A 57,281-nucleotide genomic window follows, 5' to 3' on the forward strand; every position below is an offset into this window, starting at 1 on the left:
GACGCCAACGGGATCGAGTTGGCCGCGACCTGCACCGTGGCCCGCGTGTCGGCGCTGTCGGCAGAACTCCCCTCCATCCGACCCGACTGGCTGGCGGCGCCGCTCCTCCACCAGTGCTGCACCGCGTTGCTCGCGTCGTTCAAGGTCTGGAACGCGGCGACCGTCGGCGGCAACCTGTGTCTGTCCTTTCCGGCCGGGTCGATGATCTCGCTGGCCTGCGCGCTGGACGGTGAGGCGCTGGTGTGGCGAGCCGACGGTGACGACTACCGGTTGCCGGTCGCCGATTTCGTGACCGGCGACGCGACCAACGTGATGGGCGTCGGCGACGTGGTGCGCTCGGTCCACCTGCCCGCCGTCGCGTTACGCAGCCGGACGGCGTACCGGAAGCTGGCGCCCTCCCCGCTTGGCCGCTCCGGCATCGTCGTCATCGGCCGCGTCGACGACGACGGTGGGTTCGTCCTGTCGATCACCGCGGCGACGGTGCGGCCCTACGTGTTCACCCTCGCGTCGGTCGACGTCGACGCGGTACGGAAGGCACACGCGAGCATCCCCGACGACGCATGGACCGACGACCCGCACGGGGACCCGGATTGGCGTCGCGGTGTGTCGCTGGTGCTCGCGGAGCAGATTTGTGCGGAGTTGCGACCGTGTTGACCGTGAACGGCCGAGCGCTGCAGGATGATCCGTGGCCCGGTCAATGCTTGCGCACCTATCTGCGCGACAACGGCCACTTCGAGGTCAAGAAGGGCTGCGACGGGGGCGACTGCGGGGCATGCTCGGTGCTGGTCGACGGGGCGCCGGTGCACTCGTGCGTCTACCCCGCGTTTCGGGCCGCGGGCCGCGAAGTGACGACGGTCGCCGGCCTCGGCACCCCGGAGCATCCACATCCCTTGCAGCGACAATTCGTCGACGCCGCCGGATTTCAGTGCGGATTCTGCACCGCGGGGATGATCACCACGACGTCGACGCTGACGCCAGCACAACTGGCCGACCTGCCGCAGAACTTGAAGGGCAACCTGTGCCGCTGCACCGGTTACCGCGCGATCACCGACGCCCTGGCCGGCGCGGTCAACACCAAGAAGACCGGGGGCGCAGGCGATTCCGTCGGCGCTCCGGCGGGCCTGCGGGTGGTCACCGGCACCGAGCAGTACACCATGGACCACGCCATCGACGGCCTCCTTCATCTGGCGGTGCTGCGCAGCCCCGTCGCGCACGCCAGGATCCTTTCGGTCGACACTGCTGCGGCGCAACGGATTCCCGGCGTTCGGCTGGTGCTCACCCATCGGGACAGCCCCGCCGTCGCGTTCTCGACGGCGCGCCACGAGAGCAGACTGGACGACCCCGACGACTCCTTCATCCTCGACGACACGGTCCGGTTCGTCGGTCAGCGGGTCGCCGCCGTCGTTGCCGACACCCTCGCCGTCGCCGAAACAGCGTGTCGGGCAATCGTCGTCGAGTACGAGGAACTGCCCGCGGTGTTCGATCCCGAGCTGGCCACGGCGGCGGGCGCTCCACTGCTGCATGGCGGGAAGTCCGCCGAGGCCCGTATCGCCGACCCGACGCGCAACCTCGTCGCCGAGGTGCACGGCGGTGTCGGCGACGTCCAGGCCGGGGTGGCGCGGGCGGTCGAATCCGGCGGCGCGGTCGTCCGCGGACGGTGGCACACTCAGCGCGTCCAACACGTCCACCTCGAGACACACGGGTGCACCGGATGGCGAGATGGCGACGGCCGCTTGGTGATTCGCACCAGTTCGCAGGTGCCGTTCCTGGTCCGAGACGAGCTGTGCCACGTCTTCGGCTTGGATCGCGACGAGGTGCACGTGTTCACCCGCCGCCTGGGCGGCGGCTTCGGCGGCAAGCAGGAGATGCTGACCGAGGATCTGGTCGCCTTGGCAGTGCTGCGACTGGGTGAGCCGGTGCGCTACGAGTTCAGCCGGTCCGACGAGTTCACCGCCGCGCCGTGTCGTCACCCCTTCCGGGTCGACGCCACCGTCGCCGCCGGGCCGGACGGGGTGCTGACCGCGCTGTCGGTCGACGTCCTGGTCGACGCCGGCGCCTACGGCAATCACAGCGTCGGCGTGATGTTCCACGGATGCAGCGAATCGGTGTCGGTCTACCGCTGTCCCAACAAGCGGGTCGACGCACAGGCGGTGTACACCAACAACATTCCGTCGGGCGCGTTCCGCGGCTACGGGCTCGGTCAGGTCATCTTCGCCGTCGAGTCGGCGTTGGACCAATTGGCCGAGGAGCTTGGCGTCGACCCGGTCGACCTACGGCGCCGCAACGTCGTGGTACCCGGTGACCCGTTCACCGACGCCCACGTCGCAGACGACGACCTGACCTATGGCAGCTACGGCCTCGACCAGTGTCTCGACCTGGTGCAGCACGCCTTGGCCTCGGGTGAGGGATCGCCGGCTCCGGACGGCGAGCAGTGGCGCGTCGGCGATGGCGTGGCGGTGGCGATGATCGCGACCATCCCGCCGCGGGGGCACTTTGCCGACGCGTCGATCTCGCTGGACGCCGACGGCGACTTCACCCTCGCGGTCGGCACCGCCGAGTTCGGCAACGGGACTTCGACGGTGCACGGGCAGATCGTGGCCTCCGAGCTCGGAGTGGACGTCGGCCGGGTGCGCCTGCGCCAATCCGACACCGACGCAACGGGTTACGACACGGGAGCGTTCGGCTCGGCCGGCACGGTCGTCGCGGGACTCGCCGTCCAAGCGGCGTGCCGGGATCTGCGCGCAGCTCTCGAGGCCAGCCCCGACGTCCGCCCGCTCACCGGCCACGGTCGGCACGACGGCACACCGCGGTCGGTGGCGTTCAACGTGCAGGGGTTCCGCGTCGCGGTCGACGTCACGACCGGCGAGGTGCGGATACTTCAGTCCGTGCACGCGGCCGACGCGGGTGTGGTGATGAATCCCGAGCAGTGCCGTGGCCAGGTGGAGGGCGGCGTCGGTCAGGGCATCGGAAGCGCGTTGTACGAGGAGATGCGCACGGGTCCCGACGGTGCCGTGACGACGGTCGATTTGCGGGGGTATCACATTCCGCAGCTCGCCGACCTGCCGGTGACGGAGGTGTACTTCGCCGACACCTACGACGAGCTCGGGCCGTTCGGGGCCAAGTCGATGAGCGAGTCGCCGTACAACCCGGTGGCTCCTGCGCTCGCCAACGCGATCGCGCGGGCATGTGGCGCGCGCCTGCATCGGCTGCCGATGACGCCCGCACGAGTGTGGCGCGCCCTCAACACCTGACCCCCTTCCCCGCGAGCGTGCGTGTCTGAGGGCGACACGCCGGTCACATTCGGGAGTTCGCGCACGCTCGCGCCGTCGGATTGTCGGTCGGGCGGCATAGCATTCCCACCCGTGTGGAAGGTCTACGCCGTGGTGGCGCTCGCAGCGGGCATTGCCGCGCACGCAGCGGGACTAGATCTACGGTGGAGCCTCGTCGCCGCCGTGCTGGCGCCCGCGCTGCCCGCGTTCCTGGTAGGCGTGCTGCGGGGCGCCCGCACCCCGGCCGCCCGGGAAGACCCCGCCGTCGCCAAGCAATCCATGACCGGCACCGAATTCGAGGATCACGTCGCCCGCATCGCCCGGTCCAGTGGCGCGTCGGTCATCATGACGGCCGTGACGGGAGACTACGGCGTCGACCTCGTCGTCGGCCGACGCCCGAATCGTCTTGCCATTCAATGCAAACGGCAGTCCCGGCCGGTCGGCTCCGGCGCCGTGCAGGAGGTGGTGGCCGGTGCCGTGATGCACGACTGCGCGCACACCATGGTCGTCACCAATCACGACTTCACCCCGGCCGCCCGGCGCCTCGCCGAGCGGCACGGCTGCGTCCTGGTTGGCGGCGCAGAGTTGACCCGGCTCGGGTCGACGATCCGCCGGCTGGTGAACCCGGAACCGGCCCGATAGCCGTCGCGGCGGTTAGAGCTCGGCCAGCACCGCGCGCACTGCGTCGACCGCGGCGTCGAGCTCGACCTTGGAGACGGTCAGTGCGGGCCGGAAGCGAACGCTGTCGGGTCCACTGGCAAGCATGATCACGTGGCGGTCCCACAGCTTGGCGATCAGCGTGTCGCGCTGTGCTGCCGTCGCCATGCTGAACGCGCACATCAGGCCTCGGCCGCGCGGGTCGACGACCAGCCCGGGGAACTCGACGGCCAGATCCTCGAGCCGACCCAGCAGGTACCGGCCGAGTTCCGCGGCACGGGGCATCAGGCCTTCGCCCTCGATGGTCTCGAGGATGCGCCGCGACCTGACCATGTCGGTCAGGTTGCCGCCCCAGGTTGAGTTGATCCGCGAGCTGACGGCGAACACGTTGTCGGCGACGTCGTCGACCCGCCGGCCGGCCATCACGCCGCACACCTGCGTCTTCTTGCCAAACGCGACGACGTCGGGCATGACGCCCAATTGCTGGTAGGCCCAAGCGGTTCCGGTCATCCCGCAGCCCGTCTGCACCTCGTCGAAGATCAGCAGCGCGTCGAACTCGTCGCACAGGTCACGCATCGCGGCGAAGAACTCGGCGCGGATGTGACGGTCGCCGCCCTCCCCCTGGATCGGCTCGGCGATGAAGCACGCGACGTCGTGCGGGTTGGCTTCGAAGGCTGCGCGGGCCTGACGCAGGGACTCGGCCTCGAGCTCGTCGACGTTCGCACCGGGCCGCAGGTACGGCGCGTCGATGCGGGGCCAGTCGAACTTCGGGAACCGCGCGACCTTGTTGGGATCGGTGTTGGTCAACGACAGCGTGTAGCCGCTGCGGCCGTGGAACGCGCCTTGCAGGTGGAGCACCTTCATGCCGAGCTCCGGGTCGACGCCCTTGCTCTCGTTCAGTCGGCTCTTCCAGTCGAAGGCGACCTTGAGCGCGTTCTCGACGGCGAGTGCGCCGCCGTCGACGAAGAACAGATGCGGCAGGGCGGGATCGCCGAGTACGCGGGCGAACGTCTTGACGAATCGGGCCATCGGGACGGTGTAGACGTCGGAGTTGCTCGGCTTGTTCACCGCTGCCGCGGCGAGTTCGGCGCGGAACGCCTGGTCGTCGGCCAGCGACGGGTGGTTCATGCCGAGGGCCGAGGAGGCGAAGAACGTGAACATGTCCAGGAACGTCTCACCGGTGCGGGCGTCGACCAGGTGCGAGCCGGCCGATCGCTCGACGTCGAGGACGAAGTCGAGCCCGTCGGCCAGGATGCTGCGACTCAGCACCTCGCGGACGTCGTCGGGTGCCACGGAGGGGCCGGGGGTGCGGACGCGGGAAGGCAGGACAGCGGTCATACCGGCATCCTAACGGAACTTTTACGGCCTGCGCGACAATAGGCAGGATTTTCTACGGTAGGACGTCGCGGTCCTCGTAAAAAGTCTGTAAGATGATGGTGCTCCGGGTGCGGACATTGGCCGCTGTCCGGATCTGTTGCAGCAAGTCTTCGAGCGCTCGCGCCGACCGGACACGCACCAGGAGGACGTAGCTTTCGTCCCCGGCCACCGAGTGGCACGACTCGATGGCCTCGATGTGTTCGAGCCGCGCGGGCGCGTCATCGGGTTGAGAGGGATCGATTGGGGTGATGGACACGAACGCCGAGAGCATGTTTCCGACGGCCTCGGGGTCGATCCGGGCGTGGTACCCCGTGACCACCCCGCGCGTCTCCAACCGTCGGACGCGGGACTGCACCGCGGACACCGACAGACCCGCACTCACCGCCAGGTGCGCCAGCGTGGCCCGGCCGTCGGCCACCAACTCACGAACCAGCGTCCTGTCGATGTCGTCGAGCTCGTCGGAAACGTCGGCCATGGCCGGAGACTATCGCAGGGTGTCACTGAGATGAGCGTCATGACTGCCGAGCTCAGGAGTCGCTTCGCCGCCGCTCTCTCACGGATGTACGGCGCCGAGGTGCCCGCGTACACGACGTTGGTCGACGTCAGCACCGAGGTCAACCGCGATCACCGCCGCGACGACGGTCTGGGTTCGCTCGCGCGCGTCACCGCCGAACGCCACGGCGCGATCCGGGTCGGCAGCCCCCGCGAACTCGCCGACGTCGCCGACTTGTTCGCCGCCTTCGGGATGTACCCGGTGGGCTTCTACGACCTGCGCGAGGCAGCCTCCCCCGTCCCCGTCGTGTCGACGGCGTTTCGGCCGGTCGACGCCGACGAACTGGCGCACAACCCGTTTCGCGTGTTCACCTCGATGCTCGCCACCGCCGACACCAGGTTCTTCGACCCCGAACTGCGGGCGCGCGTCGACCGATTCCTTGGTGCGCGTGAGCTGTTCGACCCCGAGCTGATCGCCGTGGCAAGGACGATCGCGGCCGACGGAGGGTGCGGATCCGAGAAGGCCGACGAGTTCGTCACCCGCGCGGTGTCGGCGTTCGCCCTGTCGCGCGACCCGATCGACGCCGGTTGGTACGACGAACTGTCGCGGGTGTCGGCCGTGGCCGCCGACATCGCCGGCGTGCGGACCACCCACGTCAACCATCTGACGCCGCGGGTGCTCGACATCGACGAGCTGTACCGCCGGATGGTCGCCAGGGGCGTCGCGATGACCCGCACCATCCAGGGGCCGCCGCGGACCGACGGGCCGGCCGTGCTGTTGCGGCAGACGTCCTTTCGCGCGCTGGCCGAGCCGCGCCGGTTCCGCGACGCGCAGGGCGTCGTGACCGAGGGGAGCCTGAGGGTGCGCTTCGGCGAGGTCGAGGCCAGGGGCGTGGCGCTGACCCGCTCCGGCCGCGACCGCTACGACGCCGCGATGCACGCGCAGGACCCGTCGTCGACGTGGGCCGACCACTTCCCGTCCAGCCACGCCGAACTGGCCGCCGAGGGGCTGGCCTACTACCGTGGCGGCGACCCGGCCAAACCCGTTGTCTACGAAGACTTCCTGCCCATCTCGGCGGCGGGCATCTTCCGGTCCAACCTCGACGCCGAGCCGACCGCCGCTCGCTCCGGCACGTCGGATGCCGAGAACGACTTCACCTATGACGCAGCGTGGCTGGCCGGTGCCATCGGCCAGCACGTCCACGACCCGTACGACCTCTACGAGAAAGCAGCAGCACAGTGACTACCAGCTCGACCACCACCGCACTCCCCACCGCCGACGAGCTCCGCGACCGGGCTCGCGCCGCACTGAAGGCCGTCGGCTCCGCCGTCGAACTCGGCGAGCCGGGTGGTGCCGGCCTGCAGGCCAGCACCCCGGTCACGGGTGACGTGCTCTTCACCGTCACCGAGACCACCTCCGACGAGACCGACGCGGCCATCGCCGACGCGGCGGCGGCGTTCGCGGCGTGGCGGGTCACGCCCGCACCCGTGCGTGGCGCCCTGGTGGCGCGGCTCGGTGAACTGCTCGTCGAACACAAGGCGGACGTGGGCACGCTGGTGACCATCGAGGCGGGCAAGATCACCTCGGAGGCCCTCGGCGAGGTGCAGGAGATGATCGACATCTGCCAGTTCGCCGTTGGCCTTTCGCGGCAGCTGTACGGGCGCACCATCGCCTCGGAGCGCCCGGGCCACCGGTTGATGGAGACCTGGCACCCGCTGGGCGTCGTCGGCGTCATTACCGCCTTCAACTTCCCCGTCGCGGTCTGGGCGTGGAACACCGCGGTGGCCCTGGTGTGTGGCAACACCGTGGTGTGGAAGCCGTCGGAGCTGACTCCGTTGACGGCCATCGCCTGCCAGGCGCTGATCGAGCGGGCCGCGGCCGACGTGGGCGCGCCGGCGAACGTGGCGCGACTGATTCAGGGCGGCAGGGAGATCGGCGAGCAGATGGTCGACGACTCCCGGGTCGCGTTGGTCAGCGCGACCGGTTCTGTGCGGATGGGTCAGCAGGTCGGCCCGCGGGTGGCACAGCGGTTCGGCAAGTCGCTGCTGGAACTCGGCGGCAACAACGCAGCCATCGTCACCCCGTCGGCGGATCTCGACCTGGCCGTCCGCGGCATCGTGTTCTCCGCGGCGGGCACCGCGGGACAGCGGTGCACGACGTTGCGCCGGGTGATCGCCCACACCTCGGTCGTCGACGCCCTGGTCGAACGCATCACCGCGGCGTACCGCAGCCTCCCCATCGGAGACCCCTCCTCCGACGGGACCCTCGTCGGGCCGCTGATCCACGAGCGCTCCTACCGCGACATGGTTGGCGCACTAGAGAAGGCGGCGGCCGACGGCGGCGAGATCGTCGGCGGTGACCGACGCGACCTCGGTGAGGGGTCGTTCTACGTCGAGCCCGCCGTCGTGCGGATGCCAGAGCAGACCGCCGTCGTGCACGACGAGACGTTCGCACCCATCCTCTACGTCCTGACCTACGACACCCTCGACGAGGCCATCGCGCTCAACAACGCAGTGCCGCAGGGTCTTTCGTCGGCAATCTTCACCACCGACGTGCGCGAGGCCGAGCGCTTCATGGCCGCCGACGGGTCCGACTGCGGCATCGCCAACGTCAACATCGGCACCTCGGGCGCCGAGATCGGCGGCGCGTTCGGCGGTGAGAAGCAGACCGGCGGTGGCCGTGAGTCGGGGTCTGACTCCTGGAAGGCCTACATGCGTCGGGCCACCAACACCGTCAACTACAGCTCCGAGCTGCCGCTGGCCCAGGGAGTGCATTTCGGCTAGCGGTTATCATCGCGGCGTGAGCGAGCAAGTCGAACAGAGGGAATTCCAGGCAGAGGCCCGTCAGCTGTTGCAGCTGATGGTGCACTCCATCTACTCCAACAAGGATTCGTTCCTGCGGGAGTTGATCTCGAATGCGTCCGACGCACTGGACAAGCTCCGGCTCGAGGCGTTCCGCAACAAGGACCTCGACGTCGACGTCTCCGATCTGCACGTCGAGATCGAGACCGGGGCGAGCGAAGCGACGGGGGAATCTGACGCCAATGCCGGTGCCGGCGGACGCACGCTGACGATCCGCGACAACGGCATCGGCATGACGCGCGACGAGGTGGTCGACCTGATCGGCACCCTCGCCAAGTCGGGGACGGGCGAACTCCGCAAGAAGTTGGGCGAGGCGAACAAGGCCGCCGACGCCGAAGAGCTGATCGGCCAGTTCGGCATCGGGTTCTACTCGACGTTCATGGTGGCCGACTCGGTCGTGCTGCTGACCCGCAAGGCCGGCGAGAGTTCAGCCACGCGTTGGGAATCCAGCGGTGACGGCACCTACACCATCGCCGAAGTGGACGACGCCCCACAGGGCACCTCGGTGACGCTGCACCTCAAGCCCGAGGACGCCGACGACGAGCTGCACGACTACACGTCGCCGTGGAAGATCCGTGAGCTGGTCAAGAAGTACTCCGACTTCATCTCCTGGCCGATCCGGATGGAGGTCGAGAAGACCGCCCCACCGGCCGAGGAGGGCGGCGAGCCGACGGTCACCGTCGAAACCGAGACGATCAATTCGCGGACGGCGCTGTGGGCCAAGCCCAAGAGCGAGGTCTCCGACGAGGAGTACGCCCAGTTCTACAAGCACGTCGCCCACGCCTGGGACGAGCCGCTCGAGGTCATCGCGATGAAGGCCGAGGGCACCTTCGAATACCAGGCGCTTCTGTTCATCCCCTCGATGGCGCCGTTCGACATCCTGAACGCCGACGGGCACACCGGGATCCAGCTGTACGTCAAGCGCGTGTTCATCATGGGCGACTGTGACGACCTGGTGCCCGAATACCTGCGGTTCGTCAAGGGCGTCGTCGACGCACAGGACATGTCGCTCAACGTGTCTCGCGAGATCTTGCAGCAGGACCGCCAGATCAAGGTGATCCGTCGCAGTCTCACCAAGAAGGTGTTGTCGACGATCAAGGACATGCAGGCCAACCGTCCGGAGGACTACCAGACGTTCTGGACGCAGTTCGGCAGGGTCGTCAAGGAGGGCTTGGTCTCCGACGCCGACAACCGCGACGCCCTACTGAAACTGTCGTCGTTCGCGACCACCTTCAGCGAGACCGCCCCCACCACGCTCGCCGACTACGTCGGGCGGATGAAGGACGGCCAGGAGCAGATCTACTACGCGACCGGCGAGTCGCGCCAACTCCTGGAGCGCTCACCACACCTCGAGGCGTTCAAGGCCAAGGGCTATGAGGTGCTGCTGCTGACCGACCCCGTCGACGAGGTGTGGGTGGGGTCGGTACCGGAGTTCGACGGCAAGGGACTGCAATCGGTCGCCAAGGGCGAGGTGGACCTCGGCGCCTCCGACGACGACGCCGACGATGAGAAGCACGGCGATTTCGCCGAGTTGCTGGCCTGGTTGCAGGAGACGCTGGCCGAGCACGTCAAGGAGGCGCGGCTCTCCACCCGGCTGACGTCGTCACCGGCGTGCCTGATCACCGACACGTTCGGCATCACCCCGCAGTTGGCCCGCATGTATCGCGCGTCGGGCCAGGAGGTCCCGGTCGGCAAGCGGATCCTCGAGCTCAACCCGGATCACCCGTTGGTGACCGGCCTGCGGGACGCCCGCGCGGCGGCCGAACCGTCCGACAGCCTGGCCGAGACCGCCGAATTGCTCTACGGCACGGCACTTCTCGCCGAGGGCGGGGTGCTCGACGATCCGGCCCGGTTCGCAGCGCTGCTGTCCGACCGGCTGGCGCGGACGGTTTAGCACCCCGTGCAGATCGAGGGCAGGGTCGCCGTCGTCACGGGCGCCGGTTCGGGGATCGGGCGGGAGCTTGCGATCGCCTTCGCCGCGGCGGGCGCGTCGGTGGTGGTGGGTGACCTCGCCGCCGACGGTGCCGAGGAGACGGTCGCGCGGGTCAGTGCTGCCGGCGGGGCCGCGGTGCCGGTGGTCGGCGACGCGGCCTCGGTCGACGGCGTCGAGGCTCTGATCGACCGGGCGCGAACTGAATTCGGTCCGGTCGACGTCTTCGTCGCCAACGCCGGGATCATGGGGCCGCCCGGGCTTGGCGACGACGAAGGCGACTGGGACACCGTTCTGGACGTGAACCTGCGCGCCCACGTGCGGGCGGCGAAGGCGTTGGTACCCGACTGGGTTGCGCGCGGCGAGGGCTACTTCGTGAGCGTTGCCTCGGCGGCGGGCCTGCTGACCCAGCTCGGGGCGGCGGGGTATTCGGTGACCAAGCACGCGGCGGTGGGCTTCGCCGAGTGGCTCTCGATCACTCACGGCGACAGCGGAATTGGTGTGTCGTGCGTGTGCCCGATGGGTGTTGACACGCCGTTGTTGACCGGCATCCTGGACTCCCCCGACCCGGTGGCGCGGATGGCGGGCGCCGCGGTGGCCACGGCAGGTGACGTCATCGGCCCCGACCAGGTGGCGGCCATGACGGTCGACGCGGTCCGCGACGGTCGATTCCTGGTGCTGCCGCACCCCGCGGTGCTGGACATGTACCGGCGCAAGGGCGACGACTACGAGCGCTGGCTCGCGGGTATGCGGCGCTACCAGGGCACGCTCGGCTGATCGGCTCGTCGTTCAGGACTGCAAGTGTTCCAGCAATGCCGGGGTGACCACGTCGGGCCGCTCGACGTTGGCTAGGTGTGCCGCGTGCGGCACCACCAGAAGCCGCGCGTCGGCGATGCCGTCGGCGATCTCCTCCAGCTTCGCCGGCGGGGTCGCCGGGTCGTCGGCCCCCGCGATCACCAGGGTTGGTGCCGTCACGGCCGAGAGCTCCTGGCGCAGGTCGAGTTTCGCGATCGCCTCGCAGCAGCCGGCATATCCCTTGGCTGGCGTCGAGCCGATCATCCGCTCCCATTCGGTCCGTTCCCGAGGCCGCGACTCCAAATACGCAGCGGTGAACCATCGCTCGACGACGGACGTCGCGACGGCGCCGGCGCCTTGGGCACGGACGAGGTCCGCACGATCGGTCCACGCCTGCGCGGGCGCCAGCTGCGCACCCGAGCACAACACGGCAAGTCGTCGTACGCGTTCGGGATTGCGGGCGGCCACCCGAAGTACCGTCATGCCGCCGAGCGACAGTCCGATCAGGTGCGCGGTTTCGACGCCGAGCCTGTCGAGCAGCGCGACGAGGTCGTCGGCGAGGTCGTCGATCGAATAGGGCCCGTCGGGCACCGGCGACGCGCCGTGCCCGCGGGTGTCGTAGCGCACCACCCTATAGTGCTGCTCCAGTTCGGGGAGTTGGGCGTCCCACATTCGGTGGGTGGAGCCGAGCGAGTTGGACAGCAGGACCACCGGCCCGTCCGCCCTGCCGGTGACGACGGCGTGTACCTCGACCGCGGTCATCGGGTGACCAGTTCGATCTCGACCCGCTCGGACAGCGCAGAGACGGCGATGCCGAAGGTCTCCAGCACGACGACGTCGCCTGTGGTGGAGTCGATGTCGAAGGTGGCGACTTCGGTGTACACCCGGCTGACGCACCGTAGACCGGTCAGCGGATAGGTGCACTGCGGGACCAGTTTGGCGGTGCCGTCCTTGGCGAACAGGTTCATCATCACGTAGACGCGCTTGGCGCCGATGGCCAGATCCATCGCACCGCCGACGGCGGGGATGGCGTCGGGGGCTCCGGTGTGCCAGTTTGCGAGATCGCCGCGCTTGCTGACCTGAAAGGCCCCGAGCACGCACACGTCGAGGTGGCCGCCGCGCATCATCGCGAAGGAGTCCGCGTGGTGAAAGTAGGACGCGCCAAGGGTTTCGGTGACGGGAATCTTGCCCGCGTTGGTCAGATCACCGTCGACGTCGTCGCCGAAGGCCCGTCCACCCATGCCGAGCATGCCGTTCTCGGTGTGCAGCACGATGCCGGCCGCCGGGTCGAGGTGCTCGGCGACGGTGGTCGGCTGCCCGATCCCCAGGTTCACATACGAGCCCGCCGGGATTCCGCGGGCGACGATCGCGGCGAGTTCGTCGCGGTCTAGCGGTCCCCTGTCGAGGTGTTCGACGGTCGATTCGAGGGTGTGGGTCATGATGCGACCTCCGTGGCGTCGGACAGTGCGGACAGGTTCAACACCCGGTCGACGTAGATTCCGGGGGTCACGACCGTCTCCGGGTCGATCTGGCCGGCGTCGACGACGCTGGCAACCTCGACGATCACCAGCTCGGCGGCGGTGGCCATGACGGGACCGAAGTTTCGAGCGGTCTTGCGGTACAACAGGTTTCCGACGGTGTCGGCCTTCCAGGCGCCGACAAGGGCGACGTCGCCGCGGATCGGATACTCCAGGACGTAGTCGCGGCCGTCGATGGTGCGGGTTTCCTTGCCCTCGGCCAGCGGCGTGCCCACGGCGGTCGGGCAGAAGAACGCCCCGATTCCCGCCCCCGCGGCGCGGAGGCGCTCGGCGAGGTTGCCCTGCGGCACCACTTCGAGGTCGACCCTTCCGGCGCGGTACAGCTCGTCGAAGACGTAGGAGTCCGACTGTCGCGGAAACGAGCAGACGACCTTGGCGACCCGCCCGGCGGCCAGCAGCGCGGCCAGTCCGGTGTCCCCGTTGCCTGCGTTGTTGCTGACGATGGTCAGGTCGGTGGCCCCCTGCTCGATCAGGGCGTCGACCAGGTGGGTGGGCATTCCGGCCATGCCGAACCCGCCGACCAGAACGGTCGCCCCGTCGGCGATTCCCGCCACGGCGTCGGCGGCGTCGGTGTGGATCGTCGTGCGGCTCATGGCGTCACCTTGCGCATGTCTCGACCTTAGAACGCCCAATAGGTATTCTGAAATACTCATATCGGCGCCATTGATAGTTCAGGAGTTTCAATCATGGAGCTGCGGCACCTGCGCTACTTCCGAGCGGTCGCCGAGGAACTGCACTTCGGGCGCGCAGCCGAGCGGTTGCACATCGCCCAACCGCCGTTGTCTCAGCAGATCCGCCAGTTGGAGCGCGAACTCGGCGTCAGCCTCTTGACCAGGAGCACTCGCCGGGTGGAGCTGACCAGGGCGGGCGAGTCCTATCTCCGGCGGGCGATTGCCGTGCTCGACGCCGTCGACGACGCCGGACACCAGGCGCGCCGCGTTGCCCAGGGCCTCGAGGGACATCTGTCGATCAGCTGCGTCGGTTCGGCGACGTACTCGGTGCTCCCCCGCCTGGTCCGGGCCTTGCGCGAGCAGATGCCCCACGTCGAGATCAGCATCCGCGGTGAGATGCTCGCCCCCGCCCAGCTCGACGCGCTGCGCAACCGTGACGTCGACATCGCCCTTCTGCGGCCGCCGGTCGACGATCCCGACGTGCAAACCGAGTTCGTCCGCCGGGACCGCCTGATCGTCGCCCTGCCCACGGCACACCCGCTCGCCGGACGGGACGCCATCGACATGGCGGATCTGCGCGACGAAGACTTCATCGCCCACGCAGGACAGGGCCGCTCGGTGATGGGTCGGCTCCTGTCGGCGATCTGCGCCGACGCCGGATTCGTCCCACGGATACGCCAAGAGGTCTCGGAGACCTCGACGTTGGTCACCCTGGTCGCCGCCGGTCTCGGCGTCGCGGTGGTCCCGGCCCCCACCGCCGATCTCGACGTCGCCGGGGTCACCTACCGGCCACTGGAGCCGTCGACGCTGGGCGTCGACCTGGTGGCGGCCCATCTCGGGGACGCGGCGCCACCGGCCGTCGAACGCGCGCTCGTCGTGCTGCGCGGCCTGACGCCGTAGCGCGTAAAGAAAGTCACTATGTCGGCATCTGGATCGGCGTCGTAACGTACGTCACGTTATAGGTCAACAAGTGTAGATCCTTACAGGAATTGACCTCGGCCCATCCTCGAGGAGCAGTCCGATGTCCGTCAGCACCGAGAAACTGCGGGGATCGATCGGCGTTGCCGGCATCGTGTTCCTCGTGGTCGCAGCAGCGTCACCACTGACCACGGTCGCCGGGTCCCTGCCGGTCATGATCGCCCTCGGCAACGGGGCAGGCGCACCGTTGACCTACGTGATCGCGGCTGCGGTGCTCCTGGTGTTCAGCATCGGCTACGCCGCGATGAGCAGTGCCGTCACCGACACTGGCGCCTTCTACGCCTACGTCACGAAGGGACTCGGCAGCAATCTCGGCGTGGGGGCCGCCGGTCTGGCCGTGTTCGCCTACACGACCATCCAGGCCGGCGTGTACGGACTGGCGGCCAACACCATCGGCTCACTGGTGGTCGAGTACGGCGGCCCAGACCTGCCCTGGTGGGTGTGGGCATTCGTACTGATGGCGCTCGTCGGCCTGGTCGGTTACCGCAACATCAGTGTCGGCGCGAAGGTCCTCGGCGTCCTGCTGATCCTGGAAGTCGTTGCGGTCATTGCGCTTTCGGTGGGCGTACTGGTCAAGGGCGGCGCCCACGGGATCGACTTCACGTCCTTCACCCCCGATTCCTTCCTCTCCGGCTCACCCGGCATCGCGATGATGTTCGCGATCGGGTCGTTCGTCGGGTTCGAGGCCACCGCGATCTACAGCGAGGAAGCCAAGGATCCCAAGCGCACGGTGCCGCTGGCGACCTACGTCGCCATCATCGTCATCGGCGTGCTCTACGCGGTGTCGAGTTGGGCGGTGGTGCTGGCCTACGGGAGCGCCGACGTCTCGGCGGCGGCCAACCAGGACACCGCCAATCTCACCTTCAACGCGGCCGCCCAGTACCTATCACCGGCCGCCGCCGACGCCATGGCCATCATGCTCGTCACCAGTTTGTTCGCGACACTGCTGGCCTTCCACAGCGCCATCTCGCGGTACTTCTTCGCCCTGGCGCGCCGCGGCTACGCCCCCCGCAGACTGGCCGAGGTGCACGACACGCACGGTTCGCCGCACATCGGTTCACTGCTGCAGAGCGCCTCCGCAGTCGTGCTGGTCGGGATCTTCGCGATCGTCGGTGCGGACCCGGTCCTACAACTGTTCACCTGGATGGCCGGCATCGCGATCGTGGCGATCCTCGCACTCATGGTGCTGACCAGCTTCGCGATCATCGCGTACTTCTGGCGCACCAATGACGACAACCGGTTGTGGCACACCCGAATCGCGCCGCTACTTGGCAGCCTCGGACTGATCGCCATCACCGGCCTCGTCCTGGACAACTTCACCACCCTGATGGGCGGCTCGCAGACCATCGCCGACGTCTTTCTCGCCACCACCGTCGCCGTGTTCGTCGGTGGGGTCCTCGCGGGCGTCGTCGTCCACCGCCGACGCGCCACGACGCTTCCACCGGCCGCGGTGACGCCCCACGCGATCCAGCCCGATCCGATTCTCGAGGAGACGACCACCCATGCGGAATGACGACGCACTGCTGAAGCGGCGGCTCGACGTCCTCGGTCACAACGCGCCCCTGTTCTACGACGAGCCGGTTCATCTGGTCCGCGGCGACGGCGTCTGGGTCGAGGACGCCGACGGCAAGCGCTACCTCGACGCATACAACAACGTGCCGCACGTCGGTCACTGCCACCCGCACGTCGTCGAGGCCATCGCCCGCCAAGCCGCGACGCTCAACCTGCACACCCGGTACCTGCACGAGACCGTCGTCGAATACGCCGAGAGACTGACCGCCACGTTCGCCGATCCGCTCGACACGGCGACGTTCACCTGCTCGGGTACCGAGGCCAACGAATTGGCCCTGCGCATGGCGCGATTCGCGACCGGCAACCAGGGCGTCATCGTCAGCGACTTCAGCTACCACGGCAATTCCGCCACACTGGCCTCGCTGACGACCGCCTTCCCCGTCGTCGAGGACTTCCCGGCGTTCGGTCGAGCCATCCCCATTCCGGACCCCAGCCGTGACGCACCCGGCGGGAGCCACGACGGACTCGCCGAGCGCTACGTCGCCCACGTCGTGGACGCCGTGCGGTCGCTGGACGCGCAGGGCCTCGGGGTGGCGGCCATCCTGGTCGACTCGTTCTTCGCCAACGAAGGACTGCCCGACCCCGTCCGGGGGTACGTGGCGCGGGCCGTCGAGGTCGTCCGCGACGCCGGTGGCATGTTCATCTGCGACGAAGTGCAGGCCGGCTTCGGTCGCACCGGTGACGCGATGTGGGGCCACGAACTGGCCGGCGTGACGCCGGACCTCGTGAGTCTGGGCAAGCCCATGGGCAACGGTCATCCGCTGGCAGGCGTCATCGCACCGAATGAGCTGGTCTCCGACTTCCAGACCGCGTCGACGTACTTCAACACCTTCGGCGGCAATCCCGTGTCGGCAGCTGCCGGGATGGCGGTGCTCGACGTCCTGGAACGAGAATCCCTGCAGGACAACGCAAGGGTCGTCGGCGCCTACGTGCGCCGGGGCCTGGAGAAGCTTCGGGGCACCTACCCGTTCGTGTCCGGCGTGCGGGGTCGCGGGCTGTTCTTCGGCATCGAAGTGGTCGACGAGAGCTCCGGCGAACCCGCACCCGAGCTCACCAAGAGACTGGTGAATTCGATGCGCGACCGCGGCGTGCTGCTGAGTCGCATCGGTCGGCACGACAACATCTTGAAGATGCGGCCGCCCATGGTCTTTGGCGTCGACCACGCCGACCTGCTGCTCTCGACGCTCGACGACGCACTCGGCGCCTCGTGAACGACGTCGTGGACTTCTACGCTCTCGACGATCTCGACCAAGCCGCTCGGCTCACCCTGCTGGCAGAATCGGCGGCAGCGCACTGGGACGGCGGTTTCCACGACGTCCGCCTGGTGAAGTACCGAGAGAACGCCGTCTTCTCGGCCCAACGCTCGGACGGGCAGCGCATCGCCGTCCGCGTGCATCGCCACGGGTACCACTCCGACGCCGCGTTGCAGTCCGAACTTCACTGGATGCGCGAGCTCGCCGACACCGCAGGCATCGAGGTGCCGCCGGTAATCCCCTCAGGCACCGGTGATCTCGTCGTCCGCGTCACCCACCCGGCAGTACCGGAACCACGGCAGGTGTCGGTCCTCGGCTGGCTGGGCGGCGCGCCGGTCGGCACCTCGGAAGACGGACTCGAGCTCGACGACTCCCTCGCCGCACGGCTCTACTTCGACGCGGGCGCGCTGGCCGGCTCCCTGCACAATCACTCCTGCACGATGATCGCCCCGGCTGGCTTCACCCGGCACTCCTGGGACGAGCACGGCTTGATCGGCGACGACCCACTGTGGGGCCGGTTCTGGGAGCTACCGGAGTTGCTTGCCGATCAACGAGAGGTGTTGCAACGAGCTCGATCTGCAGCACACCACGATCTGGCGGCGTTCGGCCGACACGAGGTCAACTACGGGCTGATACATGCCGACCTGGTACCGGAGAACCTCCTCAACGAAGACGGTCGGCTGAAGATCATCGACTTCGACGACGCCGGGTACGGCTGGTACCTCTTCGAACTCGCCACCGCGCTCTACTTCAACGTCGACCTCGCGGCCTATTCACGCATCCAGGATTCGCTGATCGCCGGCTACCGCTCCACCCGCCCGCTGACGCCGCACGAGGAAGCCCTGTTGCCGCTGTTCCTCTTCCTCCGCGGAACCACCTACGTCGGGTGGGTTCAGTCGCGGCCCGAGACCGAGACCGCCAAGACGATGAGACCCATGCTGGTCGAGCGTGCCTGCCTGCTGGCGGGGCGCTACCTGGCCGCCCGCGGTTCGGCATGACATTCTTGCCGTCTCCGGCCTTCCATCAACGTCTGTTGACTCAACATTCGGGCCCGCGGGCGAGTCGGGCGCTGGCCGGAGAGCTGATCGGCGTCCGGGAATCCTTAGCGCGCATCATCTTGCCACCCGAAGGTGATGCAGCGCACACTCATGCCGTGCCGACTCGAGTCACCGTGGTCGCGCCGTCGGCGATACCGGGCCGTCGGCTCATTCGCGCAGTCCTGAGCTCGGTACGGACGGCGGCAGGCATAAAGGTTCCCTTACGTGAACCCGTCTCCGCGCACTCGTCGCAGGTGACAGCCTTTCGGTCAACGCCGAAAGCCGTTCGACCACATGCGTTACCACCGCGAAACAACCACGCAACACAGTGCTCCGACCATTCATTCAACGCACGTAGAACAACGGATCAGTGAGGACTTCGATGACCGACACGCCAGTCAAGCCCGGCTCCATACCGGGAACCAGCTCGGGCAGTGGCCAACTCACCAAGGGCGAACTCGGCACCACGCACCTGGTCGCCCAGTCGTTGGCAGTCGGCCCGATCACCTCCGCGGCACTCCTCGGCGGCGTGGTCGCGGCGAGAGGGGGCAGCGCGGGTCCGCTCTACCTGCTGATCGTCGTCGTCGGCATCCTCGGCCTCGGCGCGATCCTGGTCATGTTCGCCCGCCGCTACACCCATGCGGGGGTGATGTACGAGTACGTGGGCCGCAGCCTGGGACCCACCGCAGGCATCTCCACCGCAGGGTTCTACTACCTGGCGTACATCATCCTGGGCGGCCCGACGATGCTCATCGGCGCAGGCGTCCTCGGCAGCGACCTGTTCGAGTCCTACCTGGGCGTCTCCGTGCCGTTCTGGGTGATCTCCCTTGGCGTCCTGCTTCTGGTCGCAGCCGTCAACCTCCGGGGGGTTCAGCTTTCGGTGCGGGCTCAGCTGGTGATCTTCGTCGTCTCCGTCATCCCCTATCTCATCGTGGCCGTCGCCGTGATCGCCAAGGGCGGCGTCGCGGGCAACACGGCCCGGGTGTTCGATCCCAGCGCCCCTACCGCCGGCGCCTTCCTGCCTACGTTCATGTTCTGCGCGCTGTTGTTCGTCGGCGTCGAATCCGCGGCGTCTCTCGGCGAAGAGGCCCGCGAGCCCGCCAAGTCGGTTCCCCGCGCGATCATCCTGACGATTCTGATCGTCGCGGGCTTCTGCTTCCTCACCCAGTACGCCGGCACCATCGGTTTCGGGCTGGACAACGTCGCCGACACCTGGGCGTCCGATCCCCTTGGACTCTCCACCCTCGGCAGCACGTACGTCGGGTCCTGGATCTCACCGCTGCTGCAGTTGGGGCTGATCCTGGACATGGTGGCGGTGGCCATCGGGTTCATGTCGGCGTCGGCCCGCGGCGTCTTTGCCTTGTCGCGCGGCGGCCTGCTGCCCGCCGCCCTTGGCCGTACCAGCCGCTGGAAGACCCCCCACGCCGGGATCGCGGTCTTCGTCGTCGCGACCATCGCCGGCATCATTCCGGTCGTGATCCTCAGCGCGACAACGGGAATGGCGCCCTACACCGGCTTCATCATCGGCGCCTCCTTCGGCGGCCTCCTGGTGATGGTGGCCTACCTCGTGCTCATCGTCGCGGCAGGCAAACTGGTCGCCACCGGGCGCTGGGTGCGCAGCGGATGGATCGCCGTGGGACTCGCCCTTGCCACAGTGGGCGCGGGTGTCTTCGGATCGGTGTACCCGATGCCGACCGACGAGTCGCGTTACGGCATCTATGCAGCCCTGGTCCTGCTGGCCCTGGGCCTGGCATGGGGCTGTTACCACGGACTGATCCGCAAGCACACCCTCCCCGATCTGCACGACACCGTCGCCCCGCTGGACGGCGAGCCCACCAAGTCGAGCCAGCTCCTGTGAGCGCCGACGAGTCTCTGGACGAGATGACCCTGTTCAACCTCAGGGTCGAGGTGTGCGAAATCAAGGGCCGGTCCGTCTGCGGCATGAAGGTCGGCCACTACTTCGAGGTGAGCAACAGCGACCAGCTCACCCTGCCGGACGGACAACCGTTCTGCTACTGGGCGATTCAGTCCGTGCTGCCGCTGCTGCCTGCCAAGATGCGCAAGCTGCCGGCGGGTGACTGGCTCGAGCAGGACTCGATCGCCTGCTGCCCCGATCCCGAAGAGGGCCTGCTGATGAAGATCACCCGCACCGGAACCGTCACCATGAAGACCGCGGATCTGACGTGAGCATGGAGGTCGAATTCGGTGTCGGCTTCGGTGGCACCCTCGCCCCCTCCCAATACCCGGCGCTGGCCGCACGATTGGAGGAACTCGGCTTCGACGTCGCCACCGTCTTCGGCGACCTCATGATGCAACCTCCGGCCATGGTGCTGGCCACCATGGCCGAGGCGACGAGTCGAATCCGACTTGGGGTGGGCTGTTACACGCCGTGGACACATCACCCGGTCGAAATCGCCGGGCAGCTCGCCTATCTGGACCAGCTCTCCGAGGGCCGGGCGTTCATGGGCATCGTTCGCGGTGCATGGCTCGACCAACTCGGTCTGGACACCTCGAAGTCGCTGACCGCGGTCACCGACACCGTCGCGATAGTCAGGGCGTTGTTGTCCGGTTCGACCGAGGGCCACGACGGCCGCGTGTACAGCCTCGCCCCGGGGACCACGCCGTTCTATCCCGTTCTCCGTGAACGCATCCCACTGATGGTCGGGACGTGGAGTCCACGGCTGTCCGAATTCGCAGGGGTGCACGCCGACCAAGTTCAGGTCGGAGGCTGCGCCAACGCCGCCATGGCGCCCATCGTCCAAGAGTTCGTCACCGCCGGTGAGAAGTCGGTGGGCCGCGCGGCGGGATCGGTCGACGTGGTGCTCACGGCTGTCACCGTCGTCGACGAGGACGGTGACGCCGCTCGGGCGCGGGCGCGTACCGAGGTGGCGTTGCCCTTCGAGGTGATCGCGGGCTTGGACCGAACCGTCGAGGTCGACCCCGCACTGCTGGAGAAGATGGCCGGCCTGCTGCGCAACCACGAATACGAGGCGGCGGGTCGGCTCATCCCCGACGACCTGCTCGACAAGTTCACCTTTGCCGGCACGCCCGAGGAGGTGGCCGCGCATGCTGCCGCCGTCTACGACGCCGGCGTCACCCGCATCGAGTTCGACTCGCCCTTCGGCCTGACTCCGGCCACCGGGGTCGAGCTCCTCGGCACCCGCGTGCTGCCCATCCTCCGCGGCGCGGGATACCGTTCCAGGACAGCCGATGTCGGATAGTCAGGAGATCGGGATCGGGCTTGCCGGGTCGCTGCAACCCGCCGAGTACCGTGACATCGCCGTGCGCGCCGAGGATGCCGGTTTCGACGCCGTCACTGTGTTCGGCGACCTGATGTTCACCCCACCCGCGTTGGTCTTGCACACCATGGCCGGCGTGACCCGACGAATCAGGCTGGGGGTGGCCGCGTACTCACCGTGGACGCAACATCCGGTCGAGATCGCCGCCCAGATCGGCTATCTCGACCTCTTGTCGGGCGGACGCGCGTTCTACGGTGTGGTGCGGGGCGCCTGGATGGACCAGTTGTCCATCACTCAGGCCAAGGCGCTTCCCGCGATCCAGGACACCGTGGCCATCGTGACGGCCCTGCTCAGCGGTGACGAAGGCGGTCATAGAGGTGAGGTGTTCAGCCTCGAGGAGGGGACGCGGCTGTTGTTCGAACCCCTTCGCCCTCGGGTACCGCTTCTGATCGGGTCGTGGAGTCCCCGGTTGGCGAGATTGGCCGGGCTGTTGGCCGACGAACTGCAGGCCGGTGGTTGCGCCAATCCCGCGATGGTGCCGATCTTGGCGGCCATGGCTGGCAACGACGAGCCACGTCGACCCGGGATCTGCCTGAACGCCGTCACCGTCGTCGACCACGATCGCGCCGCCGCGCGTGCTGCCGCCCGAACCGCCGTCGCCCCCTACTTCGACGTCGTCGCCGGCCTGGACCGGACCATCGAACTCGACCCCGAACTGCTGAGTCGCGTCCGCACGCATTGCAGCGCAGGCGAGTACGTCGAGGCGGGCCGTCTCATCCCCGACGACGTGTTGGGGCGATTCGCCTTCAGCGGTACGCCTGCCGAGGTCGCCGACCACGCTGCGGCCGTCCTTGACGCGGGCGCTCAGCGCGTCGAATTCGACACGCCCTTCGGACTCACTCCGGCCAGCGGGATCGACCTGTTGTGCGACGAGGTGATCGGTCGCGTTCGAGCGGCGCTGTGAGGACTACGAGTCCAGCGCGGGCGACGACCGCGGCAGAAGCACCGACTGCGAGATCAGGCTCTTGGTCCAGTCATCCGGCAGGTCGGCGATGAACAGGCTCTCCGTGCGGTAATGCGCGATGCGCCAACCGCTCTCGGTGTCACGAAACTGGACGTGCAGGCGGCTCGAGCGCAACAGCGAGGTGCCGTCCTCGTAGATCCACGGCTGGAACTGCACCCACGTTCCCTCCGCCGCCGTCGGCGTCGCCACCAGGCATTCCGTGCTCAGGTAGTGGGTGTTGAAGACCAGCCGCGGATTCTCGACGCCGAAGAACGCCGACATGTGTTCCGCGATCGCCGCGGGGCCGACCTTGCGCCCGAATTGGGCGCCGTGTGCACCACCGACGCCCTCCCAGACCGCATCCTCGGCGAAGAGTCCGCCGATGGCGTCGGCGCGTCGATCGTCGGACATCCGATACTCCGGGAGCGGTGCGTCGCACAGGAACATGTACCGGCCCAGTAGTCTTCGGGCCGCCGACTCGGCCCGGAGGACCGCGACCTCGGCCGCCAACGCGTCCAGGTCCCGCCTGAGGTCGTCGTCGCTCATGCCGACGCCACGCCCCCTTCGAGGATCGCCACGACCGACCGGGCGTCCGCCAGCCACTGCTTGACGGTCGCGCCGGTGGCCTGCAGCGGCAGCTGCGCAAGCCGCAGGGTAAGGGTGTAGTTGCCGTTGCGGTCGCGCACCGGCAACACCAGCGAGCCGACGTCGTAGTGCTGGGCCTCGTCCAGTTCGCGCGGCCGGTAGTCGACGAGGGTGTGCCGGATCGATTCCCCGATCTGGCGCTCCTGCGACGGGGTCAGCCGACCCGTCTCGTAGGTCTTGGTGGCCTCACGCATCGGCGCGTAGGCCGCCTGCCCCTCGGCGGGCAGGAACGACACCAGGTAGCCGTTCTCCCGCACGAACGCCAGCCGGTCCCGGTGGACGACCTTCTCGGCCTCGTCGCCGTTGCGGAGCTTGGCAATCCAGCGCTCCTGCTCGTCGACGGAGAGATCGAAGAGGTAGGTGTCCCCGATCGGCGGGACGAGCGGAATGCGTTGCCCGAGGTTCGAATCGCCGTCGACTCCGGCTCCGGTGGCCTGCAGGACGGTCGCCATCTCGTCGGCGCTGACGGCGGTGAACACCGACACCGCGCAACCGATTCGCGCCGCGAGCGCCTCGACGTCGGCGCGCGCCGCATGCGCGGCGTGGATCGCCGGGAGGATCTCGTGGTCCATCCGCGCCATCAGGGACGTACAGACGAAGCTTCCGTACCCGCCCTGGAAGAAGATCAGCGGGGCCACCGGGTTGGTGACCGCGAGATCGTCGACGGCACACAGCACGATCCAGTGGTCGCCGGCCTCGACGACCTGCTCGACGTGCGTGTCGATCCAGGCGATCGAGTCCGCGAGCACCGGGTCGCCCGACGGGGAGCCGAACCAGTCGATGCCGTCCAGCTTGTTCTCCCAGCGCTGCGCGATGGTCAGCACCTCTCGCTCCTGCTCGCCGCCGACGATGTTGACGCACAACGAGGTGCAGTCCCTCATTCGGTCGAACGTGCGCGAGGTCTTCATCGGCATGAACGACACCAGGGGTGGGTCAAGCGACACCGAGCTGAAGGTTCCGACGACCAGCGCCAGAATCTCCCCGTCGGCGTCTCGACCGGTGACCACGGCTACGCCCGTCGGATAGTGTCCGGTGACTTCACGGAATACCTTCTGGTCAACGGGTGCTGAAGTGACACTGGACATTTGCGGTCTCCTGCACGTTCCAAAATGAATGGACGAACGTCGAACAGCACCCAAGCTATGGCGCGACCCACTACACCGGTAGACGCAAAACCTTTACTGTCGCGCGTGCCGCCCGGCGGCCACACTGGGGACGAGGAACGAAGAGGAGTAACGAAGGTGAACGCGCCCCTGTGGAGCCAACCCATCCGTGAACAGACCGCTGCGACGGGATCCGTCCCTGGCACGACGGGCGTTCTCGTCCAACGGACGCGCGAGCAGATCGAAGCGCGCGAGCCCGACCTGAGGGCATGGGTGACGCTGTCCCCCGACATCGCCGCCGAGGCCGCGCTGGTCGACGGAACCGAGGGCAACCTGCCGCTGCGGGGAATCTCGCTGGGCGTCAAGGATCTCGTCGACGTCGAGGGCTTGCCGACGCGCGCCGGTTCGTCGATCACGGACCCGACACCCGCGACGAAGGACGCCGACTGCGTGGCCCGACTGCGCCGCCTCGGCGCCGTGGTGCAGGGCAAGACGGTCACGACGGAATTCGGCTACTTCGCCCCAGGACCCACCAGCAACCCTCGGGTGGCCGGGCACACCCCCGGCGGGTCGTCGAGCGGGTCGGCGGCCGCGGTCGGCTCGGGCAGCATTCCCCTCGCCCTCGGCACGCAGACCGCCGGCTCGCTGACTCGGCCCGCCTCCTTCTGCGGCGCGGCGGGCATGGTGCTCGCCCACGGGACGGCCGACATGTCCGGCATCACCGGCCTCAGCGAGTCCCTCGACTCGCTGGGACTGCTGACGCGCTCGGTCGACGACCTCCAAACGGTGTACCGCGCACTGTACGAGCCCAATCCGGCGGCTGGACGTGACGGTCCCGTATTCGTCTGGCACGGAAGCGAACTCGACGTCGTGAGCCCGTCGATGCAGAAGCTGGTAGGTGCACTGCCCTCACTGCTCGAGGCAGTGGGCGTCGAGTCACGGCCGCTGGACTGGGACGACCACGTGCGGTCCCTGGCCGCCGACCATGCCGTGGTGATGGCCCGGGAAGCCGCCCACACCCGGGACACCGAATTGCGCTGCCACGGCGATGCACTCAGCGGTCCGCTTCGACAGTTGCTCGAGCAGGGTGCGCAGATTGGGCTGGACGACTATGAATCCGCCCTGGTCCGGCGGGACCGCAGCCTCGAGCTGCTCGCCGGCGTCCTCGGTCACGACGGACTGGTCATCGGGCCCGCCGCTCTCGGTCCTGCACCGCGGGGTTTGGCGGCCACCGGGTCACCGATCCTCAGCAGGCCCTGGCAACTGCTCGGCATGCCCGTCGTCATCGTCCCCGGCGCGGCGACCACCGCGGGCCTGCCGCTTGGCATTCAGCTCATCGGGCTGCCAGGACGCGAAGGCGACCTGCTCGACCTCGCGGTGAAACTCGAAGCAGCACTGCGGGACCTGTCGCCCGTACCCGACGAGGCAGGAGCTCGTCCATGACGATCACCCCGCGCCCCGTCAACCACCATCGGCTGTTCCTCACCTGCTACGAGGACACCTTCAACTACGGCTGGCACCACGTCGACCTGTTCGTCCACGACGAGCTTGGCCGTGAGGTGAACTGGGTGCACTGGACGGTCGAAGCCGATGGCCCCGAGGCCGCCGACGCCTCGGTACGCCAGGAAGAGCCGTGGCTGGTCCGGACGACACCGTGGCAACATCACCTCAGTTCCGTCGGCGCGAGCTACTGGACGGCCGACGCGAACTGGGACGACGAGTTGAGTTCGACACCCCCGAGCTAGGATCGGCTTCGGAAGCGAGGACGCATGACCAGCGACATCAGCACCGCGACCGGAGTGACGGTCTACGTCGTCGACGACGATCCCGAACTGTGCGAGTCGGTCGACTGGCTGCTGGACAGCATCGGCATCAAACCCGTCATCTGTCACAGCGCGGACGCCTTCCTCGCAATCTACGACGGCAGCCACCCGGCGTGCATCGTCCTCGACGTCCGGATGCCACAGATGAGCGGGACGCGGCTGCAGGAGAAGCTCAACGAGTTCGCCGCGCACGTCGCGATCATCTTCGTCTCCGCCCACGGCGACATTCGCATGTCGGTGTCGACGTTGCAGGCCGGGGCCCTCGACTTCCTCGAGAAACCCTATGAGCCCCAACGTCTTCTCGACGCGGTTCAGGCTGGGGTCGAGCACGCGAAGAACCGCTTCCATCAGTCCGACGCGCGGAAGGCCGTGCAATCCAAGGTGGATTCACTCACGCCGAGGGAACGCGAGATCCTCGCTCTGGTCGTCGAGGGGCTGCCGAGCCAGAACATCGCGCGCCGACTGGGAATGAGCGTCAAGACCGTCGACGTGCACCGCACCCGGATCAAGAGCAAGACCGACGCCGACAGCATCAGCACCCTGGTGCGCGACATCCTGCGCTACGGCGTGACCATTCCCGCCCAGCCGTGACGGCTCAGTAGTAGTCGAGCACCAGGAGCGGGTCGGTGGTCCGAGACACGCAGACCGCCATCACTTCTCCCGCTGTGCGCTCCGCGGCGGTCAGCACGCTGTCGCGGTGGTCGGGGACGCCCTTGAGGACCTGCATGATGCACGTCCCGCAGATGCCCTCCTGACACGAGGTGTCGACGTCGCAGCCGTTCTCCTGCAGCACCTCGACGATGCTTCGGTCGGCGGGCACGTGGTAGGTCTCGCCGTCCAGTTCGACGTCGAATGGCGTGCGCTCGCCGGCGCCGGGTTGTTCGGAGGCGTGGAAGTTCTCGACGTGCACGCTGGCGGCCGGCAGGTAGCGCTCGGCGATCGCACTGACCTTGGTCATGAATCCGTCGGGACCACACACGTAGGCGTGCGTCGCCTCCGGCGCGGCAGCCAACGCACCGGCGAGCAGGCTCTCCTGGTCCTCGCGTGACGCACCGACGTGTGCGTGCAACTTCTCGGGGCACCGTTCCCTGAGTAGCGGCAGGAATGCGGCCTCGGCCTCGGTGCGCGCAAAGTAGTGCAGTTCGAAGCTAATTCCGTGCACGTCCATGTAGCGGGCCATGCTCAGCATCGGCGTGATGCCGATTCCTGCGGCGACGAGGATGTGGTGCGTGCCGTCGGGGGCGATCTGCAGAAGGTTCCGCGGTTCACTGATCTTGAGCGTGTCGCCGACCTGGACGTCGTGCAACGCCACCGATCCCCCGCGCGAGTTCTCCTCCCGCTTCACCGCGACCAGGTAGCTGTCCGGGTCGTCGGGACGGCTGCACAACGAGTACTGCCGGGTGACCGCGGTGGGTCCCACCACGTCGACGTGGGCGCCGGGGAGGTACCTGCCCAACGGCGTGCCGTCCGGCCGCGCCAGTTGCAGGGACTTCACCGTCGGCGTTTCCTGCACGATGCCGGTCACGACGACGTCGATGAGTGCCACGGGTGTCTGCTTTCTCTCTGAGGGGTTGGGTGCGGCGTTCAGCGCACGTACAGGCCGCCGTTGACGTCCCAGCACGCGCCGGTCACGAAGAAGGCGTCGTCGGCCACCAGGAGGGCGACCATGTCCGCGACGAAGGACGCACTTCCCAACCGGCCAACGGGGATTCCGGCGATCACCGCCTTCAGTTTGTTCGGGGGTACGGTCGCCTTCACCACCGGAAGGTCGTGTGGGCCTGGGGCGATGGCGTTGACGGTGACACCCTTGGCGGCCAGTTCCTTGGCGAAGATCTTGGTGACGGTCAGGATGGCACCCTTCGACGCCGCGTAGTGCCCGCCGGTTGCCGTTCCGCCGTTCTGGCCCGCCAACGAGGCCATGTTCACGATCCGCCCGAATCCCTGCTCCGCCATGGCCGCTCCGAACACCTGGCACCCGAAGAAGGCGGCGTCGACGTTGGTGGTCAACACCCGGTTGAACTCGTCGGCGCCCAGCGTCATCAGGTCCGCCGCCTGGGTGACCGCCGCGTTGTTCACCACGATGGTCGGTGACCCCCAAAATCGTTGGCATTGCTTCAGACCGGAGACGAAGTCGTCACGGCTGGCGACGTCGAGACGGATGCCGCGGGCGGTGGAGCCGTCGGGTGACAGCACGGTCGCCAACGCCTCGACCGCGTCGATGGCCAGATCGGTCAGCAGCACCCGGTGGCCGTCGGAATGCAGCCGGCGGGCGATGTGCGAGCCCATCCCGCCTGCGGCCCCGGTGACGACGGCGATGCCGGTGCTCTTACTGATGGTCACAGCGGTGCTCATAGTAGGAACCCGAACGCGCCGACCGCGTCCTCGCTGTCGATCAGCCGGGCCACCTTGAGCGAGATCTTGTCGCCGCCGCCGTCCAACGAAACCCGGTGGGTGAGTTCGGCACCGATGGTGGTGAACTTGTTGCGCTTGAACGCACTGAGGATCTGCGCCGACTTCACCGTCACGGCGTCGTCCGCCACGCTCTCGACGGTGAACCTGGACACCACGCGGACCGTGCGGGCCGCCGCCACCGCGGACTGCGAGTAGCCCTGCAGCATGCGCTCGACACGAAGACGCCGCATCCGCTTGTCGTCGTACACCATGTTCAGCGACGACTCGAAGTCCTCGGTGTCCGGATCGATCGGGACGACGTAGCGGGCGTCGTCGGTGTACATCGACTCCCACTGCAGGTAGTCCTTGGCGTCGAGAAGTGCTGCCTCACGCCAGATCAGCTCAATGGCGCGGAGGACGCGCGGATCGGAGAATCCCAGGACGTCAGTCATCGCTCATCAACTTCTTCCACATTCCGTAGGACTCCCGCATCCCCGTCTCGTCGGTGACGTGGGCGGTTGGCCAGCCCTCGGCGGTGATCCGTTCACGGTTCTCGCCCCGGTTCACCAGGATTGGCATCAGCGGGTTTCCGCCTGCTCCGATCTGCACCCGGTCCCAGCCCTCCGCGTCGTCGGGGCTGCCGAACCCGAACGGACCCTGGAAGTGCTCGTGGATGCGCAGCCGTTCCCGGTTGACGCTCTCCGGTCCGCCGTCCATCCCGATGGCCATGTGCCACACCTCGGTCACGTCGACGCTGATCGGAATCAGCACCCGGAAGAACGACGACGACATCGCGATGTTGGGAAACATGTTGAGGTTGAAGCCGCTTCCGTGCATCGAGCGCATGTACCGGCGGATGCGCTCGGGACTGTCTCCGGCGGCGGTGAGTTCGTCCACCAGGTGTTGGAACCGCGGCTGGATCTCCTCTTCGCCGTGGTCGACGTCGAGGTCGGCGTGGGCTGCGGCCATGATCGCCACGCTGTGGCCGTTGCCCAGCGCGTGCGTCACCGCGTCGGGATCGTCCATGAACGACATCATGTTCGCGGTCTCGGCGTCGACGGACGCCATCCACGACTTGTGCACCATCGGAAAGTGGTAGCCGTCGGTGGTGTTCTCGAGCTGGATCTTCCAGTTGCCGCGAAAGCGGAACTTGTGCGCACCAAGCACCTTGGTGGGAAATCCGTTGGACTGCTTGAAGAAGCGCTCCATCCAGATCTTCGCGTCGCCAAGGAAGTCCTCGAGGGGCTCCGCATCGGCGTTGAAGGTGGCGAAGATCATCCCGAGGTAGCTCTCGGTCCGCAGCGTTTGCAGGGGGTAGTCGGCCTTGTCGACGACGCCCTCGTAGCCGTCCGGGTACGGGATTCCGCGCAGTCGCCCGTCCAGGGTGTAGGACCAGTTGTGGTACGGGCAGGTGAAGCCGTTGGCCTTGCCGCTGCGTTGGTCGCAGACGGTGGCACCGCGGTGGCGGCAGCGGTTGAGCAGGGTGTTGAAGTTGCCCTTCCGGTCCCGGTTCACGATGACGGGCTGATCCCCGACCTGGGTGGTCTTGAACGAGCCCGCCTCCGGGATCTCGCTCTCGTGGGCCACCCAGACCCAGGTCCGGTAGAAGATCTTCTTCATCTCTTCGTCGAAGATCGCGGGGTCGGTGTAGAGCTGGCCGGCCACGCGGTCGGTGCCTGCGAGGTCGCCGTACTGCGGTTCGGCGGGGCTTTCGATGGTGGTCATGGTGGTCCTCAGATCTCGACGTCGTCGCGAATGGTCAGTTCGCGGCCCATGCGAGCCTCGATCTTGAAGAACTTCCACAGCGCGTACTCACCGATCATGGTCGTGCGCAACAGGTTGCACACCGCCCTGACCGTCTGCTGGTCGCGCACGTCGGCCAGCACGTAACACGTCCACGGCCAGCCGTCCGACGGACCGACCATGTGTGCGTCGTCGTCGAAGGTGCCGATGACGTCGACGCCGTCCATGTGCTTGAGGTTGGTCAGCATCGTCGAGATGCCGATCCAGACCGGGCCGATCTCGTTCTTGGGCAGGTCGAAGAAGTTCTGGTTGTTGCCGATGCAGAACAGCGTGCGTAGCGGTTCGGTACTCAAGGTGGGGTCTCCTGTGAAGTGGGTGAATGGTTAAGGGAAGCTGGGCATCCCGGCATCGAGACCGAGCATGACCGCACCGGCGCCCTCGTAGGTGTTGGTCTGGAGCATGGCGTGCTGGGCGGGCACCAACGCGTCGCGGAGGTAGCGCTGGAGGGGGTGGTTCTCGTAGATGGCGCCCGTGCCGGCGAGGTCGAAGGCTTCCAAGACCACCCGGCGTCCAACGTGGGCGGCATGGGTTGCGCCAAGGCGCAGCAGCGCGCGGTCCTGCGCGGTGATGGTCGTACCGTCGACGGCCTTGGCCCACACCTCGTCGGTGCTCTCGTAGAAGAATGCACGCGCCGAACGCAATTCGGCCTCGGCCTTGCCAAGCCCGGCCTTGAAGGCCGGGCGGTTGCCCTTCGCGTTGCCTCCGGTGATCGACGTGTGCGCCGCGCCGACCTCGAGGCAGTAGTCGAGCGCTCCCCGGGCCGCGCCGAGCGTGACCACCGCCAAAACCTGTGCGGCGTATGCCAGCGACGGGTACCGGGTCAGCGGCTCGTCGATGGTGGGCGCCCCACCGCGGATGAACGTCATCTCCTCTGGCACGAACAGGTTCTCGACGCGAAGTGCATGGGAGCCAGTCGCTCTCATCCCGGCGACGTCCCAGTTCTCCACGATCTCGAGGTCGCTCGGCGACACCAGCGCCGTCAGCGGTTTGCCGCCGGTCTCGGGTCCACCGGTCAGGCCGATCCCGATGAGGTCGGCGCCGCGACATCCGCTCGCGAATTGCCACACACCGGTGCACAGGTAGCCGCCAGGGACCCGCTCGGCCTCTTGCAGGGGGAACAACCCCGCCGAGAAGGCGAGATCTGGTCCGTCGGCGTAGATGTCACGCTGCGACTCGACGGGCAGCGCAGCGAGGTAGACCAAGGACGAACCGAAGCTCGACACCCATCCGGTGGCCGGATCGACCGCGGAGATGCGTTCGACGAGCTTCATGAACGTCGAGGGCGCCATCGGCTCSCCGCCGAATTCCGTTGGAGTCGCGGCCCGGTACATGCCGGCCTTCTTGAGCAGGTGAACGAAGTCGGCGGGAACGTAGTGCTGCGCGTTGAACTCGTCACGACGTTCACGCAGCACGTCGAGTGCCGCGTCGAACGCCCGATCCCTCGGCGCGCCGGCGGGCTCCGCCGCCACCCTGGGTGCCGCGTTCCGTGTCAGCATCGCTGTCTCCGTTCAGATGTGTGATCAGCCGTCCCGAACGTTACGGAGGCCGCCCGGCCCGGGGTATCGGGATTTACTCCGCCACCACTAAGGCAATCCCCTATTGCGGTTGGGCCGGCGCCAGCGGAGTAAAGGAATCTGTAGACCCGCGTTGGAAAGATCCAGTAGAGCCCCCACGGGGGGTGCCGCTACGTTGGGCTCGTCCCATCGCGTGCGCCCGTTGGCCGACACGTGATCGCGCTGTATCAAAGGAGCATCCGATGATCGACATCTCCTCCGTCAACACCGAACTGTTCGTCGGCGGCGCCTGGACGCCCGCCTCGGAGTCGTTCACGACGCTCAACCCGGCCACCGGTCAACCGCTCGCCGACCTCGCCGCCGCGTCAAAGGCGGACGTCGACGCCGCCGTCGCCGCGGCCACTGCGGCCTTTCGGGGCGAGTGGGGTTCGACGGCCCCGTCACGCAAGGGCGCGTTGCTCAACCGACTGGCCGATCTGGTCGAGCGCGACGGCGAGATCCTGGCCCAGCTCGAGTCGCTCGACATGGGCCGCCCGTTCGGGATGAGCGTGCAGCTGATGGTGCCCAATCTCGTTGCCACCCTTCGCTACTACGCGGGGTGGGCCGACAAGATCAACGGCGAGCAGATCTCCACCGACGGCTACCTTGGGCAGCCGATCCCGGTGCACGCGTACACCCTGCGCGAGCCGCTCGGCGTGGTGGCGGCCATCGTGCCGTGGAACGCCCCGCTGATGATCCTTGGCTGGAAGATCGCTCCCGCGCTGGCCGCAGGCAACACGATCATCGTCAAGCCCGCCGAGGACGCGTCGCTGTCGATCCTGCACCTTGCCGCGCTGGTCGACGAGGCTGGCTTCCCGGCAGGCACCGTGAACGTACTCACCGGAATTGGAGCGGTGACCGGTGAGGCTCTCGCCGCGCATCCGGGCATCAAGAAGATCTCGTTCACCGGTTCGACGGAAGTGGGCCGTTCGATCCTGCGGAGTTCCGCCTCGAACTTCAAGCGCACGGCGCTCGAGCTGGGCGGCAAGGCGCCCCAAATCGTCTTCGCCGACGCCGATCTCGCCGCCGCCGTGCAGGGCTGTGCCATGGGCATGTTCTTCAACCAGGGCGAGGTGTGCGCCGCGGGCACGCGGGTGATGGCCCATCGCTCGGTGTACGACGCCCTCGTCGAGGGCCTGAAGGCGGCGGCCGAGGCCCAGGTGCTCGGTGACCCCTTCGATCCCCTCAGCACGATGGGCCCCCTGGTCAACGCCCGCCAACGCGACCGTGTGGTGGGCTATCTGCAAACCGGCGTCGATGAGGGGGCGACCGTGGTGACCGGCGGCAAGGCACCCGATCGTCCCGGGTTCTTCGTCGAGCCGACCGTGTTCGCGGGCACCAACGACATGCGGGTGGCGCGGGAGGAGATCTTCGGTCCCGTCGGCATTGTGATCCCGTTCGACACCGACGACGAGGCTCTGCAACTGGCCAACGACAACGTGTACGGCCTGTCGGCGACCGTGTGGACCCGCGACGTGGGACGTGCCCACTCCGTGGCCGCCAAAATCGAAGCCGGGGCCATCGGGGTCAACGGTTGGTCGCCTCTGGCGCCACAGCTTCCGTGGGGCGGCGTCAAGTCCAGCGGTGTCGGCCGGGAACTGGGCTACGAGGGCATCCTGTCCTATACGGAGACCAAGACCGTTGCCGTCGTGTTGTGACTAAGGATTTCTTGCGTGGCCGTTTTGCGCCGGCCGTCGTAAGCTACGTCACAGATGTTTCTACACACGTAGAGCCAACGTAAGCCCTCGACACCAGGCGGTTCACATGCCCGACACCTCAGCTGCTCCTCACACCCAGCCGCACCCACTGCGTCGCTCCGTCGTCGTGGTCGGGGCCGGCTTCTCCGGGCTGATCGCCGCCCGCGAGCTCGAGGCGGCGGGAGTCGACGTCACGGTCTTCGAAGCTCGAGACCGGATCGGCGGTCGCGCCTGGACCGACGAGCGGCTTGGTGGTCACGCCTTGGAGATGGGCGCCACGTGGGTGCACTGGATGCAACCCTTCGTGTGGACCGAGATCACCCGCTACGGCCAGGAGATCTACCCGAGCCCCGACGTCGACCAGGCCTACTGGGTCAGCGGTGACCAAGTGTTCGAGGGAACCGAACACGATCTCGACGTGGCGCTGACGCCGTTGCAGGAGAGGATCTTCGAGGGCTCACGCGACTTCTTTCCCTACCCGCACCGGCCGTTCGCCATCCTCGAGGACGACGCGAGCGACACCGAGCTGCGCGAGCGCTTCCTCAAGGCCGACACCGGCAGTGTCTTGGACTGTCTGCGCAATGGTGACTTCAGCCAGGAGCAGATCGACCTGGCCGACTCGTACTGGTCGGCGGCCTACCAGGGGTCGACGGCCACCGCGTCACCCTTGATGGCCAAGCACTGGGCGGCGCTCAGCGACCACCGAAGCGCCCTGATGGACGAGCAGACCCTGCGCTTCAAGCTCGTCAAGGGGATGCGCGGCCTCTACAACGCCATCGCCGCGGACCTGCGGTGCCAGGTGCAGCTCGACACCGCGGTGGCGGCCATCGCGCACGACGAGACCGGCGTGCGGATAACCCTCGCCGACGGCACCGTTCACGCGGCCGACGCCGTCATCGTCACCGCGCCGATCGGCGCACTGAAGAACCTCGAGTTCTCCCCTGCCCTCGCCGACGGCCAGCAGCAGGTCGCCCGGGAGGGCTCGAACTCCACGGGCTTCAAGATCTGGATCAAGGTCGAGGGACACCACGCGATCATCGCGGGAGCGCCCGGCGACAACCCGATCTCCTTGATGCGCAGCGAGAAGTTCCTCGACGACGAGAATGCCACCATCCTGGTCGGTTTCGGCTCGGACCACTCCTCGATCACCCTGGACGACGTCGAGTCGGCCCAGCGCGCGATCAACGTGTGGCGGCCCGATCTGAATGTCGTCGACTGCGGAGGTCACGACTGGGTCGCCGACAAGTGGTCGGGGCAGACCTGGGCGACCCTGAGGTCCGGCCAGTTCTTCAACGGCTGGAGTCTGTTTCAGCAGTCCGACACCCGGCTGAAGTTCGCCGGGGCCGACTACGCGAGTGGCTGGAACGGCGTCGTCGTCGACGGCGCCATCGAGTCCGGAATCACGGCCGCCCGCTCACTCATCAGCGAGTTCCGCTCGGCGCCATAGCCTTCAAGGCGTCTGAGCCTTCAGGTGGGGCGGGGCAGGCCGAACTCGAACACCGCGCCTCGGGGCGTGTTCTCGCGCGCGCTGATCGTCCCGCCCTGCCGGGTGACGATGCGGTGACTCAACGCGAGGCCGATTCCGTGTCCGGTGGCCTTGTCGGTGAACGCACCGTCGAAGATGCGGGCGTCGGGCATGTGCGAGATGCCCTTGCCCGTGTCGGACACCGTCACGAATCCGAGATCGCCGACTGTCCGCGTGCTGACGGTCACCGTCCGCTGATCCTCTGGCCACGTGGCCATTTCGTCGATGGCGTTGAAGCACAAATTCAGCACGACCTGGCCGGTGAGCACCCGCTCGCAGACCACCTCGACCGGCGAGGGGTCGTAGCGGTACTCCACCCGCACGCCATGCGAGCTCGCCCGGAGGTCGACGAAGTACCTGCAGTCCTCGACGACGTCGTTGAGATCGCATTGCTGGTGGGACTCTTCGAGCTGCGTGACGTATTCACGCAGGCTGTGGACGATGCGGTTGGCCCTGTCGAGTTGCTTGCGGGCGTGGATCAGGCCCAGCGCCAGGTCGCCTTGCACCGACTCGCGTGAGGCCAGGCGATGTTGAGTCGCGGCAATGAAGTTGGTGGCGGCCGCCAAGGGCTGCGCCAATTCGTGTGCGATGGCCATCGCCATGTCCCCCATCGCGTTGTAGCGCGCCAGGTAGTTCAGGTACTGCGCGTCGCGGGCATGGTCCTGCTCCGTCGTCACGTGGTCGGTGACGTCGTGAAACAGCACCAGCGACCCGCGGAGGTCGTCCTCGATCTCGATGTGTTGGGCGCTTCCGGCGAACCATCGTCGCCCGCCGTTGGGCAAGTCGACTTCGTACCGCATGCCCTTGGCGTCACCGTCGATTGCGGTGCGCGTCAACATGTCCTCGACGGCTCGACGAGATGCACCGGGGTGGCAGAACTCGGTGAAGCGCACCCCCGTCAGCTCCACGACGTCGACGCCGACGAGCGTGGCCGCGGCGTCACTGGCGTAGGTGACGACGTGCTCGTCGTCGAGGACGACGATCCCCTCGTCCATGTTGCGCAGGAAGGCGGCCATTCTGGCTTCCGTGCGGGTCAGGGTCGCCTCGGTGCGCACCAGGTCGTTGCGCATCATGGCTTCGTGCTCGATGTCGCGGAACTGCACCATGACCACGGTCCGCTGGGTGAGTTCGACGCGCACCGCGATGGCCTCGGTCAGAACGGTCCGGCCGCTCTTTGCGCGGTAGGCCCACTCGGTGATCGCCACGCCGTCGTCGACGGCGTCCTGCAACCACTGTCGACCAATCGACCGCCGGTACCGCTGTTCCTGGGCGCTCATGTCGGGCGCCTTCAACGGTTTGAGTTCCTCGACGGTGAACTCCAGCAGCTCACACGCCGCCCTGTTGGCCCAGAGGATGTCCTTCGACGTGGCGTCGTGGAGCAGGACGCAGTACCGAAGCGACTCGACTAAACGCGCGAAGTCCTCGTCGACGAGATCGGACACGTCCACCTCCTGCATCGGCCGGATCTACTGACGACGTGCCCTTGCGCCTCGCCGCGACGGTTTGGCCGCCCTTGCGCTGTCGAGGATCTGGTCGATCATGGCTTCCTGAGCTGCCGCCGACGACTCCGAATCCAGGACACCGGTCACTTGCAGTCCGACCATCGTCGTCATCAGCAGGTTGGCGTAGAGCGTCTCGTCGACGTCGCCGATCTCGCCGTCCTCACGCGCTTGGCGCAGATACTCGGCCAGTTGGGCCCGCCAGGTGTCGAGCGCCTCGGCGTTCACCGAGGCCATGTATGGATCGTTGAGCGCCCGTTGCCACAACGACACGGCGATCCTCGCCTCGAGCCGGGTCTCCTCCGTTTGGGGCATGACCTCTCGACACAGTCGGCGCAGTGCGGCCAGCCCGCGTCGCTGTCCGACGGATCGCTCGATTCTGGCGTTCGTCGCGTTGAAGACGTGCTCGAACGACGCCCGCAGGATCTCGTTCTTGCCGGAGAAGTAGTGGCTCAGAGCGCCGTTGGTGTAGCCGGCTTCACGGGCCAGGTCGCGCATGTTGGTGGCGTCTATCCCCCGGGCGGCGATCAACCGCCACGCCGCGCCGATGATGGCGAGCCGCCGCTCGGCGTGGTCGACCAGTCTCGGCACAGACACCCCCGCTTTCCGGTTTCTCGACCAACGATAGCTTGGCGCAACGGATGTTGAGTCACGCGAACGGAAACGGCCCCCGCCGAAGCGGGGGCCGTGGCCGTTCTGACGAGACGCGGTCAGGCCGTCGTCCCGGCCGGCTCGGGTCGCCGGATCGGTTCGACCTTCTTGATCACCAGTCCGAAGCACAGCGCACCGGCGACGATGATCGCCGCCGTGAGCAGCAGTGGGACCTGGAACGAGCCCGTTGCGCCGTAGAGCGCGCCGATCACGATCGGGCTCAGCGCGCTGCCGATGTTGGAGAAGAAGTTCTGGGTGGACCCCAGGGTGGCGACGGTGCTCGAGTCGACGACGTCGGCAGGCAGGCACCAGATCGAGACGATCGTAAAGGCCGCTGCGGCATAGGAAATCGACATCAGCACCAGCGCCTGCCACGCCTCGGGCGCGACCGCGGCCAAGGCGATGACCGAGCACACCATCATGCCGCCGACGAGGCACGTCTTGCGGACCTTGTTCAGGGACCAGCCGCGGGCCAGCAGATGGTCGCCGACGATGCCGCCCGCCCAGCTGCCGAGGATGGCGGCCAACGGCGGGATCATGCCGAAGAGGCCGAGCTTGAGCAGGTTGAACCCGCGTTCTTCGACCAGGTACGACGGGAACCAGGTGAGGAAGAACGTGATCATGAAGTTCAGGCAGAAGAAGCCCAGCATCATGCCCCACACCGTGCGCTGCTTGAACAGGTCGAGGATGGCCATCGGCTTGGCGTCGGGGTTCAGGTTGCCGGAGCTCTGCTCGCGATGGCTCTCGTGAATGATCTCCAGTTCGAGCTCGTTGACGCCGGCCTTGTTCTCGGGGCGCCGGTACCACGCCCACCAGCCGATCGCCCAGAGCACACCGATCGCACCGGCGAACACGAACGCGGCGCGCCATCCGAACAACCCGATGATGAGCGCGATGATCGGCGTCGCGGCGGCGCTGCCGATGCGGGCACCGCTGTCGTAGACCGAGGTGGCGCGGCCACGCAGCCGCAGGGGGAACCACTGCGACACCGTCTTGGCCGCGGCCGGGTAGGCGCCGGCCTCGCCGACGCCCAGTCCGAGGCGCAGGCCCATCAGTGCCGCGAAGCTCGAGACGCCGGCCGTGGCGGCGGTGAACAGCGACCACACCAGCACCGAGGCGCCGAACATCACGCGCTCGCCGAACCGGTCGATCAGTCGGCCGGCGGGGATCTGCATGAGTGCGTAACTCCACGAGAACGCGCTGAGGATCAGGCCCTTCTCCGTGGGCGTGAGGTGGAAGTCCGCGGTCATGAACGGAAGGCTGACCGAGATCGCCGAGCGGTCGATGTAGTTGATGGCGAGGCCGAGCGCGCAGAACACCGCGACGGCCCAGCGCACCTTGGTGGCGCGGCTCGTGCCCGAGGGATCTGGCGGCGTATCCGATTTCGTAGCCGAACTGCTGGTCATCTGTGTCTCCCAGGGTGGACTTGTGATCGTTTCGCTCACTGGAGGTGAGAGGCGGACGCTGCGTGGGCGCCGCTGTGGTGCGCGACACAATCAGAATCCTCGTTCCACATGATTGAACCAATCATCGACATTGTCAAGAAGTGATGACGAACACTCTTAAATGCGCATAGTCGGTCGGTATATGAGCATCGGCGTGCATTCAGTGATCGATATGCGCATCTAAGGTTGACGTGTCCATACCGCGCATGTAGCGTGGGTCACTGTGAGCATCGACGATTCAAACGGCGGCGAGCCGGACGACGCGGAGCAGTTCGAGCTCCAGATCCCGTCTGATCAAGGCGCGTCCGAGCAGACCGCGGCCGACCAGGCTGACGACGAACTAGTGGCACGCCGCCGCGACGTTCGCGGCGGCAAGCGGCGCGAGCAGATCCTGCAGCTCCTGCAGACGGTCGAATCCGGCGCGTTGAGCGTCGAAGAGATCGCCGAACGGTTCGGTGTCTCCTTCGCGACGGTGCGGCGCGACCTCAGCCGCCTACATCAAGACCGCCACATCACCCGTACTTACGGCGGCGTCGCCCTGACCGGTCCGGCGGAATTGTCGATCCACCAACGGCACCTCGAGTTCACGGCGGAGAAGGACGCGATCGGCCGCCGCGCCGCGGAGATGGTCGCCGACGGCGCCGTCGTGATACTCGACGCTGGCACCACCACCGAATTCGTGGCGCGGCATCTGGACGCCGACGACGCGACCGTCTTCACCAACGGCATCGGCGCGATCAACGTCCTCCTCGGCAACGACGACGTCTCCGTCGTCGTCCTCGGCGGTCGGCTGCGCGCGGTCAACCAGACCATCAGCGGGGCCGAAGCCGAGCACATGCTCCATTCCGTCGTCGCCGACTACGCGTTCATCGGCGCCGACGCCGTCCATCCGCAGTACGGCGTCGCGTCGAGAACCTTGGAGCAGAGCCGGCTCAAGACGTTGATGATGCAACGCGCACGTCAGATCGTCGTCGTCGCCGATCGGCGCAAGATCAACACCGACCAATTCAACTACTGGTCACCGACTCCGGCCCGGTGGCGGCTGATCACCGACGACGACGCGGACGCGACGGCGCTGAGTGAACTGCGCGCCGTCGGCGCCGACGTCGAACTGGTCTCACCCCTCCGGGCTCTCACCGAGCCAACCACTCTGAAAGGTTCCCCATCGTGACGACCACCTCGGACTCCGTTGCAGCAGCGCAGTCGGCTCCGGCCTCCGAACGGACGACACTTCGCCAGGCAATCCTGCATCGACCCAACGACTTGCGGATCGAGGAGGTGCCGATGCCGCGACTCGAACCCGGTGACGTACTCCTGCGCGTCGACGCCGCGTTGTTGTGCGGCACGGACGTTCGCATCTTCGAGGGCCGCAAGCAGAAGAACGTCACCTTCCCCACGGTGCTGGGACACGAATTCGCGGGCACCGTCGTCGACGCCAACGGTCCGCTGCCAGAGGGCGTGTCGATGGGTGCTCAGGTCGCGGTCTACCCGCTGGTCACCTGTGGCGTGTGCGCGGCCTGCCGCAAGGGGCACGAGAACATCTGCAAGAACCGAAAGGCGTTCGGCTATCAGTTGACCGGCGGGCTGTCGCAGTACGTCCACGTCCCGGCCGTCGCCCGGCAGAACCTCGTTCCGGTGCCGGGAGTAGCGGCCGCCGAGGCCGCGATCATCGAGCCCGTCGCATGTGCCTACAACGGGCAGAAGCTCGCCAACATGGAACGCGCCGAGACGGCACTCATCGTCGGGTGCGGGCCGCTCGGCCTCATCCACGCCGGTCTGGCGAAGAGCTTCGGTGTGGAAAGGGTCGCCGCCGTCGACCCCATCGCCCAACGGCGAGCCATGGCCACCCGCTTCGGAGCGGACCTGGTTCTCGAGCCCGGCGCCGACACCGCCGACCAACTCAACGACTTCAGCGACGGCGGCATCGACGTGCTCGTCATGGCCATCGGCCGAATCGACGCCCTGACACCCTATTTGGGTTGTCTTGCCCCCGGTGCAAGCGTGTCGGTGTTCGCCGGCTTCGGCGCTGACGCCGATCTGGCCGTGTCGGCCAACGACGTCCACTACAACGAGTGGAACATCGTCGGTGCCTCGTCATGCCGACTCGACGGCTTCCATGCCGTCGCCCCCATGGTCGCCTCCGGCGCGCTGCCGGTTGCCGACCTGATCGGCACCCAGTTGCCGCTCGACCGTGCCGTCGAGGCCCTCAACCTCGCCGGCTCCGGCGCTGACATGCGCGTCGGCGTCAACCCCTGGGCCTGATCACAGGCTCATCCCCGGCCCCGTCCCACCACCCAAAAGGAGCAGTACCCACGATGACCGCCACCTTCACACCCGCGTTCGACGTCAATCCGACCGGAACCACTGCCGCGCTCGGCCGAAACCTGCGACTGCGCAGGCTCTTCGCCGCCGACGGTCGCACCGTCACCGTCGCGCTCGACCAGGCCGTGCCACGGGGCGTCGCACCGCGGCTCGCCACGATCGGGTCCACGTTCGCCAGCATCGCCGAAGGCGAGCCGGACGCCGTCACCATCACCAAGGGCCTCGCCGGTCCGCTACTCGGCGGCAATCGCTCGCCGATGCCGTGGATCCTCAAGGCGTCCATGTTCTCCGTCGAGTTCCACCCCACCTACGACGCGACGATCGCGACCGTGCAGGACGCCGTGCGGATGGGCGCAGACGCCGTCGCCGTCGGCATCTCGGCCGGCTCGTCCAACCAGGTCGCCATGTTCGAAATGCTCACCCGCGTCGTCGAAGAAGCTCACACCTGGGGACTCCCCGTCGTGTGCCACGCCTACCCGTCCGGCGAGATGTGGGGCGACCGCAAGGGTTCCACCGAATCGGTCCTCTACGCCTCCCGCGCCGCGGCCGAGCTGGGCACCGACATCGTCAAGACCTGGTACACCGGATCCACCTCCGAGTTCGCCAAGGTCGTCGAGGGAACCCCGGCCATCGTCGTCGCCGCCGGTGGTGCGCCCGCCGAGAGCCCGCTGGACGTGCTCAAGCAGGCGGCCTCCGTCGTCGAGGCCGGCGCTCACGGAATGACCGCCGGCCGCAACATCTGGCAGGCACCGGAGCCAGGCAAGATGGTCGCCGCCCTCAAGGCCGTCATCCACGGTGGTGACAGCCCCGAGGTTGCGGCCAAGCTGCTCGACTGACCGAAACCCCCTGTTCCACCGCCGAATCGACACGTGCGCGACCCCCGAAGGAGTGGGTTCCGATATGCCTGATCAGCACGCCGCTGAGTCGACCTACCTCGGAATCGACGTCGGCACGTCCGCCACGAAGGCGGTGGTCTTGGCCTCCGACGGAACGGTCGTCGCCCGGTCCCGGGTTCCGCATCCCGCAGCGCGCGGAGCGGGGGCCGGGCGGGCCGACCCGTCGGCATGGCGGACCAGCATCACCGCTGCGGTGCTCGCCTTGGCCCCGCGCACCGCGACCGTCCGAGGCGTCGGAATGGACACCCACTGTCCGACCGCTCTGCTGCTCGACGACGACGGCCACCCGTTGGCCGCGGGCGTCACCTGGGATCATCCGGGACTGGTCGAGCCCACCGCGCAGCTGATCGCGGCGCTCGACCCCGAACACCGTCGTCTGGTCGGCAACCACCTGATGCCCGCCACCGCGATGGGAGCCGCTCACCGACTTCTGCAGCTCATCGAGCCCGAAGCCATCTCGGCGGCAACGACTTTCGGGCTCGCCGGCACGTGGCTTGGACAGTGGCTCACCGGGGAGCGGGCCATCGACCCCACCCAGGCGTCCTACACCGGCTTGATGGCCAGCACGGACGGGTCGTGCCGCTGGCTGACCGAAGTCCTGCAGGAACTTGGGATTCCCGAACGACACCTGCCTCCAGTACGTCCGTCGTTGAGCGTGCTCGGCCCGCTGCGTGCCACTGCCGCTGCGACGCTGGGGCTGCCATCGGGCATTCCCGTCATGGTCGGATCGGGTGACACCCCCGCCGCCTCCTACGCACTTGGCACCGAGCCGGGTGGTCGTCCGCTGCTCATCATGGGGACCACGCACGTGGTGTCCAATGCCCTTGACGCGCCGGACTTTCGTGCGAAGGCACTGCAACGGGTGGACGTCCACGCCGGCCGCTGGCTCATCAACGGCGTCATCAACGGCGGTGACGCGTTGGCGGAGGGCGCCGAACTCCTCGGCTACGGGCGCGGTGACATCGCCGTCGAGGCCTTGGTCGGAACGGCCTTTCAGGCCCGACCCGCCGAGGTGGCCGACGCCCCGGTGTTCATTCCGCACACGCGGCCAGAACGAGGTCCGCTGTGGTTCGCCGAGCCGCGCACCGCGCTCCTCGGTGCCGTCCCCGATCCCGCGACCGCCGCGGTCGCCCGCGGTGTCGTCGAAGGAGTGCTGTTCGCCGACCGGATCATCGTTGAGTCCTGCATCGGCGACCAGCAGCGAACCCTCTACGCCAGTGGTGCATTCGGCTTCGAACCCGAGCTGCCGCAACTGCTCGCCGACGCGCTGGACCGTGACATCCTCGTCGTCGACGAGAGTCACCTTCCCGCGATCGGCGCCGCGGCGATGTGCGTCGAGGTGCTGGAGGGCTCCGTCGTCGCTCCCCCGCGCGCTCGGCTGGTGACGCCGCGACCGGAATGGCGCGGCACCGTGGCCGAACGCTGGCAGCGCTACCGACACGTCTGGTCGAGCGTCACGGGGACACCGCCGCCAAGCACCTTGGACGAGTCCGTGCAACCACCTCCGTCCGCATCCCAACTGCCATACCGCACCCAGACCGGAAGAGTCCTCACGTGACCGCGTCCCCCGCAACAGCGCGTCCCGTCACCGGGATGATCTACCTCTCAAGACTTCTCACCGACCGGGCGATGAGTCACCTCCATTCGCTGGGCGCTCCGCTGCGAGTCGGGTCGGAGGCGCCACCCACGCGCTCCGAGCTCGAGGCGGGCATCGCGGGTGCCAGTGCCGCCGTCATCACCCTGACCGAGCGGGTCGACGCCGAACTGCTTGCCGCGGCGGGCCCACAGTTGAAGGTCATCGCCAACGTCGCGGTCGGGTACGACAACGTCGACCTGTCGGCGACCGAGGCTGCCGGCGTGACCGTCACCAACACCCCCGGCGTGCTCGACCGGGCCTCCGCCGACCACACGTTCGCCCTGATTCTGGCTGCCACCCGACGAATCGCCGAGGGTGACAGGCTGATTCGCAGCCAGGAGCCGTGGGTCTGGGGTCCGAGAATGCTGGTGGGCCTCGACGTCAGTGCCGGCGCCACCCTCGGAATCCTTGGGTATGGGCGCATCGGTGCGGCCGTGGCTCGCCGCGCGCACGCCTTCGACATGACCGTCATCGCCTCGTCGCGCAGTCGCACCCCCGGCACCGTCGAGGACGGCGTCACCTTCGTCGACCAGGCCACCCTGCTGCGCGACAGCGACGTGGTCACGGTCCACACGCCGCTGACACCCGAGACGCGACACTTGATCGACGCGTCGGCATTCGAGGCGATGAAGCCCACCGCGTATCTGATCAACACCGCCCGCGGCGGCGTGGTCGACGAAGCCGCGTTGATGGCCGCCCTTCACGGGCGCCAAATACGCGGCGCCGCACTGGACGTCTTCGAGGGTGAACCCGCGGTCAACCCGGCCCTCTTGGACACCCCGGGCCTCGTCCTGACTCCCCACACGGCCAGCGCAGGCGAGGCGACCCGCGACACCATGGGCATCCTCGCCGTCGACAACGTCGCGGCCGTGTTGTCCGGGAACGCTCCGCTTACTCCGGTGCGCTGACGGGGAACAGACATTAGCCGCTCGTCAGTGACAGGACTTTCCGGACGACGGTGGCGGCACGTCCAGCGACGGGTTTCGGTCGAAGAACCCGACCGGCTTCAGCGTGAAACCCACGTAGTCGCACGGCATGATCGGCCAGTCCTCCGGCCGGGGCAGGTGAGACGTTCCGAACGTGTGCCACAGGACGACGTCGGTGTCGACCAGATCGCGCTCCTGCTTGACCCACTCCCCGATCCCGTCACCGCGATGCTGGTTCGGATAGTCTCCGGCCGCGTGTAACTCGCGAGGGTCATACCGCGTCACCCAGAGGTGGGTGCGGGCGAACTCCGCCCGGCGGGCGAGGTCACTCCCCTCCGCGGCCAGCAGCAGCGGCCCGGCGAACGGAACCAGCTTGTAGGCCACCGGATCGCCGAATCTGTTGTGCGAGTGCGGGTTTATCACCTTCCACGTTCTCGCGGTCGCCGTGTTGCAGGAGCGGCGCGCGTCACGTTCGTTTTCGATGACGGTCTTCTGCGCGACGATGGCGTTTCCGTACTCGTTGCCCGGCCCGATCGGCCTGCCGACGGCGTCCACCTCGACAACGGTGTTGCCGGGCCCGTCCACCTCGAGGTCGAGTCGCATGTTGAACAGGTGCTGATGGTTGGGCGCGTCGAGTTGCGGCGCGACGAGGGTGCCGAACTCCGGAACGGCCCCCGGCGCGATGGCCCTGGTCTGCACGATGCCAGTCAGTTTGGCTTCGAACTGAATGGTCCCATCCTGGTAGAAGTACCAGAAGAAGCCGTACTCGTAGTTGCCTATCGTGTGGATCGCCGACACCACCAACCGCCGCGAACGGCGCACCTCGGCCTTCTCCTGGTAGCGGAAGTTCCAGTGCTTCCAGAGGATTCCGTAGTCCTCCTCGTGAATGCAGATGGCGTTGACGATGGTGTGCGGGTTGCCCGACTCGTCGGCCAAGGTGGCGTCCAGATAGCGAATCTCGCCGAGGCAGTCACAGCCCAGCGACAGCGATCCGACGGTCTTGCCGAGGTTGTACTCACCGGCGTCGAAGACGTTGCGGAAGTAGAAGTCGTTGCTGGTGTCCCCGTAGGGCACCACCATTTCGCTGATCGCCGCCCGGTGCAGAATCGAGCGCCGGCGGTCACCATCGGCGTAGGACACGTCACTGATCACCAAGCCCTCGACGGCGTCGACGTGGGCGTGCAACCGCCAGCGCTGCCACTCCAGGACGTTGCCCGACACCGTGAACGACGGACCGTCGGGCTGGTGAATCTCCAACGGACGCAGGTCGGTACGCAACGGCCCGACGCTGGACACGTCGTAGTTGCCGCTCTCGGGAGGCAGCGGGACCGGATCCTCCTCCTCGATGGCCGCCACCGACTTCTCGTCGCAGTCGATGACGAAGACCAGGTTGCCGACCGGACGCGCGTAGGCGTTGTCCTCCGGGAATTCCCGAACGTAGGCACTGGCCCGGATGATGCGGCGCCGGGCGTCGACCCCTGGAACGGGCAGGGTGCCCGTCGACCACGGATCGATCTGCAGCAGTTCGAGATTGGTGACACCGTGGCGCGTCAACGCCTCCACCGCCGCCGGATCGCCCTTGACGATGCCGTCGAGTTCCATGATCTCTTCGATCATGATGGCGGGTTGCACGCCCTCGATCCGATCCCAGCTCACCAGCGACTCGGATTCGAGGTCGACCCGGGCTTCGTACGTGGCACGGCTGGTCCGGTCGTAGGCCACCACGAACGCCATCCGGGGTCCTGCGGTGCCCTCCCGGACGTCCCGCTTGTCCGGATAGTCCAGTCGGACGATCGGAAATCTCAGTGCGGTCAGGTCGGGATGGGCAGCCTTGAGGGTGCCCACTGCGCCGGTGATCTCGGCGGCGGTGAGTGGATCGTAGGGATGCGCGGTCGAGATGCGCGGTTGCGTTGCGGTCACGGTGAGGTCCAGCTCCTTGAAGACTAGGTGGGTCAGACGGACTTGCTGTCGGTCATGACTGGTTGCGGGGGTGAGACCGTCCGCCGGCGGGCCACGTAGGCGGACCATCCCGCGCCCAGTGCGATCCAAATGCACAGGGCCCACGGCAAACTCGTGAGCGGAGTCTTGTAGAGGGCGCCGAAGACCGCCCCGGCCGCCACGATGACTCCCGCGCCTGCCGCCAGGACCAGCTTCACCCGGTTGACCTCATTCCACAGCCCCCGCGCGCCTGCGCAACTGACCACCAGATAGATCAAGGCAAGACCGGTGCCTGCGAAGCCGGCCATCCAGCCGAACATCGGGGCCCACTGGGGGCTCAGCACCGTCGGGTCCTCGGTCGCCCTGGAGAAGACGCCGTCGGCAAGCACGACCAACGTAATCGAGACGACGGCGGCGACGCCGACCACAGCCGCTCCCACCACGGGCGTGCCCCGCGTGGGATGCAGGGTGGCCAACGTGGCCGGTAGCCGGCCAGCCCTCGACATCGCGAACATGCCTCGGGTGGCGGCCACGCCGACGCCGATGGCAACGGCCAGCACGTCAAGGATGATCAGCACCGACACGAGGTTGCCGAACCACGTCGAGCCGAACTCGGAGCCGTTCGACAACGCCTGCAGCGGAAAGACACTGGTCTTCCAGGCGTCGGCGTCTAGACCGAAGCCCACTGCCTGGGCATATGCGGTGATGACGAAGTACACGCCCACGATGGTCAGTGACCACAGCACCGCCCGGGGAATGTGGCGCTTGGGGTCGTCGGTCTCCTCGGCGAGGTTCGCCGCCGATTCGAAGCCGATGAACATGTTGATGCCGTAGAGCACGCCGTAGAGCAGATCCATCGGTGCGACGGCCATCGGGTTGAGCGGTTCAGTCGACAGGCTGTGGCCGCCGGCGCCGCCCTTGGCGATGACGTAGATCGAGAACAGCAGGATGACGGCCGACGAGATCAACACCAGGGCCAGTTGGGCTCGCACCGAGATCTGGACGCCGACGATCACCACGGCGACCACGACCACGACGAACGCGAGCGCGGGCGGCCACCAGGGCATTTCGACGCCGAAGGCGCTCAGCATCAGGTCCGAGGTCATGCCTCCGAGCACCAGGAACGTGGCCGAGGCGAGGACGAGCATCGCGCCGTAGTACAGCCAGCCCGCCACCACGCCGACACCAGGACCAAACGCGTCGCAGATGTACTCGTAGAGCGAGCCGCAGAGGTGAATTCGCTTGGCGTACTGGGCAATGATCCACCCGGCCCCGAAGATGCCGACGCCGGCGATGATGATCGCCACCGGGGTGGCAACACCGGCACCATGGCCGGTGGCCGAGAGTCCGACGACCAGCGGCAGCAGGGTGGCCACCGAGAAGACGGGCCCCATGAAGCCGACCGACTGGGCCATCACTCCCGTCATCGAGACCGTGCCACGCTCTCGCGCGTTGACTTCAGGCTGACTCATTCCGCTCCTTGGGCTGTCATCTCGGGTCCGAATACGGTCTCTGTACGATTTGCGAACATGTCGTACGGTTACTGTACAAAATAGTGACCCGGCCCACCCCCAAAGTCAACAGGGGGACGATGTGTTCACGAGGACGAAATGATCAGAGGTTCGCAAGCAGCCGCGTCATTGCGCGTCGAGGCGGACTACCCGCGCGCGGTGGGCATCGACGACGAATCCCTGCGTTACGGCGTTTTGGCAGCAGAATCGCGATGTCGACCGCACCGCGGACGGCGAGCGTCGTCGAGGGGCGCACGACGCGGCCGCACGTAGGTAGGAAATCGAATACGAATGCGTCGACGTCATCGTGCGGCAGGTGTCCCCGGACTGCGTCACGTCACGAACGGCGAAGCGGGGCAGCCGGATTACGCTCGCGACCGCATCCGAGCACGACGTAGACGCACGTAATCAGCAGAGTGTGCGCAGTTTCTCGACCAGCTTCACGCGTTCGGCGGCCGTGGCGGCCAAGGGGACGACGTTCAAGACGGTGACGCCGGCCTCGCGAAACGCCGCGACGCGCTCCTTCACGAAGCCCGCCGAACCGATCAGCGACACGTCGCGCACCAGCGCGTCGGGTACCGCCTTGGCGGCCAGCTCCTTCTCGCCGGCCAGGTACAGCTCCTGGATGCGGTCGGCCTCGGCGCCGTATCCGTATTTGACGGCCAGCGTGTGATAGAAGTTCTTCCCCTTGGCGCCCATCCCACCGATGTAGAGCGCCAGGTGGGGCTTGACCCACTCGCGCAGGCCGTCGACGTCGTCGCCGATGGCCAGCGGGGGCCCGGCGAACACATCGAGGTCGCCCAGCGCGGGGTCGCGCTTGGCCCTACCCGCGGCCAACGGCTGGCCCCATACCTGCTCCGCCTTCTCCGGCAGGAAGAAGATGGGCTGCCACCCTTCGGCGATCTCGGCGGCCAGTTCCACGTTCTTGGGTCCCAGGGCCGCGAGAAGAACCGGGATGCGTTCGCGGACGGGATGATTGATGAGCTTGAGCGCCTTGCCCAACCCAGTTCCCCGATCGGCGGGCAACGGAATTTGATAGTGCTTGCCGTCGTACTGCAGCCGCTCGCGGCGCCACACCGCCCGGCATATGTCGACGACCTCCCTGGTGCGCCCGATCGGAGCGTCGTAGGGAACTCCGTGGAAACCCTCGATCACCTGCGGTCCCGATGCTCCCAATCCGAGGATGTAGCGGCCGTCGGAGACGTAGTCCAACCCGGCGGCGGTCATCGCCGTCAGGGTGGGAGTGCGGGTGTAGAGCTGCAGGATGCCCGACGCCAGTTGGATGCGATCGGTCTTGGCCGCGAGATATCCCAGCGCGCTGACCGCATCGAAGGAGTAGGCCTCCGGAACGAAGACGATGTCCAGGCCTGCGCGTTCGAGATCCGCGACTTCAGCGGCGACTTCCTTGAACCCACCGGCGTAGTTGATACCCAGGCCTATGCGCATCATGCCTCTTTCCGATCGGACTCGACGGTCATCGTAGCTTCGTGCTGAATCCGTTCCATTTCGGCTCCCATGGCCACCTGCAAGGCGTTGGCCGCCGACAGTGGACGGACCATCACGGTGAAGTCGTCGATCAAGCCCTCGTCGTTGACGTGGAGGAAGTCGCAGCCGTTGACCTGCTTGCCGGACACGACGGCCTTGAAGATCAGCGCCGAATCCTGGCCGTCGACGTCGGCGATCTCGCGGACGTAGTGAAAGTCCTCGAACACCCGCAGCACCGCCCGCAGAATCGCCGCGGTGGTCGCCTTGCCCGGATATGGCGCGAAGGCGACCGGGCTGGTGAACACCACGTCGTCGGCGAGGAGCGCGGCGATCGCCTCTTCGTCGCGCGCCTCGACTGCCCGGCGAAACTCCTGCATGCCACCACCCCTACCTAGTCATAAAGTTGATTAGTCGATAGCGACACTAACCGCGGCACCGATGAAATGTCTAGATGCGACTATTCACTTCGTTGACTAGTGAACAGGTAGTGTCGTCGGATGGCGCTTCGCGACGCGGTGTTGGCAGCGCTCCTCGAGGGTGAAGCATCCGGCTACGACTTGGCGAAGCGATTCGACCGTTCAGTCGCCAACTTCTGGACCGCCACTCCGCAGCAGCTCTACCGTGAGCTCGACCGCTTGGCCGCCGACGGACTCATCGAAGCCCGGGTGGTCCCTCAGGAACGTCGCCCCACCAAGCGGCTCTACACCCTGACCACCGCGGGCCACGACGCGATCCACGCGTTCACCTGTCAGCAGCCAAAGCCCACCGCCATCCGCGACGATCTGCTCGTCATGGTGCAAGCCCTCGACGCAGGTGATGCAACAGCGGTTCGCGACGCCGTGGCCAACCAAATCCATCGGGCCACGGACAAATTGGTACTTCTCGAACGCATCAGGACCCGGATGCTCGGCAACGAGTCCGAAGACCAACACCTGGCGACGACGAACGCCGTGGGCCCCTACCTCACCCTGCTTCGGGGAATCGCCTTCGAACAGGACAACATCCGCTGGGCCGAGCACGCCCTGTCGATCATCGACCGTCGGTTCCCTCGCTCCGGCACCGACTCGTAGAACACGAACTCCGCAGGGTCATACGCCATGACGGCTCGACGACCATTGCCGCCCTCGGCATTGTTCGATTTGCGAACATGTCGTACGGTTACTGAACAACATGGTCACCCGGCATCCCCGGAGCTCCACTGGGGACGATCTTTCTACGAGGACGAAATGATGCGAGGTTCGCCGGCAGCCGCAGCGCTGCGCGTCGACGTGGCGATCGTCGGAGCCGGCCCCTGCGGCGCCCTGATGGCCAACATGCTGGGGCAGTACGGCATCGAAACTGCGTTGATCGACCGCAGCACCGGCATCGTGGAATACCCACGCGCAGTGGGCATCGACGACGAATCCCTGCGCGCCCTGCAATTGGCGGGCCTGGTCGACGACGTGGTCGACGACGTCATCTCCAACGTGCCGCTGCGACTGTTCGACCGCAAGGGCCGGTGCGTGGCCGACGTCCGGCCCAGCACGAAGGAGTTCGGGTGGTCGCGGCGCAACATCTTCATGCAGCAGAACCTCGAACGTGAACTTCGCCGGGGCCTGAGCCGATTCGAAGGGGTTCACCAACTCCTCGGCCACGACGTCGTCGAGTTGACCACGACCGACTCGGGCGCCGATCTGCACCTGACCGGTCCTGACGGTGAAACACGCTTCGTAAGCGCACGATTCGTCGTCGGTGCCGACGGCGGACGCAGTTCGGTCCGCGGCTGGGCGGGGATCCGGATGGAGGGCGACACCCATCCGCACAAGTGGGTCGTCGTGGACTGTGAGAACGATTCGGTCGACGCTCCCTACACCGCGTTGCACTGCGATCCCGCCCGGCCGTACGTCTGCATCCACCTGCCGCACGGCTTCCGGCGGTGGGAGTTCATGCTCTTTCCCGGCGAGGACGCCGAGGCGTTTCTGGCCGACGACATGGTGCGCCAGCTGCTCGCCGGGCGAGTGGAGAATCCGGCCGATGTTCAGGTCGTCCGCGCGCGGGTCTACACCCATCATTCCCGGGTCGCCACCCGCTTCCGTTCTGGGAACGTGTTTCTCGTCGGCGACGCCGCGCACCTGATGCCACCGTGGGCCGGCCAGGGACTGAACACCGGAATACGCGACGTGGTCAACCTGTCGTGGAAGCTGGCCGGCGTTCTACGGGGTCAGCTCGCGAGCTCGGTGTTGGACACCTACGACTCCGAGCGAAGGCCCCACGCCGCCGCCATGGTCGCCATGTCGACGATGCTTGGCCGGATCTTGAGCCCCACCCACCGCAGCGTCGCGGTCGCCCGTGACCTCTTCCTGCACGCCTCGGGGTGGTTGCCCCCGGTGAAGCGGTGGGCGCTGGAGATGAAGTTCAAACCCATGCCCTGCTACGACCAGGGCCTCGCCGTCGCCGGCGGTTCGGCTGCGGCCGGTGTCGGCACGATGTTCATCCAACCCGACGTGCGCACCTCCACCGGCGACATCGCCAAACTCGACGACGCACTGGGTGATTGGATCACCGTGCTCGGGTGGCAGCGCGACCCGACCGTCGACCTGTCCCCCGTCGTCCTCGACGAGTTGAGGGTCGTGGGCGTCTCGATCGTCAAGGTGGTCGGCTCGTGCCCGCCGGCATCGCACCGTGCCGTCGACGACGCCGCCACGGTGGTGCTCGAAGACCGCGACAACGATCTCAGGCAGTGGTTCGAGGACACCGGATCCGACTACGTCGTGCTGCGCCCGGATCGCTACATCGCCGCCGCCGCGACGCGCTTCGACCTCGGGCATCAGATGTCCGAATTACTCTCGCTGACAGCACCTCTCGCAACACCCCCACCCGACAGGAGAACTGCGTGATCGTCGAAGAGCGCGTTTACACCATGATTCCCGGCGGCGTGCCGAGGTATCTCGCGGCATGGAACCAGCATGGCCGCGAGGCCCAGGTCGACGTCCTCGGTTCGCCCCTCGGCGTCTTCACCTGCGACGTGGGCGACCTCAACACGTTGACCTATCTGTGGCAGTACGCGTCCGTCGCCGACCGCACCGACCGCCGCGCCCGCCTGATGGCCGATCCCCGGTTCACCGCATTTCGCGGCGAGGTGCGCGGTCTACTCGTCAGCCAGCACAACCGGATTCTGCTTCCCGTGCCCGGCACCGGGGACTAATCAACCTGCGGCAGGACTGATTTGGGCCAGCAGGAGTCTCTCGGCCGCAGCCGGGTCGACCGAGCCGATGCGCACCAGACCGCCATGCCAGTCGTGGTCGGTCATCCCGGGATTGTGGGTAGTGGTGCCGTCGGGCCAGAAGATTTGCGGGCTGCCCTGAATCGGTAGCGACGCACTCAAATTGAACTCGTCGTTCACGTCGGCGCGTGGGTTGGACATAGTCCACTCCCGCAGCACCCGTTCAACGTCGAGGTCGGCGCCGTTCTCGCGGGCGACGACCAGGCCTGCCTCCAACCCCGCCTTGACGCTGACGTCGACCGAGTCGCGGAAGAACGCCAGCCTCAGCGCGTAGTCGACGTCCTCGGCCGCGCGGACGCCGTGAACGCGCCGCGCCGCCGCCACCATCTCGAAGGCCGGGAGGAAGGTCGAGGGCCAGGAGGCGTCGGTGTAGGCGTTGAAGAGGTCCGGTTCGTGGCTCGCCAGCGCGGCGGTCTCGGTCACCACGACGTCACGTGGCGTGCCGTGCCGGTTGACCCACTCCAAAGGCCATGCGCGCGGCGCGAAGACGACGTCGAGTCGATGTCGTTCACGCGCCGCGCGCAACCGGTGCACGGCAACCAGCGCCCAGGGGCAATGGATGTCCGACCACACGTCGACGGTCGTGGTCACCGGCAGCCCCCCCGAATCGATGGTCAGCGGACGAGGTTACGCCACGACCTGGGACTTGGCGGCGGCCAGCACCGAGGTGAAGTGCGCGAGCCGGCTGCCCTGGTAACGGGCGGACGCCAGCGTCGCCTCGTCCGGCATGGACGACGGGAAGCCGGCGGCCCACGACGTGCCGTAGGGGTTGCCGCCGGAGGCGTAGACGGTGTCGTCGGTGTAGCCGACCGGCACGATGATCCCGCCCCAGTGATAGAACACGTTGTTCAGGGCCAAGATGGTGGATTCGATGCCGCCGTGTTGCTCGGCGGCGGAGACGAAGGTCGTGACGGGCTTGTCCGCCATCGTGCCCTCCTGCCACAGCCCTCCTGCGGTGTCGATGAACTGCTTGAGTTGGGCGGCCGGGCCGCCGAAGCGCGTCGGGGTGCCGAACGCGTAGCCGTCGGCCCACTCGAGGTCGGCCAGCTCGACCTCGGGAATCGAGCCGTGCGTGTCCGCGACGTGGCTGGCCCAATCCTCGTTGGCCGTAATGGCTTCGGTCGGGGCGAGCTCGGGCGCCCGGCGCAGGCGGACCTCGGCCCCGGTGGACTCCGCACCCTCCGCGACGGCTTCGGCGAGGCGGTGGACGGATCCGGTTGCGCTGTAATAGGTGACGAGTACGCGTGCCATGGGTAGAGGCTCCTTCTAGGTCGAACGGGATGGATTGGACGTCGTGCTCACAGCACGACGGTGATGGTCTTTTCCTCGGTGTAGGCGTCGAGTCCGGCGCGGCCGAGTTCGCGGCCCAGCCCACTGAACTTCGATCCGCCCCAGGGCAAGCGAGGGTCGAGAGGGGACCAGCCGTTGACGGCGACGGCCCCGGCCTGCACCAGCCGGGCGACGGTGTGCGCCCTGGTCAAGTCGCGGGTCCACAGCGTCGCGGCAAGCGCGTAGCGGCTGTCGTTGGCGATGGCGACGGCCTGCTGGTCGTCGTCGAAACCGATGACGGCGCCCACCGGTCCGAAGATCTCCTCACGGGCGATGGTCATGGAATTGGACACGCCGGCGAACAGCGTCGGCTCGACGAAGAAGCCGGTCCGGTTCGGCCGGCCACCGCCGATCACCACGCGGGCACCCTCGGAACGCCCGAGGTCGACGTAGTGCGCCACCCGGTCGCGTTGCCTGGCGTTGACGAGGGCGCCCATCGTGGTGCCCGCCTCGAACGGGTCACCCAACACCACCTTGGCGGCGCGCACGGCGAGCAAGTCGACGAATTCGTCGTGGATCTCGCGGGCCACCAGGATTCGGCTGCCTGCCGCACACACCTCGCCCTGGTTGGCGAAGATACCCGCTGCCACACCGTCGGCGGCCGCCTCGAGATCGGCGTCGGCGAAGACGATCTGCGGGCTCTTGCCGCCGAGTTCCAGTGTCGTGGGCCGGAATCCGTTCGCCGCGGCGATGGCGACCGTATGGCCTGTCTGCGGACTGCCGGTGAACGAAATCTTGTCGACGCCGGGGTGGTTGACTAGCGCACCACCCGTCGTCGGCCCACGCCCGGGGAGGACGTTGAAGGCGCCGGCGGGAAAGCCGGCCTCCTCGGCCAGTTGAGCCAGCAGCAGCGAGGTCAGCGGCGCATCCTCCGGCGGTTTGAGGATCACCGCGCATCCGGTTGCCAACGCCGGTGCGATCTTCCAGGCACCGATCATCGTCGGCGAGTTCCACGGCGTGATGGCCGCCACCACGCCGATCGGTTCGCGAACGGTGTAACTCAGGGTGGCGCGACCCATGTAGCCGGGGGTCGGGATGGTGCGTCCCTCGAGTTTGTCGGCCCACCCGGCGTAATGGCGGAAGGTGGCCACGGTTTGGGGCAGGTCGATGACGCGTGGTTCGAACCCGGGCTTGCCGACGTCGAGCGATTCCAGGTTCGCGAAGTCCTCGGTGCGGTCTTCGATCAGTTGCGCGAGGCGGTTCAACAGCTGACCACGGGTCGGCCCGTCGAGGCGCCCCCACTCCCCGTCGTGCATCGCGTCACGGGCGGCGGTCACCGCGGCGTCGACGGTCGCCGCGTCGGCTTCGACGACGGTGACGATCGAACGTTCGGTGACCGGGTCGACGACGTCAAAGGGTTCGGCAGCGGACGTCGTGTGCCACCTGCCTGCCACATAGGGGTGAGCTGGCAAACTGCGGGCGAGCGCTTCGGCGGCTTCGCGATTCGTCATGTTCGATTACCGTCTTCCTCGGTCGATAATCGAACGATAGCCATCGTGCCGTCGGCCGTCAACCGGATCCTCGTCCGTTTCGCGCAAGCAACGTCCGATAACCGGACAGCGGTGGTGTCTAATACAGGGAAGGCGCGGCGCACGCGACCAGGACCGACGAGCGAGGGGTTTCGATGGCCAAAGAGCCGAAGGCACAAGCGGGTTCCCCCGCCGGCGGCGAGACCTCGCAGACCCTGGACCGCGGCCTGACCGTCCTGACCCTTCTGGCGAGGAACACCGACGGACTGACCGCCGCGGAGTTGGCCCAGGAGCTGTCGACCGCGCGCGCCGTCGTGTATCGGTTGTTGCGGACGCTGGAGTTGCATCGCCTGGTCGGACGGATCGACAACCGGTACGTGCTGGGAATGGGCATCGCCGAGTTGGCCAGTCGACTGCGGCCACAGCTGCAGATCACCGTCCTTCCGGTGTTGCGCCGCCTCACCGAAGCCACCAACAGCACCGCGCTGTTGAGCATCGCCGACGGTGACCAGGCACTGATCCTGCTCACCGTCGAACCCGCCGAAAGCACACTGCACCTGGCGATTCGGCAAGGCGCCCGCCATCCGCTGACCCTCGGCGCCGACGGGATGGCCATCCTCGCGGGCAGACCGCCCGCGCCCACCGACACGGCCGAAATACGCCGAGCCAGGGAACGCGGATACGCCGTGAGTATCGGGGCCTTGCAGGCCGGCGCCGCGGGCATCGCCGCACCCATCACCACCTCCGACTGGGCCACGGCCAGCATCGGCATCGTCCGCCTCGGCGACGACGAAGCGGACATCGCCCCGAGCGTGACCGAGGCCGTGACCACCGCGGCCGCCGACGCCACCCGTCGACTGCTCGGCGACGTCGCGTTGACCGCGGGGTCGGCGTAAGCATCAGTCCCGCAAGCACTTTGCACGCCTTCACCGACTAGTCACGCCCAACCCACCGCTGACGGATCTTCCACCACTCGACTCATGGGGGTTCCGTGGCGGCTTTGCGTCCGCTACTCTTTACGATATTCGTTCATAACGTTCGATTATCGAAAGGCGGCTCGTGCCCGCGAAAGAGACGACCGGTGCCGACGCACTGATTCAGGCAGTGGCCCGACGTGGCGTCCAGGTCTGCTTCGCCAACCCCGGCACCACCGAAATGCCGTTGGTCGCCGCGCTCGACGAGGTGCCCGGCGTTCGGGCCGTGTTGGGCCTGCACGAAAACGTCTGCACGGGAGCCGCCGACGGCTACGCCAGGATCACCGGCCGTCCCGCGGTCACGCTGTTACACCTTGGCCCCGGCCTGGCGAACGGCTTGGCCAATCTTCACAACGCGCGGCGCGCTCGCACGCCCGTGGTGAACGTCGTCGGCGATCACGCCAGCTGGCACCTGCCGTACGACGCCCCGTTGACCTCCGACATCGCCGCCTTGGCCGGCACCGTCGGCTCCGTGCACACCACCACCAGTGCCGCGAGCGTCGACGAATGCACCAGTGCGGCAGTCGATCAGGCCTACCGCACCGGTGGCATCGCGACGATCGTCGTGTCGGCCGACCACCAGCAGGACGTCGTCGAGCCGTCGGCGACACCGAGCGCGGACGTCGTCCGATACGGACAGGTGCTCGACGCCCACGTGCGCGAGGTCGCGGACCGGCTCCGCGCGGCGGGTCCGCGGTCGGTCCTCCTGCTCGGCGGCAATGCCC

At 67.5% G+C, this 57,281-nt stretch carries 53 protein-coding genes (2 of these 53 only partly in view); 30 read left to right on the forward strand and 23 right to left on the reverse strand.

Annotation, left to right across the window (positions count from 1 at the left end):
- The 3 genes from ASD37_RS21615 to ASD37_RS21625 form a co-directional block, all read left to right on the forward strand.
- Positions 1-654, forward strand: the 3' portion of a protein-coding gene (locus tag ASD37_RS21615) for an FAD binding domain-containing protein (protein ID WP_056556257.1). The gene continues 174 nt to the left of window position 1, outside the view; 654 of the gene's 828 nt are visible here — the last part of the coding sequence; its start codon lies off the left edge, out of view; its stop codon occupies positions 652-654.
- Positions 651-3,251: a molybdopterin cofactor-binding domain-containing protein gene (locus ASD37_RS21620; protein ID WP_056557476.1), complete on the forward strand. Its 2,601-nt coding sequence runs from the start codon at positions 651-653 to the stop codon at positions 3,249-3,251. Before ASD37_RS21615 ends, ASD37_RS21620 begins: the two co-directional genes overlap by 4 nt.
- 111 nt (positions 3,252-3,362) lie before the next feature.
- The gene (locus tag ASD37_RS21625) at positions 3,363-3,911 is read left to right on the forward strand and encodes a restriction endonuclease (RefSeq protein ID WP_056556259.1); all 549 of its coding nucleotides are present in this window, start codon (positions 3,363-3,365) and stop codon (positions 3,909-3,911) included.
- A 12-nt stretch (positions 3,912-3,923) separates the two neighbouring features.
- Here ASD37_RS21625 and lat read toward each other — a convergent pair whose 3' ends face one another.
- The gene (gene lat, locus ASD37_RS21630; RefSeq protein ID WP_056556263.1) at positions 3,924-5,264 is read right to left on the reverse strand and encodes an L-lysine 6-transaminase; all 1,341 of its coding nucleotides are present in this window, start codon (positions 5,262-5,264) and stop codon (positions 3,924-3,926) included.
- A 52-nt stretch (positions 5,265-5,316) separates the two neighbouring features.
- The gene (locus tag ASD37_RS21635; protein ID WP_056556266.1) at positions 5,317-5,778 is read right to left on the reverse strand and encodes an Lrp/AsnC family transcriptional regulator; all 462 of its coding nucleotides are present in this window, start codon (positions 5,776-5,778) and stop codon (positions 5,317-5,319) included.
- Positions 5,779-5,808: 30 nt separating this feature from the next.
- Here ASD37_RS21635 and ASD37_RS21640 point away from each other — a divergent pair, with 30 nt between their 5' ends.
- The 4 genes from ASD37_RS21640 to ASD37_RS21655 are packed head-to-tail and all read left to right on the forward strand — an operon-like array spanning position 5,809 to position 11,364.
- Positions 5,809-7,038 (forward strand): VOC family protein, encoded by a 1,230-nt coding sequence (locus ASD37_RS21640; RefSeq protein ID WP_056556269.1) that lies wholly within the window; start codon positions 5,809-5,811, stop codon positions 7,036-7,038.
- Positions 7,035-8,579 carry an aldehyde dehydrogenase family protein gene (locus tag ASD37_RS21645; RefSeq protein WP_056556272.1) on the forward strand — a complete coding sequence of 515 codons (1,545 nt, stop codon included), beginning with the start codon at positions 7,035-7,037 and terminating at the stop codon, positions 8,577-8,579. Before ASD37_RS21640 ends, ASD37_RS21645 begins: the two co-directional genes overlap by 4 nt.
- A 16-nt stretch (positions 8,580-8,595) precedes the next feature.
- The gene (gene htpG, locus ASD37_RS21650; RefSeq protein WP_056556275.1) at positions 8,596-10,551 is read left to right on the forward strand and encodes a molecular chaperone HtpG; all 1,956 of its coding nucleotides are present in this window, start codon (positions 8,596-8,598) and stop codon (positions 10,549-10,551) included.
- Between the two features lie 6 nt (positions 10,552-10,557).
- On the forward strand, positions 10,558-11,364 hold the full coding sequence (locus tag ASD37_RS21655) for an SDR family oxidoreductase (protein WP_056556278.1): 807 nt from the start codon (positions 10,558-10,560) through the stop codon (positions 11,362-11,364).
- A 12-nt stretch (positions 11,365-11,376) separates the two neighbouring features.
- Here the strand turns inward: ASD37_RS21655 and pcaD are convergent, their stop codons facing one another.
- Genes pcaD through ASD37_RS21670 form a run of 3 tightly spaced genes read right to left on the reverse strand, consistent with a single transcriptional unit; the run spans position 11,377 to position 13,513 of the window.
- On the reverse strand, positions 11,377-12,144 hold the full coding sequence (gene pcaD / locus ASD37_RS21660; RefSeq protein ID WP_056556281.1) for a 3-oxoadipate enol-lactonase: 768 nt from the start codon (positions 12,142-12,144) through the stop codon (positions 11,377-11,379).
- Positions 12,141-12,821, reverse strand: a complete 681-nt coding sequence (locus tag ASD37_RS21665; protein WP_056556284.1) for a CoA-transferase — start codon at positions 12,819-12,821, stop codon at positions 12,141-12,143. Before ASD37_RS21665 ends, pcaD begins: the two co-directional genes overlap by 4 nt.
- Complete coding sequence (locus tag ASD37_RS21670; protein WP_056556287.1) at positions 12,818-13,513, reverse strand: 3-oxoacid CoA-transferase subunit A; 696 nt, start codon at positions 13,511-13,513, stop codon at positions 12,818-12,820. Before ASD37_RS21670 ends, ASD37_RS21665 begins: the two co-directional genes overlap by 4 nt.
- A 93-nt stretch (positions 13,514-13,606) precedes the next feature.
- Here ASD37_RS21670 and ASD37_RS21675 point away from each other — a divergent pair, with 93 nt between their 5' ends.
- The 8 genes from ASD37_RS21675 (at position 13,607) to ASD37_RS21710 (ending at position 22,634) form a co-directional block, all read left to right on the forward strand.
- On the forward strand, positions 13,607-14,491 hold the full coding sequence (locus ASD37_RS21675) for a LysR substrate-binding domain-containing protein (protein ID WP_056556290.1): 885 nt from the start codon (positions 13,607-13,609) through the stop codon (positions 14,489-14,491).
- Between the two features lie 121 nt (positions 14,492-14,612).
- A complete protein-coding gene (locus tag ASD37_RS21680) occupies positions 14,613-16,082 on the forward strand; it encodes an APC family permease (RefSeq protein ID WP_082570326.1) in 1,470 nt (489 codons plus the stop codon).
- On the forward strand, positions 16,072-17,352 hold the full coding sequence (locus tag ASD37_RS21685; protein ID WP_056556293.1) for an aspartate aminotransferase family protein: 1,281 nt from the start codon (positions 16,072-16,074) through the stop codon (positions 17,350-17,352). Before ASD37_RS21680 ends, ASD37_RS21685 begins: the two co-directional genes overlap by 11 nt.
- Positions 17,349-18,392 carry a phosphotransferase enzyme family protein gene (locus tag ASD37_RS21690; protein ID WP_056556296.1) on the forward strand — a complete coding sequence of 348 codons (1,044 nt, stop codon included), beginning with the start codon at positions 17,349-17,351 and terminating at the stop codon, positions 18,390-18,392. The genes ASD37_RS21685 and ASD37_RS21690 overlap by 4 nt, the downstream gene beginning before the upstream one ends.
- A gap of 421 nt (positions 18,393-18,813) precedes the next feature.
- Positions 18,814-20,289 carry an APC family permease gene (locus tag ASD37_RS21695; RefSeq protein ID WP_056556298.1) on the forward strand — a complete coding sequence of 492 codons (1,476 nt, stop codon included), beginning with the start codon at positions 18,814-18,816 and terminating at the stop codon, positions 20,287-20,289.
- The gene (locus ASD37_RS21700) at positions 20,286-20,618 is read left to right on the forward strand and encodes a TIGR04076 family protein (protein WP_200959959.1); all 333 of its coding nucleotides are present in this window, start codon (positions 20,286-20,288) and stop codon (positions 20,616-20,618) included. Before ASD37_RS21695 ends, ASD37_RS21700 begins: the two co-directional genes overlap by 4 nt.
- 2 nt (positions 20,619-20,620) lie before the next feature.
- Complete coding sequence (locus tag ASD37_RS21705) at positions 20,621-21,652, forward strand: LLM class flavin-dependent oxidoreductase (protein WP_056556301.1); 1,032 nt, start codon at positions 20,621-20,623, stop codon at positions 21,650-21,652.
- Positions 21,642-22,634: an LLM class flavin-dependent oxidoreductase gene (locus ASD37_RS21710; protein ID WP_056556304.1), complete on the forward strand. Its 993-nt coding sequence runs from the start codon at positions 21,642-21,644 to the stop codon at positions 22,632-22,634. The genes ASD37_RS21705 and ASD37_RS21710 overlap by 11 nt, the downstream gene beginning before the upstream one ends.
- Positions 22,635-22,637: 3 nt before the next feature.
- Here the strand turns inward: ASD37_RS21710 and ASD37_RS21715 are convergent, their stop codons facing one another.
- Both ASD37_RS21715 and ASD37_RS21720 read right to left on the reverse strand, forming a co-directional pair.
- On the reverse strand, positions 22,638-23,219 hold the full coding sequence (locus ASD37_RS21715; protein ID WP_056556307.1) for a nuclear transport factor 2 family protein: 582 nt from the start codon (positions 23,217-23,219) through the stop codon (positions 22,638-22,640).
- Positions 23,216-24,403 carry a flavin reductase family protein gene (locus tag ASD37_RS21720; protein WP_056556311.1) on the reverse strand — a complete coding sequence of 396 codons (1,188 nt, stop codon included), beginning with the start codon at positions 24,401-24,403 and terminating at the stop codon, positions 23,216-23,218. The genes ASD37_RS21715 and ASD37_RS21720 overlap by 4 nt, the downstream gene beginning before the upstream one ends.
- Positions 24,404-24,559: 156 nt before the next feature.
- On the opposite strand from ASD37_RS21720, the gene ASD37_RS21725 reads away from it, so the two are divergent.
- The 3 genes from ASD37_RS21725 to ASD37_RS21735 are packed head-to-tail and all read left to right on the forward strand — an operon-like array spanning position 24,560 to position 26,835.
- Positions 24,560-25,864 carry an amidase gene (locus ASD37_RS21725; RefSeq protein ID WP_056556315.1) on the forward strand — a complete coding sequence of 435 codons (1,305 nt, stop codon included), beginning with the start codon at positions 24,560-24,562 and terminating at the stop codon, positions 25,862-25,864.
- Positions 25,861-26,166: a hypothetical protein gene (locus ASD37_RS21730; RefSeq protein WP_056556317.1), complete on the forward strand. Its 306-nt coding sequence runs from the start codon at positions 25,861-25,863 to the stop codon at positions 26,164-26,166. The genes ASD37_RS21725 and ASD37_RS21730 overlap by 4 nt, the downstream gene beginning before the upstream one ends.
- Before the next feature lie 24 nt (positions 26,167-26,190).
- Positions 26,191-26,835 (forward strand): response regulator transcription factor, encoded by a 645-nt coding sequence (locus ASD37_RS21735; protein WP_056556321.1) that lies wholly within the window; start codon positions 26,191-26,193, stop codon positions 26,833-26,835.
- 4 nt (positions 26,836-26,839) lie between these two features.
- On the opposite strand, the gene ASD37_RS21740 is transcribed toward ASD37_RS21735, so the two are convergent.
- From ASD37_RS21740 to ASD37_RS21765, 6 genes are read right to left on the reverse strand one after another with little or no spacing between them, the layout of a single operon-like run.
- A complete protein-coding gene (locus tag ASD37_RS21740; RefSeq protein WP_056556324.1) occupies positions 26,840-27,790 on the reverse strand; it encodes a PDR/VanB family oxidoreductase in 951 nt (316 codons plus the stop codon).
- A gap of 38 nt (positions 27,791-27,828) precedes the next feature.
- The gene (locus tag ASD37_RS21745) at positions 27,829-28,596 is read right to left on the reverse strand and encodes an SDR family NAD(P)-dependent oxidoreductase (protein WP_056556327.1); all 768 of its coding nucleotides are present in this window, start codon (positions 28,594-28,596) and stop codon (positions 27,829-27,831) included.
- A complete protein-coding gene (locus ASD37_RS21750; RefSeq protein WP_056556330.1) occupies positions 28,593-29,087 on the reverse strand; it encodes an aromatic-ring-hydroxylating dioxygenase subunit beta in 495 nt (164 codons plus the stop codon). The genes ASD37_RS21745 and ASD37_RS21750 overlap by 4 nt, the downstream gene beginning before the upstream one ends.
- Entirely contained in the window at positions 29,080-30,360 is a 1,281-nt protein-coding gene (locus tag ASD37_RS21755; RefSeq protein ID WP_056556333.1) for a Rieske 2Fe-2S domain-containing protein, read from the reverse strand. The genes ASD37_RS21750 and ASD37_RS21755 overlap by 8 nt, the downstream gene beginning before the upstream one ends.
- Positions 30,361-30,368: 8 nt before the next feature.
- Positions 30,369-30,731 carry a hypothetical protein gene (locus ASD37_RS21760; protein ID WP_056556336.1) on the reverse strand — a complete coding sequence of 121 codons (363 nt, stop codon included), beginning with the start codon at positions 30,729-30,731 and terminating at the stop codon, positions 30,369-30,371.
- Positions 30,732-30,761: 30 nt separating this feature from the next.
- On the reverse strand, positions 30,762-31,934 hold the full coding sequence (locus tag ASD37_RS21765; protein WP_056556339.1) for an acyl-CoA dehydrogenase family protein: 1,173 nt from the start codon (positions 31,932-31,934) through the stop codon (positions 30,762-30,764).
- Positions 31,935-32,194: 260 nt separating this feature from the next.
- On the opposite strand from ASD37_RS21765, the gene ASD37_RS21770 reads away from it, so the two are divergent.
- Together ASD37_RS21770 and ASD37_RS21775 are read left to right on the forward strand one after the other, a co-directional pair.
- Positions 32,195-33,649 (forward strand): aldehyde dehydrogenase family protein, encoded by a 1,455-nt coding sequence (locus ASD37_RS21770; RefSeq protein WP_056556341.1) that lies wholly within the window; start codon positions 32,195-32,197, stop codon positions 33,647-33,649.
- A gap of 106 nt (positions 33,650-33,755) precedes the next feature.
- Positions 33,756-35,135: an NAD(P)/FAD-dependent oxidoreductase gene (locus ASD37_RS21775; RefSeq protein ID WP_056556344.1), complete on the forward strand. Its 1,380-nt coding sequence runs from the start codon at positions 33,756-33,758 to the stop codon at positions 35,133-35,135.
- A gap of 20 nt (positions 35,136-35,155) precedes the next feature.
- Here ASD37_RS21775 and ASD37_RS21780 read toward each other — a convergent pair whose 3' ends face one another.
- The 3 genes from ASD37_RS21780 to ASD37_RS21790 form a co-directional block, all read right to left on the reverse strand.
- On the reverse strand, positions 35,156-36,655 hold the full coding sequence (locus ASD37_RS21780; RefSeq protein WP_056557481.1) for a PAS domain S-box protein: 1,500 nt from the start codon (positions 36,653-36,655) through the stop codon (positions 35,156-35,158).
- Positions 36,656-36,679: 24 nt separating this feature from the next.
- The gene (locus ASD37_RS21785) at positions 36,680-37,303 is read right to left on the reverse strand and encodes a TetR/AcrR family transcriptional regulator (RefSeq protein ID WP_056556347.1); all 624 of its coding nucleotides are present in this window, start codon (positions 37,301-37,303) and stop codon (positions 36,680-36,682) included.
- 119 nt (positions 37,304-37,422) lie between these two features.
- Positions 37,423-38,769 (reverse strand): MFS transporter, encoded by a 1,347-nt coding sequence (locus tag ASD37_RS21790; RefSeq protein WP_056556350.1) that lies wholly within the window; start codon positions 38,767-38,769, stop codon positions 37,423-37,425.
- 262 nt (positions 38,770-39,031) lie between these two features.
- On the opposite strand from ASD37_RS21790, the gene ASD37_RS21795 reads away from it, so the two are divergent.
- The 5 genes from ASD37_RS21795 (at position 39,032) to ASD37_RS21815 (ending at position 44,570) form a co-directional block, all read left to right on the forward strand.
- Positions 39,032-39,979, forward strand: a complete 948-nt coding sequence (locus ASD37_RS21795; protein ID WP_235568498.1) for a DeoR/GlpR family DNA-binding transcription regulator — start codon at positions 39,032-39,034, stop codon at positions 39,977-39,979.
- Complete coding sequence (locus tag ASD37_RS21800) at positions 39,976-41,070, forward strand: alcohol dehydrogenase catalytic domain-containing protein (protein ID WP_235568499.1); 1,095 nt, start codon at positions 39,976-39,978, stop codon at positions 41,068-41,070. Before ASD37_RS21795 ends, ASD37_RS21800 begins: the two co-directional genes overlap by 4 nt.
- Before the next feature lie 53 nt (positions 41,071-41,123).
- Positions 41,124-41,966 (forward strand): class I fructose-bisphosphate aldolase, encoded by an 843-nt coding sequence (locus ASD37_RS21805; RefSeq protein ID WP_056556352.1) that lies wholly within the window; start codon positions 41,124-41,126, stop codon positions 41,964-41,966.
- A 64-nt stretch (positions 41,967-42,030) separates the two neighbouring features.
- On the forward strand, positions 42,031-43,584 hold the full coding sequence (locus ASD37_RS21810; RefSeq protein ID WP_082570327.1) for an FGGY-family carbohydrate kinase: 1,554 nt from the start codon (positions 42,031-42,033) through the stop codon (positions 43,582-43,584).
- Positions 43,581-44,570 (forward strand): D-glycerate dehydrogenase, encoded by a 990-nt coding sequence (locus ASD37_RS21815; protein WP_235568500.1) that lies wholly within the window; start codon positions 43,581-43,583, stop codon positions 44,568-44,570. Before ASD37_RS21810 ends, ASD37_RS21815 begins: the two co-directional genes overlap by 4 nt.
- Positions 44,571-44,594: 24 nt before the next feature.
- On the opposite strand, the gene ASD37_RS21820 is transcribed toward ASD37_RS21815, so the two are convergent.
- From ASD37_RS21820 to ASD37_RS21835, 4 genes are all read right to left on the reverse strand, one after another.
- Positions 44,595-46,508 (reverse strand): primary-amine oxidase, encoded by a 1,914-nt coding sequence (locus tag ASD37_RS21820; RefSeq protein WP_056556359.1) that lies wholly within the window; start codon positions 46,506-46,508, stop codon positions 44,595-44,597.
- Positions 46,509-46,540: 32 nt separating this feature from the next.
- The gene (locus ASD37_RS21825; protein WP_056556362.1) at positions 46,541-47,998 is read right to left on the reverse strand and encodes an APC family permease; all 1,458 of its coding nucleotides are present in this window, start codon (positions 47,996-47,998) and stop codon (positions 46,541-46,543) included.
- Positions 47,999-48,445: 447 nt separating this feature from the next.
- Positions 48,446-49,483, reverse strand: coding sequence for an LLM class F420-dependent oxidoreductase (locus ASD37_RS21830; RefSeq protein WP_056556365.1), 1,038 nt, complete (start codon positions 49,481-49,483; stop codon positions 48,446-48,448).
- Positions 49,483-49,899 carry a nuclear transport factor 2 family protein gene (locus ASD37_RS21835; protein ID WP_056556368.1) on the reverse strand — a complete coding sequence of 139 codons (417 nt, stop codon included), beginning with the start codon at positions 49,897-49,899 and terminating at the stop codon, positions 49,483-49,485. Before ASD37_RS21835 ends, ASD37_RS21830 begins: the two co-directional genes overlap by 1 nt.
- Positions 49,900-50,019: 120 nt before the next feature.
- Here ASD37_RS21835 and ASD37_RS21840 point away from each other — a divergent pair, with 120 nt between their 5' ends.
- The 3 genes from ASD37_RS21840 to ASD37_RS21850 all read left to right on the forward strand — a co-directional run bounded on the left by ASD37_RS21840 (position 50,020) and on the right by ASD37_RS21850 (position 52,706).
- Entirely contained in the window at positions 50,020-50,592 is a 573-nt protein-coding gene (locus tag ASD37_RS21840) for a PadR family transcriptional regulator (protein WP_056556371.1), read from the forward strand.
- A gap of 159 nt (positions 50,593-50,751) precedes the next feature.
- A complete protein-coding gene (locus tag ASD37_RS21845) occupies positions 50,752-52,398 on the forward strand; it encodes a bifunctional 3-(3-hydroxy-phenyl)propionate/3-hydroxycinnamic acid hydroxylase (protein WP_056557487.1) in 1,647 nt (548 codons plus the stop codon).
- The gene (locus ASD37_RS21850) at positions 52,395-52,706 is read left to right on the forward strand and encodes an NIPSNAP family protein (RefSeq protein ID WP_056556374.1); all 312 of its coding nucleotides are present in this window, start codon (positions 52,395-52,397) and stop codon (positions 52,704-52,706) included. The genes ASD37_RS21845 and ASD37_RS21850 overlap by 4 nt, the downstream gene beginning before the upstream one ends.
- Here the strand turns inward: ASD37_RS21850 and ASD37_RS21855 are convergent, their stop codons facing one another.
- Genes ASD37_RS21855 through ASD37_RS21865 form a run of 3 tightly spaced genes read right to left on the reverse strand, consistent with a single transcriptional unit; the run spans position 52,707 to position 55,564 of the window.
- Positions 52,707-53,375: a DsbA family protein gene (locus ASD37_RS21855; RefSeq protein ID WP_056556377.1), complete on the reverse strand. Its 669-nt coding sequence runs from the start codon at positions 53,373-53,375 to the stop codon at positions 52,707-52,709.
- Positions 53,376-53,411: 36 nt separating this feature from the next.
- A complete protein-coding gene (gene wrbA / locus ASD37_RS21860; protein WP_056556380.1) occupies positions 53,412-54,035 on the reverse strand; it encodes an NAD(P)H:quinone oxidoreductase in 624 nt (207 codons plus the stop codon).
- 47 nt (positions 54,036-54,082) lie between these two features.
- Entirely contained in the window at positions 54,083-55,564 is a 1,482-nt protein-coding gene (locus ASD37_RS21865) for an aldehyde dehydrogenase (RefSeq protein ID WP_056556383.1), read from the reverse strand.
- 173 nt (positions 55,565-55,737) lie between these two features.
- Between ASD37_RS21865 and ASD37_RS21870 the strand changes: the two genes are divergently transcribed.
- Positions 55,738-56,478: an IclR family transcriptional regulator gene (locus tag ASD37_RS21870; RefSeq protein WP_056556386.1), complete on the forward strand. Its 741-nt coding sequence runs from the start codon at positions 55,738-55,740 to the stop codon at positions 56,476-56,478.
- Between the two features lie 163 nt (positions 56,479-56,641).
- Positions 56,642-57,281, forward strand: the 5' end (the start) of a protein-coding gene (locus tag ASD37_RS21875; protein ID WP_156721020.1) for an acetolactate synthase large subunit. 914 nt of this gene lie beyond the right edge of the window; the window shows 640 of its 1,554 coding nt (coding positions 1-640); it begins with the start codon at positions 56,642-56,644; its stop codon lies beyond the right edge, outside the window.

The sequence above is a fragment of the Mycobacterium sp. Root135 genome (assembly GCF_001426545.1).
Classification (GTDB): Bacteria; Actinomycetota; Actinomycetes; order Mycobacteriales; family Mycobacteriaceae; genus Mycobacterium.

What these genes read in the sequence shown, in the direction of transcription:
- ASD37_RS21790 (WP_056556350.1), bottom strand. Translation starts at nt 38,769, where the DNA reads ATGACCAGCAGTTCGGCTACGAAATCGGATACGCCGCCAGATCCCTCG.
- ASD37_RS21870 (WP_056556386.1), top strand. Translation starts at nt 55,738, where the DNA reads ATGGCCAAAGAGCCGAAGGCACAAGCGGGTTCCCCCGCCGGCGGCGAG.
- ASD37_RS21670 (WP_056556287.1), bottom strand. Translation starts at nt 13,513, where the DNA reads ATGAGCCGCACGACGATCCACACCGACGCCGCCGACGCCGTGGCGGGA.
- ASD37_RS21750 (WP_056556330.1), bottom strand. Translation starts at nt 29,087, where the DNA reads ATGACTGACGTCCTGGGATTCTCCGATCCGCGCGTCCTCCGCGCCATT.
- ASD37_RS21810 (WP_082570327.1), top strand. Translation starts at nt 42,031, where the DNA reads ATGCCTGATCAGCACGCCGCTGAGTCGACCTACCTCGGAATCGACGTC.
- ASD37_RS21730 (WP_056556317.1), top strand. Translation starts at nt 25,861, where the DNA reads ATGACGATCACCCCGCGCCCCGTCAACCACCATCGGCTGTTCCTCACC.
- ASD37_RS21680 (WP_082570326.1), top strand. Translation starts at nt 14,613, where the DNA reads ATGTCCGTCAGCACCGAGAAACTGCGGGGATCGATCGGCGTTGCCGGC.
- ASD37_RS21675 (WP_056556290.1), top strand. Translation starts at nt 13,607, where the DNA reads ATGGAGCTGCGGCACCTGCGCTACTTCCGAGCGGTCGCCGAGGAACTG.
- wrbA (WP_056556380.1), bottom strand. Translation starts at nt 54,035, where the DNA reads ATGGCACGCGTACTCGTCACCTATTACAGCGCAACCGGATCCGTCCAC.
- pcaD (WP_056556281.1), bottom strand. Translation starts at nt 12,144, where the DNA reads ATGACCGCGGTCGAGGTACACGCCGTCGTCACCGGCAGGGCGGACGGG.
- lat (WP_056556263.1), bottom strand. Translation starts at nt 5,264, where the DNA reads ATGACCGCTGTCCTGCCTTCCCGCGTCCGCACCCCCGGCCCCTCCGTG.
- ASD37_RS21720 (WP_056556311.1), bottom strand. Translation starts at nt 24,403, where the DNA reads ATGTCCAGTGTCACTTCAGCACCCGTTGACCAGAAGGTATTCCGTGAA.
- ASD37_RS21735 (WP_056556321.1), top strand. Translation starts at nt 26,191, where the DNA reads ATGACCAGCGACATCAGCACCGCGACCGGAGTGACGGTCTACGTCGTC.
- ASD37_RS21825 (WP_056556362.1), bottom strand. Translation starts at nt 47,998, where the DNA reads ATGAGTCAGCCTGAAGTCAACGCGCGAGAGCGTGGCACGGTCTCGATG.
- ASD37_RS21695 (WP_056556298.1), top strand. Translation starts at nt 18,814, where the DNA reads ATGACCGACACGCCAGTCAAGCCCGGCTCCATACCGGGAACCAGCTCG.
- ASD37_RS21705 (WP_056556301.1), top strand. Translation starts at nt 20,621, where the DNA reads ATGGAGGTCGAATTCGGTGTCGGCTTCGGTGGCACCCTCGCCCCCTCC.
- ASD37_RS21865 (WP_056556383.1), bottom strand. Translation starts at nt 55,564, where the DNA reads ATGACGAATCGCGAAGCCGCCGAAGCGCTCGCCCGCAGTTTGCCAGCT.
- ASD37_RS21685 (WP_056556293.1), top strand. Translation starts at nt 16,072, where the DNA reads ATGCGGAATGACGACGCACTGCTGAAGCGGCGGCTCGACGTCCTCGGT.
- ASD37_RS21845 (WP_056557487.1), top strand. Translation starts at nt 50,752, where the DNA reads ATGCGAGGTTCGCCGGCAGCCGCAGCGCTGCGCGTCGACGTGGCGATC.
- ASD37_RS21715 (WP_056556307.1), bottom strand. Translation starts at nt 23,219, where the DNA reads ATGAGCGACGACGACCTCAGGCGGGACCTGGACGCGTTGGCGGCCGAG.
- ASD37_RS21745 (WP_056556327.1), bottom strand. Translation starts at nt 28,596, where the DNA reads ATGAGCACCGCTGTGACCATCAGTAAGAGCACCGGCATCGCCGTCGTC.
- ASD37_RS21830 (WP_056556365.1), bottom strand. Translation starts at nt 49,483, where the DNA reads ATGCGCATAGGCCTGGGTATCAACTACGCCGGTGGGTTCAAGGAAGTC.
- ASD37_RS21840 (WP_056556371.1), top strand. Translation starts at nt 50,020, where the DNA reads ATGGCGCTTCGCGACGCGGTGTTGGCAGCGCTCCTCGAGGGTGAAGCA.
- ASD37_RS21635 (WP_056556266.1), bottom strand. Translation starts at nt 5,778, where the DNA reads ATGGCCGACGTTTCCGACGAGCTCGACGACATCGACAGGACGCTGGTT.
- ASD37_RS21775 (WP_056556344.1), top strand. Translation starts at nt 33,756, where the DNA reads ATGCCCGACACCTCAGCTGCTCCTCACACCCAGCCGCACCCACTGCGT.
- ASD37_RS21770 (WP_056556341.1), top strand. Translation starts at nt 32,195, where the DNA reads ATGATCGACATCTCCTCCGTCAACACCGAACTGTTCGTCGGCGGCGCC.
- ASD37_RS21665 (WP_056556284.1), bottom strand. Translation starts at nt 12,821, where the DNA reads ATGACCCACACCCTCGAATCGACCGTCGAACACCTCGACAGGGGACCG.
- ASD37_RS21710 (WP_056556304.1), top strand. Translation starts at nt 21,642, where the DNA reads ATGTCGGATAGTCAGGAGATCGGGATCGGGCTTGCCGGGTCGCTGCAA.
- ASD37_RS21835 (WP_056556368.1), bottom strand. Translation starts at nt 49,899, where the DNA reads ATGCAGGAGTTTCGCCGGGCAGTCGAGGCGCGCGACGAAGAGGCGATC.
- ASD37_RS21755 (WP_056556333.1), bottom strand. Translation starts at nt 30,360, where the DNA reads ATGACCACCATCGAAAGCCCCGCCGAACCGCAGTACGGCGACCTCGCA.
- ASD37_RS21640 (WP_056556269.1), top strand. Translation starts at nt 5,809, where the DNA reads ATGAGCGTCATGACTGCCGAGCTCAGGAGTCGCTTCGCCGCCGCTCTC.
- ASD37_RS21805 (WP_056556352.1), top strand. Translation starts at nt 41,124, where the DNA reads ATGACCGCCACCTTCACACCCGCGTTCGACGTCAATCCGACCGGAACC.